At 35.7% G+C, this 57,671-nt stretch carries 56 protein-coding genes, 3 pseudogenes and 1 riboswitch (1 of these 60 running past the window's edge); of the genes and pseudogenes, 10 read left to right on the top strand and 49 right to left on the bottom strand.

Annotated features, from left to right (window positions below):
• The 11 genes and pseudogenes from AC4GZ8_RS21560 to AC4GZ8_RS21510 form a co-directional block, all read right to left on the bottom strand.
• Positions 1 to 430 (bottom strand): annotated as a pseudogene (locus tag AC4GZ8_RS21560) (nickel pincer cofactor-dependent isomerase, group 22) (it extends 817 nt beyond the left edge of the window).
• A gap of 52 nt (positions 431 to 482) precedes the next feature.
• The gene (gene gucD, locus AC4GZ8_RS21555) at positions 483 to 1,946 is read right to left on the bottom strand and encodes an alpha-ketoglutaric semialdehyde dehydrogenase GucD (protein ID WP_491083967.1); all 1,464 of its coding nucleotides are present in this window, start codon (positions 1,944 to 1,946) and stop codon (positions 483 to 485) included.
• A gap of 37 nt (positions 1,947 to 1,983) precedes the next feature.
• On the bottom strand, positions 1,984 to 2,922 hold the full coding sequence (kdgD, locus tag AC4GZ8_RS21550) for a 5-dehydro-4-deoxyglucarate dehydratase (RefSeq protein ID WP_491083966.1): 939 nt from the start codon (positions 2,920 to 2,922) through the stop codon (positions 1,984 to 1,986).
• 171 nt (positions 2,923 to 3,093) lie between these two features.
• Entirely contained in the window at positions 3,094 to 4,095 is a 1,002-nt protein-coding gene (locus tag AC4GZ8_RS21545; RefSeq protein WP_491083965.1) for a tripartite tricarboxylate transporter substrate binding protein, read from the bottom strand.
• A gap of 64 nt (positions 4,096 to 4,159) precedes the next feature.
• Complete coding sequence (locus tag AC4GZ8_RS21540) at positions 4,160 to 5,665, bottom strand: tripartite tricarboxylate transporter permease (protein ID WP_491083964.1); 1,506 nt, start codon at positions 5,663 to 5,665, stop codon at positions 4,160 to 4,162.
• A 12-nt stretch (positions 5,666 to 5,677) separates the two neighbouring features.
• A complete protein-coding gene (locus AC4GZ8_RS21535; RefSeq protein WP_491083963.1) occupies positions 5,678 to 6,184 on the bottom strand; it encodes a tripartite tricarboxylate transporter TctB family protein in 507 nt (168 codons plus the stop codon).
• Between the two features lie 17 nt (positions 6,185 to 6,201).
• Entirely contained in the window at positions 6,202 to 7,218 is a 1,017-nt protein-coding gene (locus AC4GZ8_RS21530) for a mannonate dehydratase (protein ID WP_491083962.1), read from the bottom strand.
• Between the two features lie 245 nt (positions 7,219 to 7,463).
• Positions 7,464 to 8,165: a FadR/GntR family transcriptional regulator gene (locus AC4GZ8_RS21525; protein ID WP_491083961.1), complete on the bottom strand. Its 702-nt coding sequence runs from the start codon at positions 8,163 to 8,165 to the stop codon at positions 7,464 to 7,466.
• Positions 8,166 to 8,324: 159 nt separating this feature from the next.
• Complete coding sequence (gudD, locus tag AC4GZ8_RS21520) at positions 8,325 to 9,683, bottom strand: glucarate dehydratase (RefSeq protein ID WP_491083960.1); 1,359 nt, start codon at positions 9,681 to 9,683, stop codon at positions 8,325 to 8,327.
• 34 nt (positions 9,684 to 9,717) lie between these two features.
• A complete protein-coding gene (locus AC4GZ8_RS21515) occupies positions 9,718 to 11,046 on the bottom strand; it encodes an MFS transporter (protein WP_491083992.1) in 1,329 nt (442 codons plus the stop codon).
• A 422-nt stretch (positions 11,047 to 11,468) separates the two neighbouring features.
• Entirely contained in the window at positions 11,469 to 12,431 is a 963-nt protein-coding gene (locus AC4GZ8_RS21510; protein WP_491083959.1) for an alpha/beta hydrolase, read from the bottom strand.
• A 334-nt stretch (positions 12,432 to 12,765) separates the two neighbouring features.
• Here AC4GZ8_RS21510 and AC4GZ8_RS21505 point away from each other — a divergent pair, with 334 nt between their 5' ends.
• A complete protein-coding gene (locus AC4GZ8_RS21505) occupies positions 12,766 to 14,142 on the top strand; it encodes a class II fumarate hydratase (protein ID WP_491083958.1) in 1,377 nt (458 codons plus the stop codon).
• A 150-nt stretch (positions 14,143 to 14,292) separates the two neighbouring features.
• Positions 14,293 to 14,837, top strand: a pseudogene (locus tag AC4GZ8_RS21500) (GNAT family N-acetyltransferase).
• A gap of 158 nt (positions 14,838 to 14,995) precedes the next feature.
• Here AC4GZ8_RS21500 and AC4GZ8_RS21495 read toward each other — a convergent pair.
• From AC4GZ8_RS21495 to AC4GZ8_RS21470, 6 genes are all read right to left on the bottom strand, one after another.
• On the bottom strand, positions 14,996 to 15,463 hold the full coding sequence (locus AC4GZ8_RS21495; RefSeq protein ID WP_491083957.1) for a CBO0543 family protein: 468 nt from the start codon (positions 15,461 to 15,463) through the stop codon (positions 14,996 to 14,998).
• 130 nt (positions 15,464 to 15,593) lie between these two features.
• A complete protein-coding gene (locus AC4GZ8_RS21490) occupies positions 15,594 to 16,100 on the bottom strand; it encodes a CBO0543 family protein (RefSeq protein WP_491083956.1) in 507 nt (168 codons plus the stop codon).
• Positions 16,101 to 16,333: 233 nt separating this feature from the next.
• Positions 16,334 to 17,125, bottom strand: a complete 792-nt coding sequence (locus AC4GZ8_RS21485) for a DUF817 domain-containing protein (RefSeq protein WP_491083955.1) — start codon at positions 17,123 to 17,125, stop codon at positions 16,334 to 16,336.
• Positions 17,126 to 17,175: 50 nt separating this feature from the next.
• Positions 17,176 to 17,391, bottom strand: a complete 216-nt coding sequence (locus tag AC4GZ8_RS21480) for a helix-turn-helix domain-containing protein (RefSeq protein WP_491083954.1) — start codon at positions 17,389 to 17,391, stop codon at positions 17,176 to 17,178.
• 10 nt (positions 17,392 to 17,401) lie between these two features.
• On the bottom strand, positions 17,402 to 17,878 hold the full coding sequence (locus AC4GZ8_RS21475) for a DUF2975 domain-containing protein (RefSeq protein WP_491083953.1): 477 nt from the start codon (positions 17,876 to 17,878) through the stop codon (positions 17,402 to 17,404).
• 272 nt (positions 17,879 to 18,150) lie between these two features.
• Positions 18,151 to 18,594 carry an NlpC/P60 family protein gene (locus AC4GZ8_RS21470; RefSeq protein ID WP_491083952.1) on the bottom strand — a complete coding sequence of 148 codons (444 nt, stop codon included), beginning with the start codon at positions 18,592 to 18,594 and terminating at the stop codon, positions 18,151 to 18,153.
• A gap of 203 nt (positions 18,595 to 18,797) precedes the next feature.
• Between AC4GZ8_RS21470 and AC4GZ8_RS21465 the strand changes: the two genes are divergently transcribed.
• On the top strand, positions 18,798 to 19,238 hold the full coding sequence (locus AC4GZ8_RS21465; protein WP_491083951.1) for a cell wall hydrolase: 441 nt from the start codon (positions 18,798 to 18,800) through the stop codon (positions 19,236 to 19,238).
• Between the two features lie 81 nt (positions 19,239 to 19,319).
• On the opposite strand, the gene AC4GZ8_RS21460 is transcribed toward AC4GZ8_RS21465, so the two are convergent.
• The 4 genes from AC4GZ8_RS21460 to AC4GZ8_RS21445 all read right to left on the bottom strand — a co-directional run bounded on the left by AC4GZ8_RS21460 (position 19,320) and on the right by AC4GZ8_RS21445 (position 22,989).
• Positions 19,320 to 19,838 (bottom strand): DinB family protein, encoded by a 519-nt coding sequence (locus tag AC4GZ8_RS21460; RefSeq protein ID WP_491083950.1) that lies wholly within the window; start codon positions 19,836 to 19,838, stop codon positions 19,320 to 19,322.
• 76 nt (positions 19,839 to 19,914) lie between these two features.
• Positions 19,915 to 20,568, bottom strand: a complete 654-nt coding sequence (locus tag AC4GZ8_RS21455) for a DUF3267 domain-containing protein (RefSeq protein WP_491083949.1) — start codon at positions 20,566 to 20,568, stop codon at positions 19,915 to 19,917.
• 201 nt (positions 20,569 to 20,769) lie between these two features.
• A complete protein-coding gene (locus AC4GZ8_RS21450; protein WP_491083948.1) occupies positions 20,770 to 22,041 on the bottom strand; it encodes an MFS transporter in 1,272 nt (423 codons plus the stop codon).
• A gap of 24 nt (positions 22,042 to 22,065) precedes the next feature.
• Positions 22,066 to 22,989: a bifunctional helix-turn-helix transcriptional regulator/GNAT family N-acetyltransferase gene (locus AC4GZ8_RS21445; RefSeq protein ID WP_491083947.1), complete on the bottom strand. Its 924-nt coding sequence runs from the start codon at positions 22,987 to 22,989 to the stop codon at positions 22,066 to 22,068.
• Positions 22,990 to 23,422: 433 nt separating this feature from the next.
• Here AC4GZ8_RS21445 and AC4GZ8_RS21440 point away from each other — a divergent pair, with 433 nt between their 5' ends.
• Both AC4GZ8_RS21440 and AC4GZ8_RS21435 read left to right on the top strand, forming a co-directional pair.
• Positions 23,423 to 23,893: a hypothetical protein gene (locus AC4GZ8_RS21440; protein WP_491083946.1), complete on the top strand. Its 471-nt coding sequence runs from the start codon at positions 23,423 to 23,425 to the stop codon at positions 23,891 to 23,893.
• Entirely contained in the window at positions 23,893 to 24,396 is a 504-nt protein-coding gene (locus tag AC4GZ8_RS21435; RefSeq protein ID WP_491083945.1) for a hypothetical protein, read from the top strand. The genes AC4GZ8_RS21440 and AC4GZ8_RS21435 overlap by 1 nt, the downstream gene beginning before the upstream one ends.
• Before the next feature lie 397 nt (positions 24,397 to 24,793).
• Here AC4GZ8_RS21435 and AC4GZ8_RS21430 read toward each other — a convergent pair whose 3' ends face one another.
• The 4 genes from AC4GZ8_RS21430 to AC4GZ8_RS21415 all read right to left on the bottom strand — a co-directional run bounded on the left by AC4GZ8_RS21430 (position 24,794) and on the right by AC4GZ8_RS21415 (position 26,808).
• Entirely contained in the window at positions 24,794 to 25,243 is a 450-nt protein-coding gene (locus AC4GZ8_RS21430; protein WP_491083944.1) for a DUF4825 domain-containing protein, read from the bottom strand.
• 90 nt (positions 25,244 to 25,333) lie between these two features.
• Positions 25,334 to 25,816: a hypothetical protein gene (locus tag AC4GZ8_RS21425; RefSeq protein ID WP_491083943.1), complete on the bottom strand. Its 483-nt coding sequence runs from the start codon at positions 25,814 to 25,816 to the stop codon at positions 25,334 to 25,336.
• Positions 25,817 to 25,991: 175 nt separating this feature from the next.
• Positions 25,992 to 26,477 (bottom strand): YjdJ family protein, encoded by a 486-nt coding sequence (locus AC4GZ8_RS21420; RefSeq protein ID WP_491083942.1) that lies wholly within the window; start codon positions 26,475 to 26,477, stop codon positions 25,992 to 25,994.
• A gap of 106 nt (positions 26,478 to 26,583) precedes the next feature.
• Positions 26,584 to 26,808, bottom strand: coding sequence for a hypothetical protein (locus AC4GZ8_RS21415; RefSeq protein WP_491083941.1), 225 nt, complete (start codon positions 26,806 to 26,808; stop codon positions 26,584 to 26,586).
• A gap of 110 nt (positions 26,809 to 26,918) precedes the next feature.
• Here AC4GZ8_RS21415 and AC4GZ8_RS21410 point away from each other — a divergent pair, with 110 nt between their 5' ends.
• Complete coding sequence (locus AC4GZ8_RS21410; RefSeq protein ID WP_491083940.1) at positions 26,919 to 27,191, top strand: YolD-like family protein; 273 nt, start codon at positions 26,919 to 26,921, stop codon at positions 27,189 to 27,191.
• A complete protein-coding gene (locus tag AC4GZ8_RS21405; RefSeq protein ID WP_491083939.1) occupies positions 27,184 to 27,384 on the top strand; it encodes a hypothetical protein in 201 nt (66 codons plus the stop codon). The genes AC4GZ8_RS21410 and AC4GZ8_RS21405 overlap by 8 nt, the downstream gene beginning before the upstream one ends.
• A gap of 185 nt (positions 27,385 to 27,569) precedes the next feature.
• Here AC4GZ8_RS21405 and thiE read toward each other — a convergent pair whose 3' ends face one another.
• From thiE to AC4GZ8_RS21355, 10 genes are all read right to left on the bottom strand, one after another.
• Complete coding sequence (gene thiE, locus AC4GZ8_RS21400) at positions 27,570 to 28,223, bottom strand: thiamine phosphate synthase (RefSeq protein ID WP_491083938.1); 654 nt, start codon at positions 28,221 to 28,223, stop codon at positions 27,570 to 27,572.
• Positions 28,224 to 29,033, bottom strand: coding sequence for a bifunctional hydroxymethylpyrimidine kinase/phosphomethylpyrimidine kinase (gene thiD, locus AC4GZ8_RS21395; RefSeq protein WP_491083937.1), 810 nt, complete (start codon positions 29,031 to 29,033; stop codon positions 28,224 to 28,226).
• Positions 29,034 to 29,055: 22 nt separating this feature from the next.
• Positions 29,056 to 29,862, bottom strand: coding sequence for a hydroxyethylthiazole kinase (gene thiM, locus AC4GZ8_RS21390; protein ID WP_491083936.1), 807 nt, complete (start codon positions 29,860 to 29,862; stop codon positions 29,056 to 29,058).
• Between the two features lie 22 nt (positions 29,863 to 29,884).
• The gene (locus tag AC4GZ8_RS21385) at positions 29,885 to 30,649 is read right to left on the bottom strand and encodes an SDR family oxidoreductase (RefSeq protein WP_491083935.1); all 765 of its coding nucleotides are present in this window, start codon (positions 30,647 to 30,649) and stop codon (positions 29,885 to 29,887) included.
• 13 nt (positions 30,650 to 30,662) lie between these two features.
• Positions 30,663 to 31,682, bottom strand: a complete 1,020-nt coding sequence (locus AC4GZ8_RS21380; RefSeq protein WP_491083934.1) for an ABC transporter substrate-binding protein — start codon at positions 31,680 to 31,682, stop codon at positions 30,663 to 30,665.
• Positions 31,679 to 32,440 carry an ABC transporter permease gene (locus AC4GZ8_RS21375; RefSeq protein ID WP_491083933.1) on the bottom strand — a complete coding sequence of 254 codons (762 nt, stop codon included), beginning with the start codon at positions 32,438 to 32,440 and terminating at the stop codon, positions 31,679 to 31,681. The genes AC4GZ8_RS21380 and AC4GZ8_RS21375 overlap by 4 nt, the downstream gene beginning before the upstream one ends.
• Complete coding sequence (locus AC4GZ8_RS21370) at positions 32,437 to 33,183, bottom strand: ABC transporter ATP-binding protein (RefSeq protein ID WP_491083932.1); 747 nt, start codon at positions 33,181 to 33,183, stop codon at positions 32,437 to 32,439. The genes AC4GZ8_RS21375 and AC4GZ8_RS21370 overlap by 4 nt, the downstream gene beginning before the upstream one ends.
• An 11-nt stretch (positions 33,184 to 33,194) precedes the next feature.
• Positions 33,195 to 34,646: an acyl-CoA reductase gene (locus AC4GZ8_RS21365; protein ID WP_491083931.1), complete on the bottom strand. Its 1,452-nt coding sequence runs from the start codon at positions 34,644 to 34,646 to the stop codon at positions 33,195 to 33,197.
• On the bottom strand, positions 34,643 to 35,725 hold the full coding sequence (locus AC4GZ8_RS21360; RefSeq protein WP_491083930.1) for a LuxE/PaaK family acyltransferase: 1,083 nt from the start codon (positions 35,723 to 35,725) through the stop codon (positions 34,643 to 34,645). The genes AC4GZ8_RS21365 and AC4GZ8_RS21360 overlap by 4 nt, the downstream gene beginning before the upstream one ends.
• A 115-nt stretch (positions 35,726 to 35,840) precedes the next feature.
• Positions 35,841 to 35,950, bottom strand: a riboswitch (TPP riboswitch).
• Positions 35,951 to 36,144: 194 nt separating this feature from the next.
• Positions 36,145 to 36,693 (bottom strand): histidine phosphatase family protein, encoded by a 549-nt coding sequence (locus tag AC4GZ8_RS21355; RefSeq protein WP_491083929.1) that lies wholly within the window; start codon positions 36,691 to 36,693, stop codon positions 36,145 to 36,147.
• Positions 36,694 to 36,883: 190 nt separating this feature from the next.
• Between AC4GZ8_RS21355 and AC4GZ8_RS21350 the strand changes: the two genes are divergently transcribed.
• Positions 36,884 to 37,363, top strand: a complete 480-nt coding sequence (locus AC4GZ8_RS21350) for a hypothetical protein (RefSeq protein ID WP_491083928.1) — start codon at positions 36,884 to 36,886, stop codon at positions 37,361 to 37,363.
• Positions 37,364 to 37,907: 544 nt separating this feature from the next.
• Here the strand turns inward: AC4GZ8_RS21350 and AC4GZ8_RS21345 are convergent.
• The 12 genes from AC4GZ8_RS21345 to AC4GZ8_RS21290 all read right to left on the bottom strand — a co-directional run bounded on the left by AC4GZ8_RS21345 (position 37,908) and on the right by AC4GZ8_RS21290 (position 52,619).
• The gene (locus tag AC4GZ8_RS21345) at positions 37,908 to 39,464 is read right to left on the bottom strand and encodes an amidase (RefSeq protein ID WP_491083927.1); all 1,557 of its coding nucleotides are present in this window, start codon (positions 39,462 to 39,464) and stop codon (positions 37,908 to 37,910) included.
• A 310-nt stretch (positions 39,465 to 39,774) separates the two neighbouring features.
• The gene (locus AC4GZ8_RS21340; protein ID WP_491083926.1) at positions 39,775 to 41,640 is read right to left on the bottom strand and encodes an MGH1-like glycoside hydrolase domain-containing protein; all 1,866 of its coding nucleotides are present in this window, start codon (positions 41,638 to 41,640) and stop codon (positions 39,775 to 39,777) included.
• A gap of 74 nt (positions 41,641 to 41,714) precedes the next feature.
• Complete coding sequence (locus tag AC4GZ8_RS21335; RefSeq protein ID WP_491083925.1) at positions 41,715 to 42,566, bottom strand: sugar phosphate isomerase/epimerase family protein; 852 nt, start codon at positions 42,564 to 42,566, stop codon at positions 41,715 to 41,717.
• A gap of 45 nt (positions 42,567 to 42,611) precedes the next feature.
• Entirely contained in the window at positions 42,612 to 43,472 is an 861-nt protein-coding gene (locus AC4GZ8_RS21330) for a DUF6807 domain-containing protein (RefSeq protein ID WP_491083924.1), read from the bottom strand.
• A 21-nt stretch (positions 43,473 to 43,493) separates the two neighbouring features.
• On the bottom strand, positions 43,494 to 44,537 hold the full coding sequence (locus tag AC4GZ8_RS21325) for a Gfo/Idh/MocA family protein (protein WP_491083923.1): 1,044 nt from the start codon (positions 44,535 to 44,537) through the stop codon (positions 43,494 to 43,496).
• A 43-nt stretch (positions 44,538 to 44,580) separates the two neighbouring features.
• Complete coding sequence (locus AC4GZ8_RS21320; RefSeq protein ID WP_491083922.1) at positions 44,581 to 45,471, bottom strand: carbohydrate ABC transporter permease; 891 nt, start codon at positions 45,469 to 45,471, stop codon at positions 44,581 to 44,583.
• A complete protein-coding gene (locus AC4GZ8_RS21315) occupies positions 45,471 to 46,376 on the bottom strand; it encodes a carbohydrate ABC transporter permease (RefSeq protein ID WP_491083921.1) in 906 nt (301 codons plus the stop codon). The genes AC4GZ8_RS21320 and AC4GZ8_RS21315 overlap by 1 nt, the downstream gene beginning before the upstream one ends.
• A 62-nt stretch (positions 46,377 to 46,438) precedes the next feature.
• Complete coding sequence (locus AC4GZ8_RS21310) at positions 46,439 to 47,761, bottom strand: ABC transporter substrate-binding protein (protein WP_491083920.1); 1,323 nt, start codon at positions 47,759 to 47,761, stop codon at positions 46,439 to 46,441.
• A 150-nt stretch (positions 47,762 to 47,911) separates the two neighbouring features.
• Positions 47,912 to 48,928 (bottom strand): response regulator transcription factor, encoded by a 1,017-nt coding sequence (locus tag AC4GZ8_RS21305; protein ID WP_491083919.1) that lies wholly within the window; start codon positions 48,926 to 48,928, stop codon positions 47,912 to 47,914.
• A 3-nt stretch (positions 48,929 to 48,931) separates the two neighbouring features.
• On the bottom strand, positions 48,932 to 50,725 hold the full coding sequence (locus tag AC4GZ8_RS21300; protein ID WP_491083918.1) for a cache domain-containing sensor histidine kinase: 1,794 nt from the start codon (positions 50,723 to 50,725) through the stop codon (positions 48,932 to 48,934).
• 357 nt (positions 50,726 to 51,082) lie between these two features.
• Complete coding sequence (locus AC4GZ8_RS21295; protein ID WP_491083917.1) at positions 51,083 to 52,105, bottom strand: DUF3231 family protein; 1,023 nt, start codon at positions 52,103 to 52,105, stop codon at positions 51,083 to 51,085.
• Between the two features lie 187 nt (positions 52,106 to 52,292).
• The gene (locus AC4GZ8_RS21290) at positions 52,293 to 52,619 is read right to left on the bottom strand and encodes an antibiotic biosynthesis monooxygenase family protein (RefSeq protein WP_491083916.1); all 327 of its coding nucleotides are present in this window, start codon (positions 52,617 to 52,619) and stop codon (positions 52,293 to 52,295) included.
• Positions 52,620 to 52,893: 274 nt separating this feature from the next.
• Here AC4GZ8_RS21290 and AC4GZ8_RS21285 point away from each other — a divergent pair.
• Positions 52,894 to 54,360, top strand: a pseudogene (locus AC4GZ8_RS21285) (alkaline phosphatase family protein).
• 349 nt (positions 54,361 to 54,709) lie between these two features.
• Positions 54,710 to 55,645, top strand: coding sequence for an MGDG synthase family glycosyltransferase (locus AC4GZ8_RS21280; protein ID WP_491083915.1), 936 nt, complete (start codon positions 54,710 to 54,712; stop codon positions 55,643 to 55,645).
• A 39-nt stretch (positions 55,646 to 55,684) separates the two neighbouring features.
• Here the strand turns inward: AC4GZ8_RS21280 and AC4GZ8_RS21275 are convergent, their stop codons facing one another.
• Both AC4GZ8_RS21275 and AC4GZ8_RS21270 read right to left on the bottom strand, forming a co-directional pair.
• Entirely contained in the window at positions 55,685 to 56,413 is a 729-nt protein-coding gene (locus AC4GZ8_RS21275; RefSeq protein ID WP_491083914.1) for an endonuclease/exonuclease/phosphatase family protein, read from the bottom strand.
• A 217-nt stretch (positions 56,414 to 56,630) separates the two neighbouring features.
• Entirely contained in the window at positions 56,631 to 57,668 is a 1,038-nt protein-coding gene (locus AC4GZ8_RS21270) for an HAAS signaling domain-containing protein (protein WP_491083991.1), read from the bottom strand.
• Positions 57,669 to 57,671 lie beyond the last annotated feature (3 nt).

Genomic DNA, 57,671 nt, shown 5'->3' with positions numbered 1-57,671 from the left:
ATGCATGTTTATCGAGATAGACAGGGAGTCCCTTTGGCAATCTCCCTAGTTCCACAACATCCATACTTGATTTAATTGGTGCACCGGTGAATCCCTTGGTGATTCCTAATTTTTCCAACACCTCTCGCTGCCCTTCTGCTGTAGCGCCGCCATGACTGCCCATCGCCGGAACAATGAATGGTTTGCCGCCTGCAGACCTTACCGCTCTAACGAGTTCTCTTGTTAAAATGGGAATATCCGCTATTCCGCGGCTCCCTACAGCAATCGCAACTAAATCACCTTTCGAAATTCTCGCTAATACTCCTTTATCCTTGATTGAATGGTGTACAGCTTCCGCAACATCAGGAACTTCTGGAGCATAGAAATGCTGTTTTACTTTGACCATTTTAGGGATCGGGATATCTTTTACTAGTGTTTCAATTACACTCATATAAGGACACCATCCAACTTTCACTTTCCAGTACTCTTGTCATCTATAAGGCTTACTTTACAAACACTGTCTTAATTGACGTGAAAAATTCCTTGGCCGCTTCTCCTTGTTCACGAGAGTGTGAGCTTGATTGTTTCATGCCTCCGAAAGGTGCTTGAAGTTCAACTCCGGCACTTTCAGCATTGATCCGCACAAGTCCTGCTTCCATATCTTCAATAAAAGAAAGCATGTTTGAAATATTACTTGTGAAGATTGAAGCGCTTAAACCATATTGAACATCATTTGCCAATGTGAGCGCATCTTCGATTGATTTGACTTGAATAAGCGCAATGACTGGTCCAAAAATTTCCTCTTGGGCAATGGTCATATCAGATGTGACATTGTCAAAAATCGTCGGCTCTACGTAAAAGCCTTTGTCATAATCACCACCTGTTAAACGATTTCCACCAGCAACCAGTCTTGCCCCTTCCTGTTTTCCTTTTTCAATATAGGAAAGAACTGTGTTTAATTGTCCTTCACTTGCAGATGGCCCCATCCAAATGCCATCCTGCAGTCCATTTCCAACTGTAATTTCTTTTGTTTTCTCTATTAGTTTTTCTTTAAATGTTTCATAGATTGATTCCTCTACAATGACACGGCTTGTTGCTGTACATTTCTGTCCTGTTGAACGAAAGGCTCCACTAATTGTTGCTTCAACTGCAAGGTCCAAATCAGCATCTTCCGTAACGATAACAGGATTTTTCCCGCCCATTTCAAGTTGGTATTTTGCCCCGCGGTTTAAAGCCGCTTGACCAATACCCTTTCCGACACTATTAGATCCTGTAAATGTAATTCCATTCACATCTGGATGGTTGGTGATTGCCGGACCGATAATAGAGCCGGAGCCAGTCACAAAATTAACAACCCCTCCTGGAAGGCCAGCTTCCTCAAAGCATTCAATGACTTTTGCAGCTGTAACAGCTGTTTCTTGAGCTGGTTTTAATAAGACTGTGTTCCCATAAATAAGGGCAGGTGCCATTTTCCAAATTGGAATTGCAACTGGAAAATTCCATGGTGTAATTACCCCAACTACTCCTAAAGGTACTCTGCTTGTGAACATTAATGCTTTGCTGTCTGTTGAAGGAATCACATCACCAACTTTACGCATACCTTCTCCAGCATAGTAACGAAGGATCGCAACACCACGAGCAGTTTCACCCTTTGCTTCAGGCAACGTTTTGCCCATTTCACGTGTCATCGTTTCCGCTACTTCATCTAATCGTTTTTCTAAGATATCAGCTACCTTGTATAAGTAAGCGCCTCTTTCACTTCCAGCTAATTTCCTCCAAAACTTTTGTGCTTCTTTTGCAGCAGATACAGCTTGGTTAACCTCTTCATTTGTTGACATTTGTACGTAACCAACAACATCTTTATAATTGGCAGGATTGGTACTTTTTTGGACTTCTCCACTTAAAGATTCTGTCCAAGTTCCATTAATGAAGTTTTTGTATGTTTTATTTTTAATTTCAACAACCATATTCTTTCCTCCTTTATTTCATAAAACAAAATTGATCTTAAAATTTACTGGCTTCTTTATTTGGAATCGGATATTTTTCTAATGCATTTTCAATAATGATCTTCAATTGCTCATAATGCTCTTTTTCAACTGGTATACAAGGTGGTCGAACTGTATTTTCTACTGGCAAGCCCATAATTTCCATTCCGGCTTTGATTAGGGAAACGGCATATCCTTTGCGTTTCTTTCGAATATGGTTAATCGGTAGGAGTACATCCAAATAGATCTTATTCACTAATTGATTATTACCTTCCAATAATGCGTCATAATATAATTTCGAAATATGTGGAATATAGTTTGACATCGCTGAGGAGTATGAATTAAATCCAATCCCCTTATATGCTGGCATCGTAATTTCTGCAAAAGGCATGCCATTTAGCCATTCCACTCGATTACCAATTGTTTGTGTTAACTCTAGATTTAGTTCCATATTTCCATAACCATCTTTTACACCGACAATCTGAGGAAACTCATCTATTAAACGCTTTAATATTGGCGGCTGTAAGACGGCATTATCGCGTTGATAAAGAATTGCATTTAACTCACTGCTGTTAAGGATCATTTTGTAATAGTTATATAACCCTTCTTGTTCACCTTCAATTAAATAAGGAGGCAGGATTAAATATCCGTCTACCGCTAGGTTTTCTGAAAGTCTAGCTAACTCTACAGCCTCTGCAATGGATCCTCCGACACCTGAATATACAGGAACCCTACGGTTTGCAGCAGCAACAGCAACCTCAAGCATTGTTTGATATTCTGCTTTATTCAATGCATGAAATTCCCCTGAACCACATGCAATAAAAATTGATGAAAGCCCTGATTCTATTAAAAAATGAATATTTTCTGCTAACGCTTGTTCATCAATATTTCCGTTTTTGTTAAATGGTGCTGTTGGAAATCCTAAAATTCCTGTTGGTGCCTTCCTATTTAACTTCATCTACATTCATCCCTTTCATCCCCTATAATTGTCTAATTGTCTTACAATTAATTAAAATTGTAAGACAATTAAAATTAATTGTCAACTTAGAATACTGGAATTTTTTATCAAAAATTGAAATAATGATGCTCATAACAAAAACACTTGTTATGAGCACAGAATTTAAATCTATTACTCTTTATTTAGTTCGATATATTTTACTTCTGTTTCTTTCATATAGTCAAATGCCTCTTTAGGGTTCATATAAGTTGGTGTGACAAGGAATTTCTCTGCTTCTTTCACATATTCTTCATCATTTACTACTTTCTCAACAGCTTTTGAAAAAGCATCAACGATCTCATCTGGTGTATCTGGATTGAAACCAAAGAAGAAGAATTTTTCAAACTCACTATTTACACCTTGCTCAATAAATGTTGGGACTTCCGGCATGAGATCCACTCTTTCACTTGACATAATACCAAGAGATCTCATATCTCCAGAATCTACATAGTTGTTTACTAATCCTAAAGAAGTTGGAACGATATCCACATGACCGCCTAAAAGCGCTGTTACTTTTTCTGCTGCTCCACCGACATCAACAATATTTAGTTCAATCCCTTGGTCTTTTTGTAGGGCTAATAACTGGAGGTGTGTAAATCCCCCAACCTCAGTTGCAATGGAAACTTCTCCTGGATTCTGACGCGCATATTCAACCATGTCTTTAAGATCCTTAAATTTAGAATCAGCTTTCACCATAAATGTATTTCCTTGGTCTAATACGGCAATTCCTGCAAGTTTAAAAGAATCATAGCTATCTTGTGTAAGACCCATAATTCTGTTTAACAATAAGGAGTTATGGAAAAACAAAGCTGTATATCCATCAGAATCAGCATCTAATACTTCATTTGCCCCAACTGTACCACCTGCACCAGTTACATTTGAAATAACAACTGGCTGACCTAATTCCTTTTCTAAATATTTGCCAAGTAATCTTGCATTTGCATCCGTATCTCCACCTGCACCTGCTGGTACGACAACTGTAATTGGTTTTGACGGATAATCACTTCCACCGCTACTATCTTTACTACTACTAGTTTCGCCCTCATTACTAGTCGATTGTGAGCATCCAGCAAACAATGCCGCAACTAATATCGTCGTCATCAACACCATAATCCCTTTAAACGTTTTTTTCATAATAGACCTCCTAGAATTTTTTATCTATAGAAAATTTCCTATAATACAACTTTGAGGGCACATCTTAAGCTCCAATTGAATTTGAATCTATATTTCTCTTTTTCTTATAATTACTTCTTATTTTGAAAAGAATTGATAGAACTGCTAAAGCTAGAAATGTGGCAGCGATTGGTTCTGTTAAGAATGGTGTAAAGTCGCCTTTTGAGTACATAAGTCCTCTTCGTAAATTTGTTTCAGCAAGCGGACCTAAAATAAATCCTAAAATCACGGGTGTGATTGGGAAATTGAATTTCAACATGGCATAACCAAGAATTCCGAAAAATAAGAGAGCTCCTGCATCAAATAAACGATTATTTACACCAATTGCTCCAACAACACAAAGTACAAGGATAATTGGTAAAAGAATGTATTGCGGGATGCTTAACACCTTCGTAAAAAGTCTCATTCCCCAGAAAAGCAAGGCAATCATGAAGATATTTGCGATAATTAATGCAGCAAAAATACTATAGACAACATCACCGTTGTTTTCGATTAGTAGTGGTCCCGGGCTTAGTCCGTGAAGGATTAATCCTCCTAAAAGCAAGGCAGTAACCGTATCTCCAGGAATACCTAACGAAATTAAAGGTACAAGCGCCCCGCCTACAGCCGCGTTGTTTGATGTCTCAGAAGCAACAATACCATCAGGAATTCCTGTACCAAATTTTTCAGGTTTCTTTGATTGGTTCTTTGCGGCAACATAAGCAATAATATTGGCTGTTCCTCCGCCAATACCAGGCAAAATTCCAATACCAATCCCAATTAGCGCTGAACGTAACCCATTCCAGCCTTGTTTGAAAAAATCTCGGACCGAAAAACCAAAACCTTTTAATTTGTACTGAACTGACTGTCCTTTTCCTAGCTTTCCCTCAGAAGATTTAATGATTTCCGATACGGCAAATAAACCGATTAGTACAGGTAATAACTGAAAACCTGCATTAAGGTCTTTGAAGCCAAATGTAAATCTTGGGAAAGCATCTATTGGGGCAGAACCAACCATTGCTAATGAGATGCCAAATAATCCACTTAGTAATCCTTTAATTAATGAATCACCTGACAAACTAGAGATCATTGTTAACGCAAAGATTGTAATGGCAAAATACTCAAAAGGACCAAATTTTAGTGCCAATTTTGCTAGTGGTGGAGATAGTAGCATCAGCACAAAAATACTAAGCAATCCTCCTAAGAAGGAAAAAAGAATCGCGTAGCCAAATGCAGGTCCCGCTTGACCTTTTTTGGCCATCGGATACCCGTCGAACGTCGTAGCAATTGAAGATGGAGTTCCTGGCAGATTTAATAGGATGGCAGGAATAAGTCCACCTGAAACTCCACCTATGTATAACCCCATCAGTAAAGCCATCGCCACGATCGGTTCCATCCCAAAAGTGATCGGCAGTGTAATAGCAATCGCCATTGTAGCAGTTAAACCTGGAATAGACCCAAATATTAATCCTAAAGCGACACCTCCAAGAATATAAGCAATTGTTGAAACGTTTAAAACGGAGGAAAATCCGTCAATAAATAAATCAAACATGTTGAACCCCCCTTACCCTAGAATTCCAGCTGGTAGCATTAAGTAGAACACGTATTTGAAAATAAAGTAGATAAATACAGAAGTAATAATCGATATGACAACAAACATAGGTATTTTTCTTTCTGTTTTAGCCGCAAGTAAATACATTTGAAAAAATAAATAAACAGTTGTCGTAATAAGGAAGCCGATATAAGGCAAAAGAGCAATATATAGGACTAATAACCCGACTGTTGCTACTACAGATAGTGGACTGATTTTCTTCTTCTCTTCTGTTTCGTTTTCTTTTTCAACTGGAGCATTTTTGTCTACTCCATTTTTTATCCTTATCTGTTTTTTAATCGATTGAATCAAATAGAAAACACTTAAAATCAACATTCCGATTGCCACTAGTTTTGGTACAAAGTCGGCTCCAACCTTAGAGACAGTTAACTTTATAATACTGTTGGAGGCGATGTACATCCCAATAGAAAAAACAATAAAGAAAGCGCTTGCAAATATATCTTTATTGAGTCTTGCCATTTCTCATTCCTCCTCTATCATCTTCCTTCGAGTTCAACAAAAGCTGCTAGCAATGCCTTAATGTAACCAATCGAATAAGCAAAGCCTACACTACCATAACTCCAGCCAATATTTGAATGAGCCCAGTTTCCATCAAGATCCGGATTATCCCCTTCCATCATTGGAACATGGTCAGGATTTAAACAGCCATTATATCCAACCTTGCGAAGTTCTAGTAAAATCTTAAACATATTCATATCTCCGTCATCTAGTAACGCCTCTTCAAAGGCACCTGCTGTAGGCAAGCTTCCTCTTACATTACGGAAATGAACGAGAAAAATACGATCTTTTCTACCATAATGATTGATTTCATTTAAAACCAGCGGACTTCCACCTTCTTCTGCTCGAGTTCCAATGCAATAGATGTAGCCAACATTTTTGCTTGGGAATTCATCCATAATTCGTCGATAGCCCAGGCCTCCAAAAGGTGTATCATGATTTGGTGAATCAGAAGGATGCATTCCTAAATTCACCTCATAGTCTTCACATACAGGGACAATTTTTGAATAGGCGTAACGAAAACGGCCCCACCATTTTTCATGTTCTTCTAGAGTTGGAGTTTCATAAGGTTCTTTGTTAAACCCTAAGCTTTCACCACGTGCAATCGCGCCTCCTCTTTGTCTTGCCTTGTAGCTCTTTGTCATGTAATTATAGGTATCTCCAGCAAATCGTTGTCTTACAATCTTAATTCCTGCTTCCCCAAATACCTTCACTGCATTTACCGAGTTTTCTATCTCTTTTTCACTACCCTCTTCATTGTTCATAAATTTATTTGAAAGATCCGGCAATGTGACGCGGTTAATATCAAGTCCAAATGATCTGATTTTGCGTTTCATTTTCAACAGTACATCCAGATCAGGATAACCTTGTTCTTTTACACCAGGAAATGACGATCCTGTACCAAAATCAATGCAATCTACCCCTAACTGACACATTTGTCGTAATTCAGCATCAGTTAAATCAAATTTAGTCGTCGTTACTGACACTTTCATCATCTTTATTTCCCCCCTATGTTATATTTGCAGAAAAACGAAGTATCCGCTTACATTTATCACTCGCATGAAGTAATTCATAAGATATTACATTTTAATTGTAAGACAATAAAAATGTATAGTCAACCATAAAAATATAAAATTCTAATTTGTTTGAATTTTATATCCTTTTCTTGCAGTTAAAAAAATAAACCCGAATATGAGATAATCTCAATTACGGGTTTATGTTTAAGCGGAAAGACACTTATCTATTTAGCTTTCAAATTTTTTAGGGCTTTCTTTCTCACGAAATCTAAATGACGGTACATACTTGTATATGCCTCGATTGGATCACGCTTTTTAAGGGCATTATAAATATCAATATGATATTGAATGGTTTGCTCTAAATTTCGGTCTTCTAAAGGAATTTGTTCTAATACTTTTTGATGAAAGCTTTGCAATGGTTCAATAATTGATTCAAACAGAGGAATTTTAGCTGAAAGAGCAATTACCTTGTGGAATTCTTTATCAACTTCTGAAGAATCCTCCGTTGGGAGACCTTTCATCTCTTCAATCAAATCATTAAGCTTTGCTAAGTCTTCATCTGTTATTTTTTCGGCTGCTAATGTTATTAATCCAAGCTCTAACGCAACACGCGTTTCAATAATGGAATAAAGATCTGTCGCGGAAAGTGCAAGCATCATTGAAAATGGCTTACTTCCAACCTTGTCAGAGAAAAATGTGCCATTACGGGTCTTTCTGTTCACAATCCCCAATACTTCTAACGATGTCATCGCTTCCCTTATGACAGGTCTGCTTACATTACAGATTTCCATTAATTCTAATTCGGAAGGAATGCGATCACCTGGTTTGAGTTGGCCTGTTGTGAGTAACGAGATAATTTCATCTATGACTTGGTTAGAAAGCGTTTTACGACTTAGGGATTTAATATCAACACTTTTATTTTCCACTGTTGCCCCTCCTTTCTTCGATGTATAATTGTATGACAATTTTACTAAATCGTAATTCAATAATTGGTAGTTGTCAAGATTTAGCTGATGTTGTTTAAATCGAACCATTCAAAGGTAAAAAATGCGTTACCCTAAGTAACGCATGCTTACTTTTAACGATTATCTGACTAAACAAGGTTTTTTCGGATCAAACTTCCAACCAGGAATTAAGTATTGCATAGCGATTGCGTCATCACGCGCACCAAGACCTTCTTTTTTATAAAGCTTATGAGCTTTTTCAATTTCATCCATATCGATTTCGATGCCTAATCCCGGTTTTGTCGGAACTTCAACCATACCATTTACAATACGAAACGGTTCTTTTGTCAAGCGCTGGGCATCTTGCCAAATCCAGTGAGTATCAATTGCGGTGATTTTTCCTGGAGCTGCTGCCGCAACATGCGTAAACATTGCTAAAGAGATATCAAAATGATTATTCGAGTGTGAGCCCCATGTTAATCCCCATTCATGACACATCTGTGCAACTCGAACAGATCCCTGCATTGTCCAGAAATGAGGATCTGCTAAAGGAATATCGACTGATTGAAGCTGGATGGAATGCCCCATTTGACGCCAATCAGTTGCAATCATATTTGTTGCGGTTGGAAGACCTGTCGCACGTCTGAATTCGGCCATAATTTCGCGGGCAGAATAACCGTTTTCTGCACCACATGGATCTTCAGCATATGCTAAAACATGATGTTGATCACGGCATAATCTAATTGCATCCTCCAGTAACCACCCCCCGTTTGGATCGAGTGTGATTCGAGCTGCAGGGAAGCATTCTGCTAAAGCAGTAACAGCTTCGATTTCTTCTTCCCCGCGGAAGACACCTCCTTTTAATTTAAAATCATTAAACCCATAACGAGTATGAGCAGCTTCCGCTAAGCGAACGATGGCTTCAGGGGTTAACGCTTCTTCATGACGAAGGCGGAACCAATCATCCTCTGCTTCCCGGTCACTTACATACGAAAGGTCAGTTTTGTTACGATCCCCGATATAGAAAAGATAGCCAAGCATTTCAACTTTATCCCTTTGCTGGCCTTCACCAAGCAGAGCTGCTACAGGCACACCTAAAAATTGACCAACTAAATCTAGGAGTGCTGCTTCTAAAGCGGTTACAGCATGAATCGTCGTACGAAGATCAAATGTTTGGAGGCCGCGTCCGCTTGAATCTCTGTCTGCAAATTGCTGACGAACTTTATTTAAAATATTGTTATAAGTTCCAATTGATTGCCCCATAATCAAAGGTTTTGCATCTTCTAATGTTTGACGGATTTTTTCACCGCCTGGTACTTCACCAACACCTGTATTTCCATGGTTATCTTTTAAAATGACAATATTACGTGTGAAAAAAGGCGCGTGGGCACCGCTTAAATTTAAAAGCATGCTGTCATGCCCTGCAACAGGAATAATCCTCATATCTTTAATTATAGGCGCACCAGTTTTTACTGTTTCTTTTACTAGTTGATTTTCCATTTCATTCTCTCCCATCATATCCATTTAATTTCTATTAAGCTTTCAAATCAACACGCTTAATTTCACCTACAAGGAATAAATAGCTAAAGATAGCAACAAGTGCATTTGCACCGACGAACACAAGTGCACCGTTGAAGGAACCAGTAGTGGCAATAATATATCCGATAATGATCGGTGTCGTAATCCCTGCAATGTTACCAAATGTATTAAAAAGTCCGCCACTAACACCAGACATTTCTTTTGGAGATGTATCAGACACTACAGCCCAGCCAAGTGCTCCAAATCCTTTGCCGAAAAATGCTAACGCCATGACAAAAATCACTATCCACCTAGCTTCAACATAGTTGGCAGCTACCAAGCTCATAGACAAGACCATTCCAATGACTATAGGTGTTTTACGAGCAATGGTTAAAGAAACCCCTTTTCTAAGCAAGAAATCTGAGAATATTCCCCCAAGAATCCCGCCTAAAAAGCCGCATATTGCAGGTAGGGAAGCAATAAAACCTACTTCTAAAATCGTCATGCCTCTTTCTTGGACAAGATAGACAGGAAACCATGTAAGGAAGAAATAGGTTAGAGTTGTAATACAATATTGACCAAGGTAAATTCCTAACAGCATTCTATTAGATAATAGTTTTTTTATATTATTCCAGTTTGCCCCTTTCTCTTCCTTCTTCTCGTTTTCTACCTTTTGATCCATATTGATTAAGGCCCCGCCTGCCTCAATATAATCAAGCTCAGCATTACTAATTCGCGGATGATCCTTTGGACTGTATATTGCTTTTAGCCAACAAAAAGCAACAATAATACCAACCACACCCATAAAGTAGAAGACATATTCCCAACCGAATTGATATGTAATGTAACCCATAATTGGAGCAAAGAGAACGGTCGCAAAATACTGCGCTGAATTAAATGTTGCTGCTGCTGTACCCCTTTCATGACTTGGAAACCATGATGCAACAATTCGACTGTTTGCAGGAAAAGATGGTGCCTCAGATAGTCCAACTAAAAAACGTAGACCGAATAACACCATAACAGCTGTCCCTGCTGTTCCAAAAACGCCGATAAATCCTTGTAAAAGGGTAAAAACTGACCAAAGGAAAATGCTCCAAAAATAAACCTTTTTTGAGCCAAAGCGGTCAAGTAGCCACCCTCCAGGAATTTGTCCCGCAACATATGACCAAGCAAATGCCGAGAAAACATACCCCATCATAACAGAATCCAATCCTAACTGATTAGACATATCAGAACCGGCAATTGACAACGTGGCCCGATCCGCATAATTAAGGGCAGTTACTAAAAAGAGCATAAAAACAATAAACCAACGTGTACGTGTCCTTTTTTCTGTTGCAGGAATCATTGGTGAAGTACTTATCACTTTTTCTGGTGCACCCATAGCTTCACTTCCCTCATCTTGAATGACATCGCTTACATAATTCTGATACACCCGTCAGCCATTTTTGTCTAAGTTACATTAAAAATCACACCTCTTTTTGATAATTTAAAAAAATCTATATTTTTGTCTAATTGTAAGACAAATAAAAACAGATGTCAACGTCTTTTCTGCAAGTGAAAATTGTGTTTATATGTGTACTAAATTGTTTGATTTGTTATAAAGTGAAAAATTAACAATTAATCTTCATTCTATTTGTCTTACACATACAATAAACCCATCAACGGAAACTTACCCAATACCTCGGTGATTTCCAGTTGAAATAAATAAGGTGTATGCCTGTTAAAGACAACACCTAACTTTATATGATTATCCATGGTATCTATCAATCAATTTATATATTGATCTACAAAGCCCCAAACCGTGTTCCAATAAATCTCTGGATCTACCTTCTCCGCATCCCCATGATTTGCTTCTGGTATAATAAGCTTTTCCTTTTCAACATTTGCTGCTTCATACACTTCATTCATCATTTCAAACGGGACAAACGTATCAGCATCACCGTGGATAAATAACATTGGTGTAACGCTTTTACTTACTTGTTCCACTGCGGATGCCTCATATAAATCATATCCTGCTCGAATGTTTGTTACGCTATTTGCTGCATTCATGACTGGGAATTCAGGTAAACCAAAAAGATCATCTAATTGGTAAGCAAAGACATCACTAACTGAAGAATAGCCGCAATCCTCAACAATCACTTTCACGTTATCCGGTAATTTTTCTCCAGAGGTCATCATGACAGTTGCGGCACCCATTGATACACCAAATAATACGATTTCTGCTTCCGGATCTTTTTTGATAATCTGATCAATCCAAAGTAACATATCTTTACGGTCTGGCCAGCCCATTCCAATATAATCCCCTTCACTTTTTCCGTGTCCACGAAGATCTGGTGAAAGAACATTGTAGCCTCTTTCATAGAAGTTTCGTACGTATTTTGTCATTCCTTTTGCATTGCCATTATAGCCATGAACAACGATCGCCCATTTATGTTGAGTCTGGTTATTTTCATATAAATAAGCATTCAGTTTTAATTGTTGCTTATCAGAAGAAATGATATTAAGTTGAGCAGGCTTATGCTCTTTAGTAAACAAATCATCAGCTAGCTTTTCTCCCTCTGCGACTGAGGCTACTACTGCCTTACTCTCCTCTAAATGAGGATTATCTTCTAAAAATTCTTTTTCGCGATCAACATTTAATGCGAAATTATAAAAGTAGTTCCCCACCAGAAAATACGATATTACTAACAGGGTCACAATTGAACCAAAAATAATGAGTTTCTTTTTCATGCGCACACTCTCCAGATTTTTATACTTTTTTCCTATTTTTACGATTGAGTTAATTTCTTTTTCAGCAAGCCTAATACATACCTGCAATAATAAGCGAACCCAATTATCTATCCCTTAATATACTCCATTAATTTACCAAACAGTAAAATAACACGTGTAGAGTATGTTTAGATTAAGTTTATTTTACTAAATAAATTGAAAAAAAGGTAAAGACCTTTTCATTTCTAAATTATGTATGGAATAGGTAGTGAATGGCTTGATTTATAATTTCAAACGACAAGGATCATACTAAAAAATATGAAGTTTTATTTGATCGTTCTGAAAGGAGAGAAATATGGAATCTTCTAATCAAGTTAGAGTAGAACATGATGCATTAGGGGCGATTATGGTACCTATGTTTGCTTATTATGGTTCACAAACTCAGCGTGCTGTCGAGAATTTCCCTATTAGTGGTATCCGATTTCCGCGCGTGTTTATTAAAGCACAAGGAGTCATCAAAGCTTCTTCAGCAAGTGTCAATATGGAGTTAGGTCTGCTATCTCCCGAAATAGGCAAGGCAATTATTCAAGCTTCTGAAGAAGTTTCGGAGGGAAAATGGGATGAGCATTTTGTTGTTGATGTGTACCAAGCTGGTGCTGGAACATCACAGAACATGAATGCTAATGAGGTGATTGCAAATCGTGCAGCAGAGCTATTAGGGAATTCGCAAAAAGTTCAACCAAATGATCACGTGAATATGTCCCAATCAACGAATGATACATTTCCTTCAGCATTGAATATGGCTTCTGTTGAACTGTTGATACAAAAGCTACTCCCTGCAATATCAAAATTAAAAGAAGAATTCCAAAAGAAAGCAGAGCAATTTATGCCTGTTATAAAATCTGGTCGTACACATTTGCACGACGGGGTTCCAATTCGTTTAGGACAAGAATTTTCGGGCTATGCCGAAACCATCCATTTCGTATATCAACAGCTCGAAAAGAATCTTGATTCATTATATGAAATAGGATTAGGCGGACAAGCAGTCGGAACAAAGCTCAATTTACCCCCTATATATAAATCGAAAATCATTCAAGAAATTAATAAACGAACAAATCTCCCATTTCGACAGCCAACAAACATTTTCAAGTTTATGCAAAATATGCATGAACCGATACGCTGTATGTCTACTTTAAAGGAGCTTGCCCTACATCTTATTAAAATTACAAGTGACCTGCGTTTACTTAGCTCAGGACCAAGGACAGGCTTTGAAGAAATTACTCTGCCATCAGTCCAACCAGGTTCAACGATTATGCCTGGAAAAGTAAATCCTGCCATATTGGAAATGACCCATATGGTTTGCTGCCAAATTATAGGATATGAAACAGCTGTTGCAGCTGCTGCGACTGCCGGCCAATTAGAAATCAACGTCATGATGCCGTTGATTGCCCACACTTTCCTTCATTCCATCGAGTTACTCACAAATACGATAGATACCCTTACTACCAAATGCATAAGTGGAATCCAAGCGAATGAAGAAAAATGCCGACAATGGATGGAAGATAGCCTTGCCCTCGTAACAGGTTTAAGCTCCAAACTTGGGTATGAACTAGCTTCTCAAATTGGATTAAAAGCAGACGATGAAAATAAAACGATTAAAGAAGTGCTCATGGAAAATGGATTGTTTACAGAGGATTTGCTTAGGGATATTGATCCGGATGAGATGGTTTGAGTTTCATCAAAAAAGATGATGTCCAAAATAGACATCATCTTTTTACAATACTTAATTATGTAATTATTTTGAATGCATCTATGATAAAATGATTCCTAATTATGAATTATACATTATTAGTTTAAGAGGCAGCTTATTAGGAGGAAGAAAATGTTTCCCACATTAGAGACAGAAAGATTGATATTAAGAGAAATCACAAAGAATGATTCTAATGCCATATTCTCTTGTTTTTCCAATGAAGATGTCACTCGATATTATGGACAAGAAAAATTAAATAGGATAGAACAAGCAGAGGAACTTGTAGACTTTTTCTCAAATAGCTATAAGGAAAAAAAGGAATACGTTGGGGAATTGAACGAAAAGGAATTCAAGATTTTATCGGGACGATTGGATTTAATGCTTGGTCACCCAAACATAAACGGGCAGAAATAGGTTATGAATTACACCATGAACACTGGAGAAAAGGCTATACCTACGAGGCTTTATCAAAAGTCATTCAATATGGATTCGATGAATTTGGTCTTACTCGTATAGGAGCAGTTGTTTTTCTAGATAATAAGGCATCAAATAAATTGCTAACAAAAGCTGGATTTCAAAGAGAAGGCGTTTTGAGGGATTATATGTATCAAAATGGCGAGACATACGATACATATGTTTATTCAATTGTTATAAATAATAGAAAAGATACTTCTTGATCTATCGCAGTTTATATAATAAAAACCATTTCTCATACAATTTTATTCAGTGCCCCAAAATTCCAAATTTCTAACACTGAGCTGATCGTAAAATCTTGAGTTCAACAAATGTGATTTTCCTTCTTGGATAATCTCAAATTTATTGTAGTTAATTAAAATTACAAAGTACGTTTCACCATCCATAGAAAAAGCTTATAATGTAAAACGAGAAAATAAATTAGAAATGGATAACATATCGCTGAATACCAAATTTTCCACTCATTATATTTGATAAAACCAAATTTAAAAGAAATGAACTCAAATAGTACTGTAAGCAAAGTGAAACATAAAATAAAAACTACTTTCCATTTAATCGGTTTACCAAATGGGAACAGATTCAATACTATGATACTAGTTGTAGAATATAAAATAACTTGACCAACTAATGGAGGAATTTGTACTCCGGGCTTATCAAGTACATAAAGTCTATATTTTACAGCTAATATCGTATCTACAAAAAGACCAAAAAATGTTGCAAACAAGGAAGTTACATAAATTTCAAATAGTTTCATTTTTTTAGGAATGATTAAAGCTACTAATACGAAAATAAAGCTTGCTATATATACAAAAATTGTTTGTGGTTCCATTTTCATCCCCTCAAAAGATATTACGGTTCGTTATTTTAAAAAGTGTCTTTATCTATTTACTTGTGTAAAAAAACTACCTCCTCTTAAAGAATCATCAAAATTTCTTCATATAAATAACGATCATGACAAACTATTTCATATCATTAATGTCTACATTAAAAATACTCAACAATGATACGATAATAATGATTGAAAATAACCAAGCTAACAGAGGATTTTTCTGGTGAATAGGTAAAATAAGGAAAATTATACAAGTAAATAATACTGACCACCAAATATTCCAACCATTATGGTATGTAATAAATCCTAACTTTGAGTTAAAAAATTCTTCACCTAAATATATGCCAGTCCATAACAAAAACCAAAAAAATCGTCTTTTCCATCCATTTGGAAACCTGCCAAGATAAATAAATACTGTTGCAGAATAAACTATAACCATAGCTAAAATTGTAATCGTGGTATGGTTAGGCAAAATTAAATCATGAAATAACCACATTGACTTTTGATAGAGTAGAAAGTTATATAAAAAGTCTCCCATAATGAAAAAAAGAATGGTCGAATAATATTGTTTCCAATTTCTCCAATCTCCCCATAAATACCCTGCTATCAGATAGATAGCGTTAAATATAATATACATTAGACCAATCCTTTACGAAGAGTAATACTAGTTTCACCAAATTTAAATGTATTATTAGGAAAATATTCGAATCCTACTCATAAAACAACTTTTAAACTTTACTAGGATAATCATAAAAGGCTTTTATTCACTCTTTAGTTTATAATCTGCACAATAGGAAAACTTTAAACCTATAAAAAGGTCGAATCCATTACGTTGCTATGGATCCGACCTTTTTTAGTGTGTTCTTATGTTTATAAAAATTCACTTGTATCTGCGCTAGTGAAACTTTCCCCTTTAACCTGCTTTAACGTGGCTACGATAAGAAAGCTAACAATCACTAATAGGAGCCAAGAACTCACTTTTCCTAGATGAACGAGACTCCATGCATCTGTTTGGTTTGGATATTTCCAAGCTCCAAAGAATGTTGCAATATTTTCGGCTATCCATATAAAAAATCCTATAAGCACAAAAGAAAGCGCGAGAGGCATACGGTAAAGAGTTCCATTAACTTCGTATTTAACCCATGATTGCCAAAAGACGATCATGACAAGTCCTGCTAACCAAAAGCGGACGTCAATCCAATAATGGTGGGTGAAAAAATTCAAATATATCGCAGCTGCAAGAGGGACAACTACTAAAAACGGCGGCCACTTAACTAGTTCTACCTTTAACCTTCTCCATGCCTGACAAAGATAACTTGCTACACTTGCGTACATGAATCCGCTATACAAAGGCACACCAAAAATTTTTGAATAGCCTTCCTCTGGATAAGACCAGGAGCCCATATGTACCTTAAAAAGTTCAAGAGCGAGTCCAATAAGGTGGAACAATGTAATTACCTTTAGTTCATCCCTTGTTTCAAGCCCTGAGCGCACCATCCACCACTGCATCAGCAGACAAATGATGAGCAGCCAGTCATAGCGTGGTAATAAGGGAAAAGGCATGATTTGTGTAATAGCCAAAGAGGCAAAAATAACGACAGGAAACAAACATGACAGGGCTTGCTCCCAACCAAAACGAACGAGTTGTTTTAGTGCTTTCACAATTTATGCCTCCATAGTTTTTTTCTAATGATCAGTGTAAGATCTGCTTATTAAGATTCTTCATCACGTCGGTATTCTAAAATGTCTCCGGGCTGACAATCTAATGCTTTGCAAATTGCCTCCAATGTTGAAAGCCTAATTGCTTTTGCCTTTCCATTTTTCAATATAGATAGGTTAGCCATTGTTATTCCAACCCTCTCCGAAAGTTCTGTTACACTCATTTTCCTTTTAGCCAGCATCACATCAATATTGATTATAATTGCCATTTTTATCACCTCAGACCGTTAAGTCATTTTCTGATTTTATATCAATCGCCTCTTTTAAAAGCCGTTGAAGTACAGCAGCGAATACTGCGATCACCATTGATGCAAAGATAGGGACCATTCCGATGATAATAAGTCCTGGGGCATCGTCCAGCTCTGCTACGATATATACGAATGGTAAAATAATCGCGTATAAGGAACTGATTGTGATTGCGCAGAATTTTATGTCCTTCAAAGCTTTTACAGAGATTTCTGAGAAAGCTTTGTTCTTGTCAATATAATTTAGAAGTCTAAAAGCCTTATACAAAGCAATGTAAAATGGTATCGCTGATACATACACACCTATTACAATCGGGTATAGTATATGGGCGTAATCTGGATTTGCTGGATTCTTAGCTAACCAAGTCAATCCAAATATACACAAAGCAAGAACTGGCGTACCGATAAGAAAAACAGCTAACTTTAAAAAGAGTGTTGAACCTCGTTTCATAAAAAAGCACCTCACATATTTATTTTCAATATGAATTTAACACATCATTTATCGTTTTACAATAAATATTTATTAATTTTAATAATATATTTATTTTTACACATATATTTCAAAAAAAATAAAAGCATCCCTCCTTTCAGAGAAATGCTCCATTTCACTATGTGAAACTAACCTGACCAGTTCTTTTTAAGATTAGTTTTTAAAAATTCCAGATGATGTATCATTTAATTGGTAATATATGAAGATCATCTCGGATAAGTAATCATTTAATTTTAATAAATTTTCCTTTGAAACCCATGCATAATCCGTTCAAGCGCCACCCATCCTATAAACTTTGGTTTTTCCCACCCTGGAGCAGTTGTTAACTTTTCTACATCAAGGTAATGATCAATCCTCACCTTTTCCCACGCATGAATAACTTTTTTGTCGCCAATAGTTAGCCCTACATGCCCCCAATTTTTACGCTCGCCATTAATGACTCCTACGCAATCATAAAAAACAAAGCTGCCTTTTGGAGGCATACTATTATGCATATTTGCCTCATATAAATCAGCAGATTCTTTTGCGGTATCTCCGCCAAAGATTTCAATATTATTACTTCTCTCTAATGCATCCTCTACAAAGGCTAAACAAATATAACAGTATTCTTTTGAATTTAGATGACCCTTCGCCCACTCAATTGCATTATTCATATACTCATCAAAATTTTTATCCATTTATTATCTCCTCTTAGATTACTCGTTATCTCCACGGTCTAATATATTCACCCAAAAAAGCTTTACTCCTTGTGTGAGAAATAAAATTCTCTGAGCATTGGTTCTTTGACTAACCTGCTTCTTTCGTTTAGACAGAAACAAATTAATAAAAGCCTACATTTTTGAAGGAAATGATTAATACAATTTTTAAGAGGTGATGGAAAATGCCAAGAGTAAAATATACAGACAGTGACGTTGCTTTAATGGCAAGGATGATGAGGGCAGAAGCCGAAGGTGAAGGACGTCTAGGGATGCTTATGGTTGGTAATGTCATTGTAAATCGACTAAAAGCTAATTGTTTAGATTTTGAGGGCTTAAAAACAGTACCGCATGTCATTTATCAAGTCCAAGGAGGAAATTATTCTTTTGAAGCAGTACAAAAAGGGAATGTTTTTTATAACAGAGCAAGAAGTGCAGAAAAAAGATTAGCCAAACAAACCTTAGACTATTGGAGAGAACAGCCTTCTAAATTTGCTCTTTGGTATTTTAATCCGTATGCTGCATGTCCACCTACATGGTACGATCAACCTTTTGCAGGACAATATAAACAACATTGTTATTATGAACCACAAGCTAATACCTGCGAAGGTGCTTACACATGGTAGAATTACCCCACTAAAGTGGGGAATTTTTTTGGTTCTTTGATCAATCCATCCTTTATTTCATAACTTTAATTGAATTCCACTTTAGATTTTATAATTTTCATGGAGAATATGAATGTGATGTTCAACATGCCCTGGTATAATACACGCTGCCGCAAGAACTGTAAGCGTGTTGTTTCTAAAAGTGCCCGTATTACGTAAATCCTTTTCTCTTAAATTGTTAATTAAAGTAAGTGTTGATAGTCTAACAGATTTCCATTCTTCTACTATCCCTTGAATTGGCCGTTTGTTAAATCTCCCCCGAATAACATATTCCCCAAAGTTAATAGTTGGAATTGGGGTGGAATCTCCACGGGCCATGCAAAAGAGTCTATAGCAGAGCATTCGTTCAGCATCAATCAAATGCCCAACAACCTCCTTGATACTCCATTTTCCTTGCTCATAGCGAAACTCGGCTTCAGTTTCTGACAATCTCGAAATAAGTAAATAAAAAGATTCCATCTGTTTGACATATATCTGATTCAAATCACCAGCAGGCACCAATTTCATGTAGCGTTCGAAATATTGATCATACTCTTTTGGAAGAGGACGTTCAGTGATCATTCGCAATTCCCCCCATTTTTAAGAATCATAGTACCTAAAAACAATATATTTAGTCAGGTATTGTTAATAGGACCCATTAGTAAAATATTTTACTTTCATTATGTTTAGACTTTTCGTTCCTTTGTGTGTTTTTCCAATAAGTGTCCGGTCCATTACTTATTAAAGTTGCCTTTTTCGGTACCTGCTTAATTATTAGAATGAGATTAAGTATATCAACTGATGATGCCATTGAGTTTAATATGATTAAAAATTTTAAAGTTGTTGTTAATAGTCCCAACATGCCAAATATTAGTGGTGAAATGATAGAAATAATAATAAATGGAGCTATTGTAATAAAAATATACCTAGGTTTAGAAACCTCTTCTTCTGTTATCACAAACCCCCCGAACAGAGTAATTCCTATAAATGTTTTTTCTGATTTGATAAAATTCGGAATAAATATCAAATGAAGTAATTCATGAAATATTAATAGTAAGACTAGCCAAAAAATGATACTAAAGTTAATTGTTATAGTTAATGAATCAGTTGTAAACCCAAAATCTCTAAAAGAAATAGTGGAAAAGATCTCTATAACTCCAATAGAGATAAATGCATTAACAATCATTAAAGGGATAGATAACAAAATTGCGCTAATTAAATTTTTAGGTTCATTCATAGGAATCCATCCATTTTTAATTAAGTCCAAATGGATGTCTTGGTTACTTTTTGGCAATTTATTTATTATTTTCATTTAACCCCACCCATTCTTGCTCAATTGGAATAAAAATTGTACTTACTTGTATAGGGATGGATATATATTAACATATATATCCAATTATATTAAAATATTCGTCAAAGTATGTAACCTTTTAATGGAATATTATAAACAACATTATTTATGAACGATTCTTTCAATAGAAATAAAAGCTAAGTGACGATCGTGAACTTTTTCCTAACCTTGCAATTGCTCTTTATTATCTATATTTTCATTTTTAGCGATTTTATGAGGTTCTGGAAGTAAGAGATTAAGAATAGATGCTCCTATTAAGATAATAATTGAAAAATAAAAGGAAATGGTATAATTGTTCATCATACTATAAAATAAGCCTGGTAAATATGCACCCAATGCTGAACCTATTTGATGGCTTAAAAATAACCATCCCAAAATAAAGCCAATTGAATATTTTTTAAAATATTGAGTAGCTAGTAATTGTGTAGGAGCTACCGTTGCAAAATCAACTAAACCGAATAGTACAGCAAAAATAAGCAGAAGCATAGAATTTTGACTATATAAAAGAATACAGATTGATAGTGCTCTGGTCATATATAAAAAGAACAACATCTTCCGACTGCTCCAACGGTCTGCTACTACACCTGAGATTAAAATCCCTATAATATTAAATCCAGCTAGTAAACTTACTGCAGCACTAGTAACACTGGTTGAAAACCCATGGTCATGTGAAAAAGGAATGAGGTGAGTATCCATTAATCCCGTGGTAGTAAAACCACAAATAGCAAAAGGCAAAATCAAGAACCAAAACTCCCTTTTCTGAAAAACATCCCATAATGTAAAGTTTATGTTCGAATCTCTTTGATCAACTGAATTTTCTTCTATAACTACCCCGCCAATTGGATTTAACCCTTTTTCTTTTGGATGATTTCGCAGGAATAAAAGTACAGCAGGAAAGACAATGAGTACTAGGAATACACCTAAGATCACAACTGTTACTTTCCAATTAAACCAATGAATTAATATAAGAGATCCAGGAACAAGTAACATTTGTCCAGCACCAAATCCGGCTTCCATAATCCCAAATGCAAGTCCACGTTTTTCATTAAACCAGTTGGATACGATCACTGTTGCTGCTACATTAGATGCCCCCCCAACACCAATAGAAACCACTACCCCATAAAGAATAAATAATTGCCATGGATGACTCGCAAACGATGTGAAAGAAATACTTATTCCCACCAAGAAAGTACTGAAAGATAAAATCATACGAGCACCAAATTGATCAACCAGCCTTCCTATAACTGGTTGAGATAGGCCATAAATAATAAAACTTAAAGTTGAAATAAGAGAAATCGTTCCTCTATCCATTGAAAATTCATTTTCCCAAGGTTCAATAAAAGCACCAAACGAAAGACGAACACCTTGTACTGCCAAAAACGTTAAAAAAGTTAAAAAAACAATAACCCAAGCATAATGAAATCTTATCTTCATACAGCCTCCTAAATATAAAAACAGTTATCTTGTCCCTAGCTCTAAATCCCAACGCTCCTCTTCTAAGGTTACTCCCCACATTTCTTTTTCTTCTAGTTTTTCAGTCATTTCAAAACCAAATTTTTTATAAAGTGTTCTTGCAGTTAACATATCACTAACTGTCCAAAGAAAAATTCTCTCATAATCATGTTCTTTACAGTATTGAACAATAGAATTGATTAATTGAGTACCTATTCCCCTTTTATGAAATGCTGGGTTTACTAAAAACCATCTTAATTGTCCTACTTTTTTATGATCATTCACCAAACCAATACAACCTGCAAACTGACCACCAATTTCTGCTATCCATATCTTTTCTATTTCAGCATCAAAGGTTTCGCGAAGATATGATAAGAAACTTTTATCCCACTTATATACTTGGTTATAAAAAGACCATTGTTTTTCAATGATGTTATTGACATCTTCAGAAGTGTAATAACTCCTAATTGAAACAAATTCTTCTTTTTCTTTAAATGAATGAGCAAGAATTTCTTGTATTGTGTTCATGGAATAAACGAGCTTTTCTTGTTCGGAATGATCTAATTTTTTAAGAATATAATCTACCTGCTGGTTTGCCTTCTTTTCCAACTCTTTATAAATGAATTCCCCGTAATCTGTTACATATAAAAGATGATTACGTCCATCTTCTTTACACTTCTGTTTACGGATCATTTTCTCTTTTTCGAATTTTTTGATAATTCTGCTTGTATAACCGCCATCTAAACCCAATTTTTCCTGAATATTTTTAGCCGTACAATTGTTAGTGTTGTAGATTTCAAATAGAATACGAGTTTCTGATAAAGAAAAAGGGCTGTCATATATATGTTCATTTAAAAAGCCTAAAACATCCGTATAAAACCGATTGAACTTCCTAAACTCAAGGCCGAACTGACTTTCCACATTACTCATTTGTACACCTCTTAAATTCTAATATTTTATTATTTACCAATTTTACCCTTAAACACTTGCCTAAGTCAACTATTATTTCTGTTTAATGTAAGCGATAAATATTGTACGTATTTACAGAATAAAAGTAATTTTAAATGAATAAGCCTTTTGGATGCATATAAAAAGCATCAACTGACTTTGATGACAATTAAGCAAAACAACAAAAGGACTAAAAGGTCTTAATTTAAGGTTCATTTTTTATTTCCTCATTCTTGGAAATTCTCTCACTTTTTCTTCATAAGTTTCCAACTTCATTTATCAATCCATTTAATTTAGTAGTTCAAAATGCATTTTGGTTGGTAAGGGAGGTGTTTATCATTTATAAAACACAGGAAAGAATATATTTTTTTCAAAAAGTAGATAATAAGATAAAAGTTCTTGAGGAGGGCCGAAATTGGGATTTGCCATTATCTTCTTTGCTTCATGGCTAATAACTGCACTATTTGTAGTCATGAAAAAAAAACTTTCGTTTATCGAAAATTCATTTGTCATACTATTTGCTCTCATTATTAGTATAAATTGGTCCTGGTTTATTTATGAAGAGTGGAAACTTGTTGAAATATCCTCACAGCCTTTGAATCATACCGCCTTTTTAATCAGCCGGAGCATAACCATACCATTAATAATTGTTACAACGATGAATTTATTAGATGCAGCTTCTTCTGCAGTGAAATCATTCATGATTATTTTGTTCTCAGTTTTCATCTTGGCTTTATTAGTTGTGATTAGTAATTATTTTAATATAACGAATGCTATTAGATGGAATTTTATTTACGATATCTTGTACCTCATTTCACTAAATCTAATGACATATTTTTTTCTATTTTATTTCCGGAAACTTAGCCAAATTGAGGTGAAAGTTTAATGATTCCGTGGGAGAGTTTCGATAAAAATGAAGTTTTCCTCATAATTTTAAATATTGCTGCATACTTAGTCGTTTTTCTTCTTCCCAAAAAACTAACACTTCAAATGAAAATTTTTAGTTTGCTTTGGGGGTTTTCAGTTGGTACTTTATTCGATTTTACAATTGGGGGTGGATTAGTCGACTATTATAGAGTGAATGACCTAAACAATTATGAGGTAACAGATATTTTTTATTATTTATTGTTTGCACCTTTCGGATATTTCTTTTTTTATTTTTATGAAGTCTTCAGAATTTCCAAATCGACTTTTATTGTTTATGTTTTGACTTGGTCACTAATTGGAGTAGCTGCACTTTGGCTTTTAACGCTTATGGACATCATTACATTTCAAAAAGGTTTTAAGCTTTCTTATTCCTTCCCTGTTTTTTTAGTTACTCAAACCATAACAGGAATATATTTTATATTTGTCAAAATAAGAGAACAGATATTAGTAAACAAATCATAATAATAAAGTGATCTGTTCTGTCCCCTCTATGCGGGATCACAAATACAAGCATTTTCATTATTAGGTTATTTTTTTCAATAAATAACCTAACTGAAATGCTCTCTTTCTCTTCTTTATTCCAGGCTATATTTTGTTCCATCGGTACAGTACTTTATCCGAATTTTACTTCTATTAAATCCAGTTTCAATTTCCTCCCCATTCGCATTTCTTTCAGCACTGCTTCTACTTGTAGGTATCAGCAAATAACGTGTAATTATCTATGATATGACATCATTCCTGATAGGATCGAAGGTTTTCTTTCTGGTTAAAACTCATTTCCCATCATTGAATTCACCTTTAACACCACCAGAGTGAGAAATAATTTCTTTTTCCTTGTCCATCTGTCATCCTAAATTCTTTAAATGTTAAGAAAGCGATTAACATTATTTTCATCTTCTATTGTTTCCTGGATAAGTTCTCTTAGTTCATCTTCGTTGTCGATTTCATGCAAGTCTTTTCCATACCATGTTTCTAGATCTTCTCGCGAAATTGAGTAGTCATCCATATCAGAATTAAATGTAATCCAATTCACATTTTGTATTAACGTAAACAAATATGTAGCATTATTAATAACTGTTTCTTTATCAAACAATTCATACTTTACAATGATACCAAATGGTTCCTCTTTTGTTTTTAGTTCAATCCCATTAAAATGTTCTGCGGCCAGTAATTGATTAACAATGTTTATTACTGCACTGTTATCACCAACAAACGAATCTTTATATTGAAAAATATCATTACTTGTATGATTTGAATTACATCCGATTACAAAAAGTAATATCAATAATAAGATGGTTAATTTTCTCACTAACAATTCTCCTTTTAAATCCCAAAATCTCACTTTATTAATATGGCAAAATTACACTTAAACTTTCTTCATAAACGTTTCTCTTTATTTTTAGCTGTTAGTAAATATTTCACGTGTTATTTCTTCTTTATTCCTACCTATTACTATTATTTCGTAGGTTTCATTAGATGCAGGCAAGTTATTTGATTTTATATTTTTATTGGCAAGATTAATAAGTTCATTTAGAATGTTCTCATCATTTATTTTTGGTTTTTGAAATGAATTTTTCAAAATAATTTTTATTGGTTGTGGGTTAAAGTCTATTGCGATCCCTGTATAATCGCTACTACTATTTTTTAAAGAATCATCAATTTGAGGAATAACGTACATCCATTTATTCTCAAAATCATTATCTGGAATAGGCTGAATACTATCAGAATCAAAAAAATTAAATTTAATTCCAACAAACAATAGCAAGAAAAATAAAAAAATGACTCCTGCTGCCTCAAAAGCGTGTTTTCCTTGTTTGTTTTTAAATCTTATTTCCTTCCTATATTTTTGTTGTATTTTCCTCATTTTTGAATCTATTTTCATAAAAGGACTCCTTAAACTAGTTAGGTTTTAAGGTATGTTGACCAAGAAAATTTTTTCTACTAAATTAATTATTTTTATGTAGAACAATTATAGAATTCATCCTTTTTACGTTAGTAGAAAACTCTACAATTTAATACTAGTTTTAACATAAATATCCATTATTATGAGTTTATAACTAAACCTTTGCTTTTAATAATCTAATTCTGACTAAAATTTGAAAGTAAATGATGATTGCTGTTGTTACACATAATGAGCCACAAATGATAAATAGAGAGAACAGGATACGGCCACCTATTGTTGAAGAATTAAAGGTAAAATAGCTAAATAGTAATAAACCTCCTCCCAATACTGAAAGATAGTAAGAAAACCATTTTTTCATTTGTTTTAAAGAATAGAAACCAATAAGAATTAATATATATAAACTGCTTAAAATCATAATAATGGGAAAAACAGGTTGAAATTTAGAAGCATCAATAAAGTAATCCAATTGTGAAATGTCACTATGATAACTTACTCCGCCATTAATTAGCTGTGTAAAAGGTGTAGAATATCTCCATTCCCAAGGATTATCCAAAATCGCACTGCCTTCATACCAAGCAACGGCCGTTGAAAATAAAAGGAGCATAGCGGCAACACCGAATTGAGTGATAAAACGAATCATATTACATACGACCTCCCAAATGCATTTTAAACCGCATTTCTCATTTTACCATAAACTGTAATTAATTACTCCGCAATATTGGCTAAAATGGTAACAGCACCTTATTTTATGCATAATGTACATTATTTTTTATTTGCCTTTTTGCAGCTGATAAAATATTGGAACGATTGAATAAACGTGGTTGCTGTTTCAAGAGGCAAAAGGCTTTTATATATTCGTTTTGAATCTCTTTTACAATAATCGTTCGTTGAGTAATTTTTCCGGTATTTGATAAATAAATTATTTCAACTGGAAATTTCTCTTCTTTAGACCTTTGTAGTAAACCATTCATCATATCAACTCCTTTCTTTATATTATATGCAAACACACGTTCTTTTTATACTGGAAAATCGAACATATTTTCGTATAATAAGGATATGATATTAAAAAAGGATGGGAATTATGATTAGAGTTTGTGATAAAACTTCGTATTCTGTAGAGAAACCTATACTTCATACACATCAATTGGACGAGATTAATCAAACCATTTATGAGGCAATGGAAAATAATAAAGAACTTGTTTTTACTTACTTCGAAAAAGGAGATATGAAGCTTTATGTAGGCAAAATTCATTATATTGATTTGATAAAGCAGGAACTTCGACTTATGGATCTACAAGGGGATGTATTTTATTTGAAATATAAAGATATTCTTAGAGTTGATTTTCATGAGTAACAGATATCACATCATGTATGTTTACTGGAAGGGTCAAAATAAATTAATAAAGGTAATGGATTGGAAAGAGGCTAGAATGATTAACTTTACGATTGATGAAATTGATAAGAATAATTTAGATGCTGAGTTGAGGGAGTATATACGTTCTATTAAAAACGAGATTGAGGATGGGAAATACAATTATAAAATTTGAATGCCTGATATCCATTTAGAATTCACACCAAAAACATCACGATTTTTTAACACCTTATAAAATATGCCCCTCTATTTAGTTGGCATTTAAAATTTACTTGTCAACTAATTGAGGGGCTAGTTAAATTTTGTGAAAAAATGTAAGCTAAATAAATGATAGTTTAACCTATAAATCAATTGCAGAGATTAAAAATTGATGGCCTGTACAAGTTTACCGGCATTTTCCTTTGGATCTTTTGCAAGACTAATTTCACTTATGACGGCTACACCATCGCCCCCGCTTTTAATAATAGGTGCTGCATTTTCCGAAGTAATTCCGCCAATTCCCACAATTGGGATCTCAATCTCCTTGATCCGAACTTCATTTATCAAACTTGTCCCTTGAGGGGTTTTTGCATCTTCCTTCGATTTCGTTGGATAAATAGGTCCGATCCCAACATAATCCGCCCCTTCTTTAATTGCTTTTTTTACTTCTTCTAGGTTATGTGTTGAAACTCCTAGAATTTTATCGCCAATTTTCTGTCTTACCTCTTTGGCAGATGCATCGTCCTGACCAATGTGTACACCATCTGCATCTAGTTGAAGGGCTAACTCGACATCATCATTTACAATAAAAGGGATATTGTTTTCTTTGCAAATCGCTTGTAATTGCTTGGCAAAGTGAAATTTTTCATCACCGCTATAGGCACCTTTTCCTTTTTCCCTGTACTGAAAGATTGTGATTCCACCTTTAATGGCTTGTTCCAAAACACTTGCAGGTTCAGAGGTGCAATTATTACTTCCCATAATGAAATATACGTTCAGTAGCTTCCTCATCTTGTCGTTTGAAATTCTTGGCATCTATTTTTCACCTCTTTGTCGACGTTGGTATGCCCAATGATTTGTAGGACCGTGACCCCCGCCAATTTCCAGGTCATCTTCAATGGCGGCTTGGATAAATTGTTTTGCCGTTTTAACTGCATCCTTCACTGCTTTTCCTTTTGCAAGTTCAGCTGTTAGTGCCGCAGCAAAAGTACATCCTGTCCCATGAGTATTTTTTGTTTCCATCCGTTTCCCATTAAAATAAGTAAATTCTTCGCCGTCATATAGGATGTCTATTAGCTCTTCTTCATCACTATGTCCACCCTTCATGACAACATGCTTGACACCTAGCTTATGCAATCGTTTCGCTGCTTCTAAACGATCATCTATTGATTGAATACTCATCTCAGCAAGAACTTCTGCCTCCGGAATATTAGGTGTAATCACCATGGCTAAAGGAAGTAAATGTTCTTTCAACGCGAAGACAGCTTCATCCTGTAACAATGACGCTCCGCCTTTTGCAATCATTACTGGATCTACAACTACATTTTCCCATTTATACGTCTTGATACAATCTGAAACGGCACGGATAATTTCACTGCTAAATAACATCCCCGTTTTTACAGCATTCGCTCCAAGATCATGACCAATCGCCTCAATTTGCTTTATAACGGCTTCGACTGATAATGGATAGACACCATGAACACCAAGTGTATTTTGTGCAGTGACAGCTGTAATGGCTGACATTCCAAACACATCTAACTCTTGAAAGGTTTTCAAATCTGCTTGAATACCGGCTCCGCCTCCGCTATCTGATCCTGCTATTGTTAACGCTTTTCCTATTGTCATGATCTCACTCTCCCTCTACTTTTTACAATTTTTCAACCTTCATGCGAGCTTGTAAATCATCAGTTGAAATTTTCATTAATTGATTCAATAATTCAATTTGAAAGCTGCCTGGTCCCTCTTCAACAGTTATTTGTGCTGCTAGCTCTGCCGATACCCCGTAAGCTGCAAGAGCTGCAACCGACGCGGTGATCATGTCTTTTTCAACAGCTGAAAAAGCACCAATAATCGAGCTTAATAAACAGCCAGTCCCTGTTACTTTTGTTAGAATAGGATGACCATTTTGCACAACATAGGTTGTTTCTCCATCCGTTATCACATCATCCTTACCAGTAATAACGACCGTTGTTTGAAGTTTTTTTGCTGCCTTTTGGGCTAGTTCAACAATATCACCAGAACCTTCACCAGCATCTACACCTTTAATAGCCCAATCCTCACCAATGACATTTGCCACTTCGGCTGCGTTCCCTCTTAAAATGGAAATTTTTATCTCCTTAACAATGCGATGTGATGTTTCAGTACGGTAAGGAGTTGCACCCGCCCCAACAGGATCAAACACAACAGGTACACCATGTTGATTTGCTGATTTTCCAGCGATGATCATCGCGTCAATTTCATCAGGAGTAAGAGTTCCGATATTTAATACAAGAGCTCCTGCTATTTTGGCCATATCTCCGACTTCTTCTTTTGCATAAGCCATGACTGGTGATGCTCCTAATGCTAAAAGGCCATTTGCGACAAAATTTGTGACTACCACATTTGTTATATTATGAACAAGTGGATTCGTATTTCTAACATGTACTAACGCATTTATGAATTGTGTTCGTTCCATTTGCTTTATCCCCTTTCCTTTTCTACATAACAAGACCGCCGTCTACATATAGAGTTTGCCCTGTCATAAATTTGCTCCAATCTGAAGCTAAGAATAAGACTGGACCTTCGATATCACTTGGTGAAGCAAGCCGTCTCAATGGTGTTTGGGAAATGATCATTTCCTTTACTTCTTCTTTGGTATCACGGCTTGCATCGGTTGGATAGACAAGTCCTGGTGCTACACAATTTACTCTAATTCCAAAAGGCCCAAGTTCAGCAGCTAAGTTTCTGCTATACCCTGCAACAGCACTTTTTGCTGTTGTATAATCTGGGTATGGTACGATAGGTCGTTCAACTAAATTGCTGACCATGTTAATAATGCTTCCTTGAACTCGTTTTTTCATAGCTGGAATGATGGCCTGGCATAGATAATGAGTAGACCGTAGTGCACCATCTATTTGATCCTGATAATCATCCCAAGTGAGCTGCCACGCTAATTTTCGCTGATCAGGATTAAACGTATAGGGTCTAAAGGCATTGTTTACGACCACATCAATTTTACCTGTTTCTAGTAGGATTTCATCGATCATATCCTTAACAGCTTGCTCCTGCGTAACATCAGCTTGAATAGCCCATGAATCTCCGCCAAGCTCGATACAAGCTGACACGACTTCATCAGCTGCTGATTTATTTTTCGCATAATTCACGACAACAGTAGCCCCTTCTCTGGCAAAACCCTTTGCAAGGGATGCCCCGATTCCGCGGCTTGATCCTGTGACAAGTACAACTTTGTTTTGAAATTTCATTTCATATCTCCTGTTATTTTTTCGGAAGTAATTCCTCTGTTACAATGTCCTTCATGTTCAGTGTGTTTTTAACCAGCCCTAATCTTTTATACGTATCTGCGGCCTTTTGTAACATCTCAATGTCAAAGGTGCCTAACCCTCTTTCCTCAGTTGTTGTTGAGACGCTTGAATCGTTACGAATCTTAATAATTTCTAAGTTATTCGCTTGATCCTTCCCATCAATGGCATATGTCACAGCTAAAGAAGCAGCTTCATCCGGGTTATTTATCATCCATTCAGCACTATTTCGATAACCTGTTAAAAAGCTTTGTAAAAGCTCCTTTTTCTTCTGATATGTTTGCTCTGTCACCACAAATACATCACTTGGAAAGTTTAAATAGTCCTTAACCTCCATGACATTTACTTCACCAAGACCCTTTTGTTTACCGGTAAATAAACCAGTATCTGTTGCTGCTGTTGCATCCACTTGACCTTGCATTAACGGAGCAAAGTTTAAGACCCCGGTTTCAACAATCTTCACGTCTTCTTCTGTTAAGCCTGCCTCATGCAGTAATACTAATAAATTTTGTCTTGTTCCGCTTGACAGGCTATATACACCTATTGTTTTCCCTTTTAAATCCTCTGGCTTCTTAATGTTTTTTTCTTTTAATGAAACAATATTAAATACATTCTGAGGATAGATATTGTAGATCACTCTTAGTTTTTCCCCTTGATCTAAGGCGAAAAATAATGAACCTGGATCAGTAAAAGCAATGTCAGCTTGACCAGATAGAATATTTTTAATAGCATCTCCACCACCTGCACCAGGAATAAAGGTCATGTTTAACCCTTGTTCTTTAAAAAACCCTTTTTCCTCCTCTACAAGCAGATTGGTTTGTTCTGAAATTGGTTTGCTCCAGCTTGCGACTCGAATCGATTCCAGTGTTTCCTCTTTTGCCTTTGGATTATCCTGTGTTGTTTCATTTGAACCTTGGTTACATGCTGTTAAGACCGTGACGAATGTTAAGATAAAAACCATCATAATTTTCTTCATATTCTGTTCTTTTTCTCCTTCTTTTTTGGCTTTAAAAGCCATCTTTCCAGTAACCGGGCTGCTTCATAGAGAACCATCCCTAAAAGTGTAAGTAATACTAGAACCGCAAACATCAGAGGTGTATCCATCATCCCTTGTGAAGCAATAATCATTGCTCCTAGTCCCTCACTGCCTCCAATAAATTCACCAACAACTGCTCCAACAACCGCTAATACAACCGCGACACGAAATCCGGCTAAAATACTGGGTAAGCCTGACGGAAGTTTAAGATGAAGTAATGTTTGCCATCTCGTTGCATGTAAAACACGAAATAGTTCTTTTTTATTTGGATCTGTTTGTTGAATAGACGTAATCGTGTTTTCTAGCAGTGGAAAAAAGCATATAAGCGCCGTGATAACGACTTTAGATGTCATCCCAAAGCCAAACCATAAAATAAATAACGGTGCCAGCGCCAACTTTGGTACAGCCTGACTTGCAATGACATATGGAAGAAGAATTTTTCTTAAGAATTGTATTTCCCCCATGATAATACCCGCGATTAAACCTAATAGACTTCCAAAGAAAAGTCCTAGAATAACCTCTAAAGATGTACGATAAAGATGTGGCAAGAGATAACCAGATACTATTCCATCCCATAGAACAGACAAGACCACTGAAGGAGCCGGTAAAATAAGCTCTGACATCGTACCTGCGACAAGCTCCCATATGATCATGAGGAAAAGGAACAGTAAAAATGAATAAAGTCTGAAATGTTTCATCCTTTCCCTCCATTCATGGCATTTCTTACCTTTAAGCAATGCTCATTAAACAAAAAGCTGTACCGATCAGACGCTTTCCGCGGCTTCGGTAGTGACACAGTTAATTCAAATGTAATTTCTCCGGACTCCATGACTGCAACATGATCCGATAAATAGACTGCTTCAGCAATATCATGAGTAATAAATAACACCGTCATCTTTTGATCCTGACAAAGTGCTAGTAAATCGTCCTGCAAGTCTTCCCTAGTTATGGCATCTAATGCTGCAAAAGGCTCATCTAAAAATAACATCGAAGGATGATGAATCAACGCACGTGCAATCGCAACTCTACTCTGCTGTCCTCCTGATAGTTCTGATGGATAATAATGATCATAATCAGGTAGCCTCATCATCCTCAATAAGGTCGCTGCTCTTTCACGGTCTTGTTTGGTCGGTTTTCTTTTTAGTGAAATTGGCAACAGTACATTATCAATGACTGTTTTCCACTCCAAAAGTGTCGGAGCTTGAAAAACAAAACCAATTTCAGCAGAAGGTTTAATGATTTTCTTATTTCCTAAATAAACGGCTCCCTTGTTTGGTTGCAGAAGCCCTGATGCTATTTTTAATAATGTTGTTTTCCCACACCCGCTTCGACCTAATAAACTATGAAATTCTCCTTTTTTTATCTCCAAAGTTGTTTGATTAATAATTGTTTTTTCATTTTCATAACTATAGGTTACGTTGTCCATCTTTAAAAAACTCATGCTGTCATCTCCTAATCTACATAAGAAGCAAGATCTTCTGCATATTCCTCTGCATGGTGTTCAAGATCAACCATATTCACTAAATCTAGTAAATTAAAACGCCCATCATGATGCCACGCTGCTTCTGGAGATGTCATATTTCCAAGACCTGTTATCCGTGTTACACCCGCACTTCCTAATAAGTCAGAGATTTGAAAGAGCTCCTCTGGTGAAGCTGCGATCCCAACGGTTTGTAAATATGATCGGGAAGTCTCAATGTATGGCAAGATATCAAATAACTCGTCCACCTCAACAACTCTGATGACACGGTTTAAACAACTTGGTGTTAATTCCCGATCGTCCCGATCAAAAACAACCGCCCAGGCATTATGTTGTTCTCCAAGGATTTCTTTATCCTGGTTCGTAAATAAATTAAACTCTTCCTTCTGTCTCCATTCGGCAAGAGTTGCTGCTTCTTCTATTGAAAGACTTCTGCGCGGATACCTCTTTGCAAAGCTTTCTAATTCATGCGCTAAATATCTAGCAAACTCTCTCGGTTCTACATTCCCGCCTTTTTGCACATAAAACACATGTGGGGAGTAACAACCCTGTTGATCATATCGAATCACATCATACGCGGCATCCCGAACCGTTTTCCATACTTTACGAGAGTCGAGACTAACCCTTGAAACAATACCAAAGCTAATTTTGTGACCAAATGGCAGGAAGCGTGTGGTAATTGGAATACGGCTTTTGATTGATTCCAGTGCTTGATTTCCACCATAAGCAAGCACAATATCTGCTTGTTGAAAAATACGTCGCTCCTTTTCCTCGTCACCGCCCTTCCACCAAATGACTGCTAAGCAATCGGCAAGTCTTGGCTCTACTTCGACAATCATCTTAGCAAACCAGCCTGCAAATAAGGGTTCCGCACTGGGTAGTTTGCCAATGGTGCCTGATTTAACGATCAGACTTGAAATGAAGCTCCAAAGCGGAAGCGCAGGAACATTCCCAGCCCAGACTTGAACTGTTACATTTGCCCCCACAGCCTTAGAGAACCCTCTTTTCGTTCTCGGCTGAAAATCGTCTAATAGCAATGGATTACCAAAATCCTCTACGATAAAACGCTGCAAATTCTGTTTGCGAAATGTTTTTAAATAGTTTGTTAATCCGATTCTAATTAATTCCTTGTCATATCCTGTGACAATTGGCAGGAGCTCTTCGGCTTTTTGACGATAGGGATTAGAGCGATCTAGAAGCTGCTCAATAACCTTATCAATTATTTCTATTATTTGTGTTACTGTCATTGACTTAAGCACTGAAACAGATGACTCTTTAACTCCTTCTATCACTTCATCGAGTTGTTGTTGTGATAATAGAGGAACCTGAACGTCTAACCTTCCAGTATCAGATTCAAAAGTTAACGTTTTATATTCTACTTCTCCCCCGAGGGAGCTAGGAAGATAGCCTGCTATTTCGTTCATTGAATGGGCCCCTTTGCAGCCCTTATAAACTCATCTACAGCAATTGAGCATCCTTTTGCCTCTGCTCCTTGTACTCGACCTAATAATAAAAAGCCTTCCTCTTTCTCCACTCCAAGATCTTCAGTTAAAATGGTTGTAACTGAATTGAAGTTTGCCAAGTCACAATGAACAAGGACACCTTTTTCTCCTTTGGCAACGTCTTCCCCTGTTAATGGATTGATCACTCTTGTACGAATCCAATGTGGACCTGATTTTACTGATGGAACCATGCTATTTCCGTTATCATAAAATTGCGTACTAAGTTCAGTCATTCCATACATATTGATACAATCTGACTTTTCAACCCCTAGTAATGTTGAAAGTTGAGTATAAAACGTCTCTAAATCAAGCTCTTTTGATTTATTCTTAAAGCCGCCGGTATCTAGAATTCTACTTCCTGATGGAAGGCGGAATGATCTTCCCCTTGCTTGTAATTCATCAAACAAGTGAACAAAGCTAAAAGATGCACCGAGGAGGGCAAATGGTTGACCTGATTTTTCAGCTTGTTCTAATGCAAACAATAATTCCTCAACTTGCAAGCCTTGATCATTGACAAAGTATTGACTATCACTTGTCCCATATTCTTTAAATGCTAATGCTAGATAATGTGATAGAGATGAATTCGGCATTTCCTCTTCAGTTGGAAAGAGGATACCCATTTTTATTCGATCATGCCCCTTCATAAAACGGTCCTTAAAGTTTTTTAACATCGATTGATTGTAAACCTCTAATGTTGGATGGTAATGCTTCCCTCTAATGCCTTTCGTTGTTCCGCTAGTCATATACACATCCTCTGATTGTTCAGGGTCCTCACAGCTTAAGGTGAGCTCCTTAAATGCATTAATGGGTACTGCAGGGATATCCTTCCAATTTCTAACCATTCTAGGTGTTTTTCCTTTTTGACGACAATACATTTGAAATGGTGTGTTATTTGTGTATTGGTAACGAAATAATTGTAATGCTAGATCATTAAAGGCTTCTTCAGAAGAATCCTTAGCTTTAATAAAATGCAGAACACGATCTACGATTTCTTGTCTCAATTCGTCATACCCTCTTTCTTGATATCATTCTTAGTTGAACGTAAGGGATGTACTCAATTTGCTATGTATTTTTTAGAAAAATAAAAAGAGCACTTTGCAAGCGCAAAGTGCTCATAGTTTCACTACTCACATTCCCTACGCTGGCATTATCCAACAGGTTAAAACGGTCAGCAACGGAATAGTTGCAATCTCAGCCAGTTTCCACCAGCCCCCGAAAGATATTAATATTTTAAAGGTAGTTTACTTAATTTTCGTATAAAAAACAAGAGATAAGTCATTAAACTTGAAGCTCTAAAGAAAGATTAAGTGAAGTTTAATGCTACAAATAATAGAATTTAAAGAAAATTGGTCTCACCCACTATTGTATGAGGACTGCAGCAGTTCATTAAGTCAGACCCCTTTACAAAACTTTTTAAGTGTTAGCTCCATAATCGTTCAAAAGTGATTTCATTGCCATCAGATTTTAAAAGATATATGTCAGGGTTACTAAGACTGGACCATTCAGCAAAACCAAATTCCTTATTATAATGGTTTAATAGTAAAGACATTACATTTCCATGTGTCACAATGATGGTATTTTCAAATTCACTTTTCAAAACGTTATCAACAACTTCTACTATTCGTTTTAGCGCCTCTTTGCTGGACTCTCCACCTTCAAACTTTATATGAAAATCCTCAAATGTTTGTTTTAATTTCTCAAACCAATCCGAAAGTTGGTTAGTGCTGAGTACACGTTCTTTTAATAGGCTATCTATTTCTATCTCAATATTTAACTGATTTGCAAGTGGTTGTATTGTTTGAATAGCACGCTTATACGGACTTGAAATGATGCGATCAACTGTAATATTATCAAAAAAATCAGCTAAATCATTGGATTGTTTTAAACCTCTTTCCGTAAGTGGTGATTCGGGCGGCTGCCCTACAGCTTCACAATGCCTGATAATATAAATGTTCTTCAATTGTGCCACTCCTTTATTTCCGTTTTTTTAATGTTCATTCATATTCGCAGGAACTTTTTATCTATTAAAGTTTAACTATATTGCTGGCTTAGTAAGGAGAAAGTCTTACCGCCCTGGATTATATACTTTCATTAATTTCGATACTAAATCATAACTATAAAGATAGGGGTTCAAATTTACTGAAAAAGGAGTTGTTTTTTTGTATCCATATTATTATTATCGAGTGAACAACTGGGGACATCTTTTACATTTATTAAACCAAAGTTTATACGCTGAAGAAATGGTTTGTGCTATGAGCTCTGAACTTTTCCATATACCAGAAACCAAAGATTTAAAAGGGAATCGCGAAATGCATGATCATCTAGTTCCTGCTTCCTATCATCGCGTTACTGCAGTAGGTTCATCACAGAGACTTGTTAATGGAGAGCAACAACAATCCATTGTAGAAACACTAGCAGCTTGTATAAAAAATGCTGAAAATCAAGATAAAAAAGTACGTGATGGTTTAAAAACGATGGAGGAAAATGCAAGCCCTGAATATAAGCTGTTTATGAAAGTAATTATCAAATGGCAAGAACAAGCAGAATCCTATTTAAATCAAGCAAAAAAATCATTGCAAACGATGGGAGTTTCATTATCTACCGAAAGTGGACAGCAAAATGGAGATTACAATTATTGAGTAATTTATCAGGTTGGTACTAGCAACCAACCTTTTTATTGAATGTTTATAACTAAGCTTTCCTTAGATAAGACAAATGAACTAGCTTAAATGTAGAAACACTCCTGTTTGTTCAGTAATAGAAGATTAATTGTCATTAAAATAAATTAACCGTTTTTTAAGAATAATACTCAAGGGATTTGTTGTTATATTTTGAGTTAAAAATCACGTAGTTTTCGATCTACTATCAAGTTTTTTAGAACAAGAAAAACATAAAAAGCCAGCACTTAAAACTAAACAAAAAGGAATAAACCCCAAAATAGGCATTATTATTGCCCAGAACAACAGATATGCACTTATAGCAAATAAAAGCCAACTAGAAATTAGGAGAAAACTAGAGAGAAAATCTATCATAATGATATCACCAAGTTTAAATTTTTTTAATATTAAGTTACTTTGATTATACCATATACAGTAATCCCCATATGTGTGACCTTGGCTTTGCATATTGAACAGCAAACTAAAAAGCCAATCATCCGTAAATGATTGGCTTACTTCTATTAATCTATTGCAACACAGGTGCTTCTCGATGGTTCGTTCCTTCTTGATAAGAGTAAGCTAACTTAATTAAAGTTGGTTCATCAAACTCTTTACCTAGCAGCTCCATTCCAATTGGTAACCCATCATCACTAAATCCAACTGGGACCGACATAGCCGGGAATCCAGAGAACGGACTTAATCGATTCGCATTACCTGCACCTTGTCCTCCACCTACAGTTGCTGGCAATGCATTTGATGTAGGGTAAACTAGTGCATCAAGGTCATGTTCATTGAAGGTTGTCATTAAGCTTTCCTTTGCAAGCTTTGGACGATTCGCCATGATATCAAGATACTCCTCATTCGTCTCTAATGGTCCCATATTATCCCTTGAGATTAATGAGTTTTTCAAACTTGGGTGATATTTTCCGCTATTAATAATATCGGTCAGTGATTTCACAGGTGCATCAGGTCCAAGTGATGCTAGATAATCATTCAATTGAGACTTAAATTCATACGAGCTTAAACTTGGGTAGGCAAGAATTTCATTAAGATTTGGGATTGTCACCTCATATACTTCAGCACCAAGTTTTTCCATGTCTGCAATGGCCTGGTCCATCGCTTTAATTACTTGCAGGTCATTTCCAAATAGATCTCGAACAACCCCGATTTTAGCATTCTTTAACCCATTTTTCTTAAGATAATGTGTATAGGTTTTAGGAACCTTTCCAATGCTTTCTTCTGTAACAGGATCAGCTGGATCATAACCAGCAATGGCATCGAGAACAACAGCTGCATCTTCAACAGTACGAGCTATTGGTCCACCAACATCCTGTGTTAGCGCAAGTGGAATGATGCCATCACGGCTAGCTAGCCCCATTGTTGGGCGAATTCCAACAAGGTTATTAAATGAAGAAGGAATCCTAATTGACCCACCCGTATCTGTCCCAAGTCCGACCGTTGCAAAATTAGAAGCTACCGCAGCTGCCGTTCCTCCACTAGAGCCACCGGGATATTTTGTTAAATCATATGGATTATACGTTTGTCCACCTAAAGAACTGTAGGTCTGAAAGCCAAAAGCAAATTCATGAAGATTGGCTTTTCCTAAAATGATGGCCCCTTCTTCTCTTAACTTCTGAGTTTGAAAAGCATCGTCTAAAGGAATTGACCCTTCAAGAGATAATGATCCAGCTGTAGTAGGCATATCGTATGTATCATAGTTATCTTTTAAAATAACGGGAATTCCATGTAAACTACCACGGACTTTTCCTGTCTTTCGTTCCACATCAAGTTGCTTTGCCTCTGAAAGAACATCATCATCAATTGTAATGATAGAGTTGATAGAATCATCGTATTCATCAATTCGGTCCAAATAGTATTGAACCAACTCCTCGGATGTGAGAGCCCCTTTTTGCATCTCATGTTGCAATTCAAAGATGGTTGCTTCCTCGATTTCAACTGATAAAGCTTTTTCAACAGCAGGAATTGCTGTATTAGGTGCTGCTCCAACTGGAACCGCAAATAAACTTCCCGCTACTACTAAACTAGTAATAAATGCGGCCGACTTTTTATACCATTTCCCCATCTTTTAACCTCCCTTTATTTGTAAGACACTTTTAATATATCAAGACTGCTGATTGTTGTCTCTAATAATGAGAGAGTATATAACATAGAGAAGGAATAATGATACAAAAGTATTACCTTTTATTTGAATCTGATAGAGTTAATAGTACCGTAAGGAGTAGTCCTAAATGCTTAGTCATAAAAAAAGAATTACTTAATGCTGTAGAATGAGGATATAAAGAGGCTACAGAAAATATAAAATTCCTGTAGTCTCTTTTATATCCCTATTCCTTTTTACAAGCAAACACAATTAGACGAATTCCATATCGAATTTATTTGTAACTATTTGTTAAATTCTCTGTCTCTATCTTCTTCTCCCATCCTTCCAAATATCCTTCCTCTATCAATGAAATCAACCCTAATAAAGCACCCCAATGATAATAGCGATCACTCGTCCGTTTATCACAGCCCTCTCCTGTATCAGAGTTGTAATTTTCATGAATATGACCATGCTCTTTCCATTCTTTTAGTAATAAGTCTTTAGACTTTCGGACTAAATCTTTTCTAGCCTCAGGAAGGTTATAATTTCTTAACCCTAAGTAGACAAGAAAGTTCATTGGTGCCCAAATTCTTCCTCTCCAATATTCTTGATCAGGATAGGCTTTATCATTTCGTGAAATAGAAGGTAATATCCATTCGCCATAAAATTCATTTTCATTAAAAAAATGTTCATCTATGATACGCTCCGCTTGTTCCTGTGTAGGAACATTTCCTAGTAGAACATAAAAATTGGTCGGTGAAATGCGATGGCTGAATTCACCATTGTCAGTCAATCTATTATAATAAAAGCCTTCCTTTTCATCCCATAGGTCCTGCAAAAGATTTGATATTATTTTTGCTCTATTTTCTAACATTGCTTTTTCTTCATTCCTACCTAAAATCCCACAAATATCGGCAAGAGTGTTACAGTCCATAATATAAAGGCTATTTAGGCCAACATCATGCAATTTCATCATGTGATTTTCAGGGTCAAAAGCAATCTCATCATACATTGGGGAATTATCTAAACCTGATTCAAGTGCTCCACCGAACGTATCGTTCACTCCGGCTGTCTCCCAATAATTATCAAATATCGGCTTATAAGGTGTCGATCCCCATGATAATAGCGGACCGTTTTTACGATTTTCAAACCACCAATGATTCCATTCAAGAAGATTGTCCACAACCTCTTCAAGAAGCCATTTATCACCAAACTTTCGATATAACTCACGTATAATAAGGGAACCAACAGGCGGTTGGGAGCGATCAAGACTTTTAAAACCTGTTCCCCATGCACAATTTGGAACAAATCCGGCATCCGTTTTCTCCCTTGTTATCTCTATTGCATTTGCATATGCTAGCGCCTTATGATCTAAAGATGCCATGTAGGCTGCAAAGTAATTATCCCAGCAAAATAATGCATACCCGCCATGATTGCAATTCCAAATTCGGCTTACAGGCGTAACAACACGGTCATGTGAAGGGTCGTAAATTGTATCCCATGCCATACAGGTTTGAAGGGCGTCATAAACATCATTTAAACCTCCAAACAATTCCTTTCTTTCTTCATGCTTTTGTTTTTGCATATCAATGATCTTCTGAATCTCAGTTATTTCTCTATATAATCCAGTTGAAAACCCAACAATTGAATCTAGTTTAAGTGCGATATAGGGTGTCTGGGTTTGAACATTATGCTCTACTGCAATTTCACCAATTCCATAACCAGTAACTTTTCGTTTATTTGATGTCCAGATTAAATGGCCATTTTCCTGTGAAACATATCCTTCCTTATTCCATAACACCCCGGACTCTATAATTAAAGCGGGGGTTTTTCTCGTTTGTTGAAGTGGTGTAACCAAAATTACTAGATCTTCGTTTATGTGAGCTGATTCAACCTTTAGCTCGATCCCTTTCCATGCAACCTTTAAACATGTATAAGATCCATCGTAGGCATGTGAGCTGGGAATAACCGTCTCTGCTCCCCTTTCTAACCTTCCTATTAATGCTTCCTTTAAATAGGCTCCTTCAGAATATTCCTTAATCCCAATATTAATAGCAAACCCTTCAGGTAATAATACATGTGAAAGAACACTTCTTGTATTCCATGTATTCCAGCCCTTAGCTAAGTTTTCTTTTAAAGTTTGATAGTTTTCTGCCATGAAAATACCTCCACCTTTCGTTTTTATTTTAAAAAGCAAACAAGCAGGCAGGCTTTAAAACCTGCCTGCTATCGTTATTTAGCACCAAGTGATTTAAGGTATTCATAACTTTGTAGGACCGCTTCATCTCCAGCTATTTCCAGTGTTGTATGACCGTTAAAACCGCCACTAACAAGTTCTTGATAAACACCTGCAATGTCGATTGCACCTGTGCCAAGGGCAATCGTGCTCATCCCACAACCAAATACGGTTCCCCGCTGTGCCTCCATTTCTTTCGGAAGGTCCTTCCAATGGACATGCTTGATCTTACTAGCAAATACTTTCGTCATTTCCACTGGATCTGTTCCGCCCAGCCAGCAGTTTCCGGTATCAAGGTTTACTCCAAGATGATCAGGATTCCCAAGTCCATGGATGAGCTTTTCCATGCCGGAAATAGAATCAGTTAATTCCCCATGATTCTCAAGTAACAAGGTTACACCATGATCCTTCGCAATCCGTAAAGGTTCATAAAGCTTTTCCATCACCGTGAAAACCTTCTGATCCTCCGTCATGTTATGGCCAAACTCTGTGGATGGTTCTCCTTCGGTTGTCACGACGTATTCTACTCCAATTGCCGCCGCTGCACGTATAGCCTTTATAATCTGGGAAGTTCCATAACGCCAAGGTGCGGTTGGATCTAATAGATTTGCGTGTGCGCAATATGTTGTAATCGTCAAACCCTGCTCTTCAAACATTCGTTTCAAATCGTAAGGATTGCCGTCCAGGCTGGCTGTTGCGGCAAAACCAAATTCAACACCTAGCTGTCCTCCATCACGATTATCTGTTATATCTGCATATTGAAAGCCCAAATCATGGATGCGCTTTAATTGATGCTCCAACACAGAAAACGGATCGACTAACGCAAAACAACCTACAGTGATCGTCATCTTATATTCCTCCTATAAAATGTTTCATAGATACTGAATAAATGCTTAACCTGATATTGTTTTCCAAATCTTTTTTAATTTTTCTTCCTGTACTTGACCGTCATGAACATAAAATGTGTAGTTTAATTGTAAAGTCTCTCCTATATTTAACACGTACGGCTCATTAAATAAGAATCCTGCTGACAAAAACTGCATGTCTTTATAGTCATAGATTAATTTCGGTGAAGGATGCCGCAGGTTTGACGGATGATCAATCAGACAGATACCAGCCCATTGTTCTTCAATATAGCCGTCAAGCTTTCCCGAATAATCACACCATTTGAATGATTTAGAAAACGCATCATCTGCAGCATAAACACCTAAATCTGTTGTAATCACCGGCCCAAGAAAGTTGCGGTTTAACCGGCATGATAATCCAGCATATCCTCCCCAAGGCGATTCTTTTGTATTCTCGGTTCTATCAAGAGTAACGGGTCCATCTTCAGGAACAAAAGAGCCTTGCCAATGCACTAGGTAACCTTCATCACCGTGTTCGATTCGGACCACTCGATTTTCTTTTAATAACTTCTTTCCCTCATAGGTAAGATAAGAAAGCTTTTGCTCAAAACCTATATTTCCTTCCATAGGAACAAATGACTCTGTAACAGCAACATTTTTCTTCCCGTGATACATAGATTCCCAGAAGTTCAAACCATTAATATACTTCCAAGAAAAAAACATTCCAGGATGCCACGGATGATCCCATGGGCGATAAAGGGTAATTGTATGACCACCCTTTGTTTTGACTAGACGAAAAGAAGGATTTGGATCTTCCGCAGCACCATAAACATATTCTAATATTTTGGTAGAACCCAACCTCACTTCCCAAAGCGACTCATTTTCGTAATAGGTTGATTGAAACTCCATATGAGACCTCACTTTCTAGTCCTATAATAAGGGACCTATTTTTCTATCTTTTTTTACTGGCACACCATTATTGCCAGAAGCATACATCATTTCTACAAGTTCAATTGTTTTTATGATTTCTTGACCGTCTGTTTCTGGCCGTGTTTGATTGGTAATGCTTTCAATAAAGTGTTTCAGTTGGTTTGTTTGTGGATGAGTGACCATACCTTGTGTTAAATTTTTTACATCCACACGTTCATAGTCAGTATTTTGCTGTGATGAACGCTTTGCTGAACGAATCCATAACCCAGTTTTCCCTTGGTATGGGCCAAAGAACATTGTGCCATCTTCCCCGTATATATACAGCATGCCATTGTCCGGCGGATCAAAAGGTGTATAGCCTGTAAATAAATGGCCTAATGCACCATTTTCAAACTTGAATTGGCACATCGCCCAGTTCTCTGCACCGTTAGAAGACCAGTCATCCGTGTATCGTTGATTTGTGTAGACTTCTTCAACTTCACCGATTATATATCGAAGTGCATCTACATTATGAATCGCTAGGCTGGTGATTGCCCCCCCGCCTGCTAATTCTCCATTATAGATCCAGCTCCCTTTTGGAAAAGAAGGTCTAAAATTAAGTAACCATTCTGTTCGAACCGCTTGGATGACCCCCAATTCCATACTGTCTACAATTGATTTCGCAGCTACACACCATGGAGTATATCGCCAGTTTTGTGCAACCATTAATGTTTTGTTATTTCGTTCTGCTGCTTCGATCATTTTGCTGCATTCTTCACTTGTACGTGCCATCGGTTTTTCAATAAGCACATGTTTGTCAAGATTAAGTGCTCGAATTGTCAAAGAGGCATGTAGTTGATGAGGAACCGCTAAGATCACGGCATCCATTTCTCCTTTGGCAAAGAACTCGTTGATGTCTGAAAAAGTGTTACATTCTCCTTCAAACTCCTTTAGTTTTTCAGCATCTAAATCACAAACAGCAGACAATTCAGCATCTTGATTTTCTCTTATCGCTCGAACATGCTGCTGTCCGGGCCACCCAAGGCCGACAAGTCCAAATTTCATTATCTTTTCCCCCTCATTATAGATTAGTAGGATAATCGGTTCCTCACTTAATACCCGTCATTGTAATACCTTCTACAATCTTCTTTTGTCCAATGAAAAAGACAATTAAACACGGAATAATAGAAACGATTGATAGAGCCATCATATATTGCCACTCAACATTGAATTGTGTTCGAAGAGATTGAATGCCAAGCTGCAATGTTGCTAATTCAGGATCAGTTAAAAAAATTAGCGGGCCAAGAAAATCGTTCCAAGTGTAGAAGAATGAAAAAATTGCAACTACAGCTAGTGCTGGTTTCAAGTTTGGCACTACAACACTCCAAAGAGTACGTAATACTCCAGCGCCATCCATTTTTGCAGCTTCCTCTAATTCACGAGGAATACCCATAATAAACTGGCGTAATAAAAAGATTGAAAAAGCATCTCCAAAGAAAGATGGTACCCATAATGGAAGTAACGTATTGTACCAACCAATTTCTTTGAATATGATAAATAATGGAACCATTGTTACAGCCCAAGGAATCATCATCGTAGATAGCAACAGCATAAATAGAATATTTTTACCAGGTGCATTAAATTTAGCAAAACCATAAGCAACAAGAGTACAAGAGATTAACTTACCGATAATACTCATAACCGTAATAATTAATGTGTTCCATGTGTATAGGAAAACCGGGTATTTTTCAAAAATATCCGCATAGTTGCTCCACATTATTTTTTCTGGCAAAAATTGAATATTTAAACTCATTACTTCATGAGGTGCCTTTAATGAAGTGGACAACATCCATGCCAAAGGGAACAACAACAATACCGAGAAGAAACATAGCATGATAAAACCTGTAATTTGTAAAGGGGTATAACGTTTACGTTTTATTTTTCTTTTTTGGCTAAGAAGTAAGGTCTTCTTCTCCAAATCTGGATTGGTCATTGCCATTATTGTTCACCCCCTTCATAATAAACCCACTTACGTGATGATTTAAAAATATAAAATGCACAAATAAATGTTAAGGTAAATAAAATCCACGCTAGGGCTGAAGCATAACCAAGCCGTCCGTAAGTGAAGGCATTTTGATACAAATATAAATTAAAAAACATGGTTGAATTTGCAGGACCGCCGCCTGTAATGATTAGTGCTTCTGTAAAAATTTGAAACGAAGTTATCGTTAGCATAATAACGTTAAATAAAATAGTCGGTGTCAATTGAGGGATTGTGATGGTAAAAAGCTGTTGAAGCTTAGAAGCACCATCAAGTTCTGCTGCTTCATATAAAACATCTGGGATCCCTTTTAGACCCGCTAAAAAAATAATCGCTGTTGAACCAACTGAATATAATGACACGATGATCATTGTAGGAAGTGCCCATTTAGTATCTGAGAACCACCCTGGCCCTGATATGCCAATCGAATCTAAGAAGCCATTCATTAATCCGAAGTTTGGATTAAATACCCAGATCCACATCATTGATACAGCTACACCGCTTATGACACTTGGTAGATAGTAGATCGTTCTGAACACACCAATTCCCGGTATCTTTTGATTCATCATCAACGCTAAGATTAGTGCGGCTGCAAGCGATAATGGAACTCTAAATAGAACGTATATGACAGTAACCTTTAATGATTGCCAAAAAAGGGGATCCAAAGTAAACATCTCTTTAAAGTTTCTAAATCCAACAAACTTGGCTGGAGAAACCATATCCCATTGAAATAAACTAAGAACAAGTGAAGCTATAATAGGACCAAGTGTAAATACCGCAAGTCCTATCAACCAGGGGGAAATGAGTAAATAAAATGTTAAGGTCCCTTTCCCTTTAGAACCAAGTCGAAACGGATAGTTCATGATTATACCTACCTTTCTAAAAAATGGTGACGAGAGGATGTCTCCCACCACCATTCAAAAAATTATTCCGCTTGTTGTTTGAGTTCTCGATCGATCTGTGTCGTAAGATCCGTTAATTTTTGTTTAATATCGGCTTTTGGATCAAGTAACATATCTTGGATCGCTGGAGCGAGCAATTTATCCCCTACAGAACCCCAATAGCTATTTTGGAAATAAGCGCTTTCAATCGCATGATCTAATTGTTGAACGAAGACACCTAAATATGGATCCTCAGTTTGTGCACTCGATTCAAGCAATTTATTTGTCACAGCTAAATTGGATTGTGCCCACATCTTACCAGCTTCTGTTTCAGGAGATGTTAATTCAAGTAAAAATTTCCATGCAACTTCTTTTTGCTTTGATTTTGATGAAATACCCATACCTGACGTATACATTAATGAAGTCTTTTTACCAGTTGACATAGTTGGAAGTGATACAACACCAAATTCGATATCAGGATTTTTTTGTAAATCCGCTTGTGCCCAGCTTCCGTTTACGTTCATCGCTACTTGACCAGTCGCAAACAAATCGATACCTTTTAGTGCAACCAATTCTGCTGGATTAGGAGCGACTTTGGATACATTATATAAATCTGAAATTTTTTGAAATGCTTCAACTGTTTCATCACTATTTAAATAACCATTAGATGTAGCTCCATCTTCTGATAGGTAGCTTCCCCCATTACTAACAATAAAGGGTTCTATCCAGTCTTTTCCAAGATTTAAATTTGCTCCATACTGTACGAATTTATCACCATCACGAATTGTTAATTTTTCTGCAAGTTCTACAAATTCTTCCCACGTCCAACCATCCTGAGGATATGGAAGATTCGCCTCATCGAACAATTTTTTATTATAGTAAACACCGATTGTAGCTGCACCTACTGACATTACCGGGTTTTTACCATCAACTTGCATTAACTCCTTAACATTAGGAATAATTTCTGAATCAAAATCGAATGAACCTTCTGCCAATGGTGTTAAGTCCTCAAGAATCCCTTTTTCCATATAACGTTGGAAGTTTTGTTCACCTACTTGAATGATGTCTGCTGGGTTTCCAGCTGCGAGCTCTGTTTGAAGCTTTGTCATATAGTTTTCATATGGAGCTGCTTCGATTTTAACCGTTACATTTGGATGCTCAGCTTCGAATGACTCTTTTGCTTTATTAAATAATTCAACTGCCGTTTCCTCTGTTTGCCATGTTGCAACCCTAATTTCAATTTGTTCATCACCTGAAGATTCGCTAGAAGCCGGTGAAGTTTCTTCATTTCCACTACACGCAGATGTGAAAACGCTTACCAAAAATAAAACAATGAATAAAGGACTTAGCTTTTTAACTGTCTTCATCTTCCTTTCCCCCATCCCTTTTTTAACTTCTTCTAAATTGTAACAGCAGGATAAATAATCCGAAATGTGGTGCTTTTAAGAATTAGTGTGGTTGTTTTCGGAACTTTTTTATGTAGCCAGAAAAAATCCACCATGAATAATCATGATGGTTTAACTGCGAATACCTAAGACCTTGTTTCGATATTCTGTTGGTGTCATTCCAACTTTTGTTTGAAAAACCTTGCTAAAATGTCGTTGATCCGAATAACCAACCATTATTGCTACATCGTATACACGCAGGGAATAGTCAGTTAAAAGCTCTTTAGCTCTCTCTATTTTACAGCGAATGACATACTGACTAAATGTTTCACCTGTAGTCTTTTTAAAATATTCACTAAAATAAGTAGGATTTAAATGAATGAGATCTGATGCATCAGATAACGAGATCGATTTATCTATATTTTCATCAATCCATTCCCTTACCCTTTCGATTAATTGGTTCGTCTTATTAGTCTGTACAGCTTGAAGCTCTGACAAACAATACTCCTGTAATTTTCTAATGACATTTAATGCATTCGTTTCGTTTATAATTGGCTTATACTCAAATCCAATGATATTGAATTTTAATAAATAGGAATTAACAACCCGTATGGTCAAATTAACAAAAGCACGAAGCGTAATAATATCTTCTAATTTCCGATACCATTGTTCAAATGTCTCGAGACTCTGTGTGTTTTTACTTTCAAGGGCATTTAATAGAAAAAATTCATATTGCTTTAACCTTGACATATCCTTTTGTTGAAGCTGGCTTTTAACACCATACTCTCTATCAAATCGATCAAATAATTGTCTTACATCTTGTTCTTTTATAGGTTTTAGTAAGTAATCAAATGCGTTATTTTTGAGTGCTTGTTGTACATATGCAAATTCGTCATGACCTGTTAAAAAAACGAACGGAATAGAAATCCCCTGGTTGATTAATTGTTTGGACATTGTAAGCCCGTCCATTTCAGGCATTCTGATATCAGAAAATATTAAATCAGGGTGTAAATTCTTTACCTTTTCTATCCCTTCATGACCGTCCCAGGCCTCACCACAGACATGCCACTCAGGTGCTACACGAGATATTAACTTATTAACTCCCTTTCGAATTAAAGGTTCATCGTCGACAATCAAATAACTCGGCATTTACTATACACCTACCTTATCATGTTCTTGTTCCATCTTAACTAATGGAATTTTAATATGAACTAATGTTCCACCTTTAGGATTATGTTTCAGAAATAAGCCATAAGATTCACCAAATACTATTTTTATTCGTTGATTTACATTACTTAAACCAATGCCTATTGGAGATTTAGAATTTTTTACTGTACTTGGTACTTGCAGCGCTTTATTAATAAGCATCAATCGTTCACTGGAAATCCCCTTTCCATTATCGGATATCAAAAAGTGAAGCTCATCGTTTACCTTCCTTCCTGCAATTCGAATTAAACCGCCTTTTCGTTTTCCATATAACCCATGCTGAAATGCATTTTCAACAAGTGGTTGAAACAATAATGGTATTGAATAATATTGTAGAATACTAGATTCAATATCATATTCGACTTGAATAGAATCACCAACCATAATTTGCTGTATATTTAAATACTGTTGGACATAATCTACTTCCATTTCTAATGGAACATACTTTTGATGTGTTTTAATGCTATATCTTAGAATTGAGCCTAAACTAGTTGTCATTTCAACAACTTCGTTATTATCATGAATATCCGCTAGTGATCGGATTGCTTCCAGAGTATTGTAGAGAAAATGTGGCCTTATTTGCATCTTTAGGTTATTTAGTTCAGCTTCTTTTTGTCTTATGTTATACTCATAAACTTCATGAATTAATTCCTTTATTTGAGCACTCATTCTATTAAAAGTATGTCCTAGGCTTCCAATTTCATCTTGGCTGTTTACTTCTAAAGCAACATCGTAATTCCCATTCTCGACCATTCTCATTTTTCGGCGTAATTCTCTAATTGGGCGTGTAAGACTTTCTGAAAACCATAAAGTTACGAGTGTTGTAACGACGCCAAATAAAATAAGCATGATGAGAACAATTTTTCTAATGACTACAAAGGAATTTGAGATTTCATCCGAAGAAATAATGACACTCACTTTCCAACCCGTTTTTTCAGAGATGAGATTCTCAAGAAATAACGTTTCATTGTTTATTTTTAAGATATTTGATTCTAGATTATCAGCTGCTTGTATTTCTTTTAAATACAATTTGTTTTGTGAAAAAATAATATTATCGTACTCATCCCTGAGGACCACATTTGAATCCTTTCCAAGTCCAACATCTTTTAATATATTGGCGATCCCTTGAAAATTTGCGTCTATTAATATAGTTCCAAGGTTTTTACCATTTTCTGATTTTACTAGTCGTGAAATGAGGAATAAATCGTGATGCAGGACGGTAAATCTTCCATCTTGATTAGAATTTAGAGTATATACGACATTTCCGTTCGCTTCTATTGTCCTTTTATACCAATCTGAATTTTTCCAATCATAATCCTGATTTAAATTGACATAAACTCTTGAGTTAAAATAGTACCTTCCATCTTCGCGAAATAAAGAGACATTAAGTAAATCTTCCCGCGGATTCAACATGATATTATTAAACATATTTTCAAAGAACTTATACTCTTTGTATTTCTCACTTTGAGAAAGATTTTGGTTCGTATTCCTCAAAATGTCCATCACTTCATTGTGGAAATAAGGAAATAGACTCAGACGCTCAAGTTCTTCAAGATACGTTTCCAAATGCCGATTTATTACTTCAACTGTTTGTTTTGCATGCCTATGTGAAGCACGCTCCATTTCATAAGAAAAAAAACTATGAGCAACAAATAAAATGATGATGTTTAGTACAATGATAAGCGGAAGATAGACTGCTAGAAGTTTTTTCTTGATACTAGTTAGAGCAAACCACTTCATATAAAGAACTCCTCGTTTTTTTATATTTTGCTTTGAAGTGAACATTACGGAAGCGTTATCAAAAAATAGTAAAATTTAATTTCACCATTTGGTCTTATTAAAGAGAAATAAGAAATTCCTTATCTACTAATTTACCATATAATCACGAGAAAACGTTTTTTTATTCTTTTTGTACATGGAGACAATTGAGTGTTTCTACCTTATCATCAAAAAAGAGAACCTTGTTTGGCAAAGTTCCCTTATTAATTCATTTAGTTATTAATAAAACCATAAAACTCATCAATATTAATTTCTAAAATACGGAAATAATCCTGTACCATAATAATATTTCTTTTGAGCTTCATATTACTATATATACTAACTTTCTCTTTCAGCTGCACTTGGGGGTTGTTCAAACCAGCCATTTTCAATCATAATTTTAGCTGCACTTTGAACGAAACTAGTATTTTTTAATAAGTCATTCGTATACATAAGCCCAATGTCATGCCTTCCATTTACAGCTGCTGCATTTCCAAAGGTTCTGATTTTTATTGTGAACATGTCCATCTTATGAAATAGCATGAGCTTATCAGAAAAAGGAGAAAAAGTGGATGATGTTACCAAATCGTTAAGAAATGATGGAGATGGTAAATTTTCATCTCGCAGCATTTCCATATTTTTTTCAATACTTCTTGTCGTAATGCCTTCTCCTCTTTGAAACAATTTCCGAATCTTTTCATCCTTTACTACTTGAGCAAATGCATGTATTAGAGCCTTACTCGTTGAATTGCTTTCAATGATATCGTACATATGAGTAATTTCTAATGCATGCATTGGTCGAATATGTCCAAAGAATCCATTTAAAAAATCTTGATGTACGAATTCTACCTTTTCAGGAGTTGGTATTATTGGTGGTTTCATGGAAAATCCTTTATTCATCAATATATCTTTGATTTGGTCCATTAAATCCATAGTAGAATCCATGCAGTATCTAAAAAACTCTTTTACATCCTTCCTATAGACAAGAGGTATCGCGACATTATAAATACTCATTGCAGCTTTTGAAGTGTATTTTAAATAATGAACATAAAATTGATCAAGGAATAAACGAGGAGCATTTAAATTTACGTCCTTTTCCGTAAACCCAAAAGGAATAGGGAAATTATCTTTCGTAAAAATATCCTTAATAGTTTTCATAAATTCTTCACTTAAATTTAACGCATTTTCTAATAAAGTTTTAATATCCTCATCCTCAACATGTTGAAGATAATACTTTAAAATGCAATATCCCATACTGTTTCCCATATAAGTAGCCCAAAGTTTACCCATTTCAGCTGATGTCAATTTTTCGCTCGTATCTGTTTGGACTGATCTTAATTTAATTGGTTTCATCGGATTCATATTAACATCCTTCATTCCTTTTTTGCCTAGTATGTTACCCAATTTTCCAATGTATACAGAATTATTTCAACAAACTGCCTTTTCGTAAAATAACTTTACCGAAAAATGTATTTAACCTTCTTGTATGCAGCTGTTGTGTTAATAGACATTCGTTTTTATGTAATTTTTAGATAGGTTAATTTAATTTTTAAATTTCAAAAAAGTTGTCTCTTTCTACTTTGCAAACACGCATAGCGAAGTTCTTGTACCACTCATTTTTACCTCGTTCTTGTGCAATTTTATGTGCTGCATGTTCCTTCCAATTTTTAATAGCGTCTAATGACTCCCAGTAAGAAACTGTAATTCCCAATTCATGATCACGAGCACTTTCTACACCAAGAAACCCACTCTGTTCAGAAGCTAACTCCACCATTTTTCCAGCCATTCTCCCGTAACCTGTATCACCTTCATTTCGCTGTGAAGCAAATATCACAGCATAATAAGGAGGTTGAGGAGTTTTTGCAATTCTGCTCATATTAGTCACCCCAAATATTAATCTAAGATATTATTATGTGAAATTTTTAGCTAATATATTCAAATTTACTGCGCTAAAAGGCATTTATTTATACTTTGTTATTTATACTTGAAAAACACCAGATTAAGGGTTAATGATTTCTAATCTTGTAAATAAATAATTTTGTCAATATTAATTAGAAATATAACTGGGAAAAATAAAAGTAACTAAAATTTCTATTTCTGCTGTTAAAGTTATTATTAGTCGAAATGGTTTTCTGAAAGGAAGAGTTATAATGACAGATCAATCAGATAAGAAAAAGGTTATTTTGCTGTTAGTTGATACGTTAATGAATACAACTTTACAGGAAGCGATCAAAAATGAAAAAGCTCCTGCTTTCCAATTTTTTATTGAGAATGGTTATAACATTCCAAATGTTGTAAGTCCTTTTCCAACAATGTCTGTTAACGTTGATAGTACATTATTAACCGGACTTTACAGTGATCAACACAAAATCCCAGGTTTGGTCTGGTTTAATAAGAAAGAAAATCGGATTATTAATTACGGAGGTCATGTTAGAGAACTTGTAAAATTAGGATTAAAACAGTCCATGGAAGATATTTTTTACAATTTGAATCATAGCCATCTAAGCAAAAAGCATAAGACGATTCATGAAATCCTTAAGGATCAGGATATTCAAACCGCATCCATCAATACTCTAATGTATAGGGGTCATGAATCTGTACAAATCACATTTCCTTTCCTTATGTCAGTCGTTACAGGAATGAGAAGAAAAATATTCGCATAGGCACCACATGTATTTTCCTATGGGGCAATGAAAAAACTGAATCCATCAAAAAGGTACTCCTTATTTTGGCAGAAATATGGGTTTAATGACAAATTTACAGCAAAAGAATTGAAATATCTAATTGAACAGGATATGCTTCCTGCTCTTACAATTGCTTACTTTCCTGATTTAGATCAACGTATACATAAAAATGGAAGAATGGATACGAAAGGAATTGAAAAAGTAGACAAGCAACTTCAAAGTATCCTTAACACTTATGGAACATGGGAGGAAGCATTAACTGATCATATATGGATTATTCTAGGTGATAATGGTCAAGCATGGATTGATAAAGATCGTAACCTTGCATTGATAGATCTTAGAAAATTGTTATCCATGTATAAAATTCCGAAATTAAAGAATAGAATTGGTTCTTCAGATCAAGTAATTCTAGGTGTGAATGAAAGGATGGCCTTTATTTATACTTTGGATTCTATGAATGTACCACTAGAAGAACTTGGGAAAATCATGCAAAAAGATGAGAGAATCGATGTTATCGCATGGAAAGAAGGAAATTCAATTACTGTCATCTCCGGTATGCATGATGGACAGCTCACTTTTCACCCCGAGGGAGATTTAATCGATGGATATGGACAATCTTGGTTTATAGAAGGTGATATTGAACTGTTAGATCTTTCAATAAATGAAAAAAACGTCAACTATGGAATCTATCCAGATGCTTTAGCAAGACTTTACACAACATTATTTTCCCATGAAGGGGATTATCTTGTAGTTAGCGCGAAACCTGGACATGAGTTTATTGGTGAAGGATCTCCAACTCATATAGGAGGAGCCAGCCACGGAGGATTACATGAACAAGACTCACTAGTTCCCATGATTGTAACCGGAACAAATACAAAACCCAAAAATGCACGTATTTTAGATATTAGAGATTGGCTATTATCTTTAATTTAGAAATGTTCTAGTATGTTATCCATAATAAAATCAAAATGATTTAGATTTTACCAAAAATATTTTGTGTAATAAGAACAATAATAATCAATAGAGATTTTGCATTAATAGGGACTTTCTAAACAAAGACATTAGTCCCTATCTCCATCATTTAAAAAAGAAAAATAAGGGTGTAAATCGTGGGAAAACAAGTATTGATACTCTCAGAAGCCATTGGAAACGGTCATACAAAAGCGGCAGAAGCATTGATGCAAGCTCTCACCTTGCCCCTTCTGTCAATGCAAGTATTTTCGAATTAGGTCAAACTCTTAATCCTCATATCACTAAGGTTATCGTTAATTCATATCTAAAAATGATTGTACATTCACCTTCCATATGGAGAATGATTTATCTTTACCAACAAAATATCCCCTTTTCAAATTGGAAAAAATACGTCATTCACCAGCTGATTCACAAACAAATTGAAGTTCTTCTTGAAAATGAAAGTCCCCAACTTATTGTATGTACCCACCCATTTACAAGTTCAACTGCATCTCGATTAAAGAAGATGGGTTATCAGTTTAATCTTTGTACAATGGTAACAGATTTTCATGTTCATGGAGCATGGGCTCATACTGAAGTAGATACCTATTTGGTTTCAAACAAAGATGTGTATAACCAATTAATAAACATGGGCATTTCAAAAAATCGAATTGCAATTACCGGTATGCCTATAAGATCCAATTTTTGGGTTCGAAAAAATAAACTGGAGATGCGAAAGAAATTAAACTTAAAAAATATACCCACTCTAATGATTATGGGAGGCGGACTTGGATTAGGTGGCATTCAGAAGCTTGGCCGTGCTTTATTAAAATGGAAAGGAAAAATTCAAATTATCATATGTACTGGTAACAATGAATTGCTAAGAAATTCCTTTTTAAGGGATGAAAGATTTCATCATCCCAATATTCATATATTAGGATTTGTTGATTGTATTGATGAATGGATGGAAGCAACGGATTTACTTATCACAAAACCGGGTGGTTTAACCTGTTATGAAGCATTAGCAAAGGGTCTGCCTTTATTTATCTATCAACCAATTCCAGGTCACGAAGAAAAAAACTGTGATTATTTAGTAAATAATCGTTTGGCAATAAAAATTGATGACATTGAAAACATCAATTTTGCCGTCGAAAAAATACTCTTTTCTTCGAAGGAAAAGGAGTATTTGCAAAAAAGAATAAGGGAATTTCAAAAGGAAATAGATCCATTAGCAAGTGCAAGCTATATCGTGGAACACCTACTTTAATATTTAGAAAAATAACTGATTGTAATACAAATTTTACGATTAATTATGATATATTGTTGCTAATAATGGTAAATGATCAGAAGCATTTGTGTGTTTACTAATAACTTCTGCTTTCTCAACATTTAGTTCAGAGCTAAGAAAAATATAATCCAATCTTGCCCTTGGGAGTCTTGATGGATAAGTATTACCTAGTCCCTTTCCTGCCATATGCCAAGTATCTTGTACCTTATCAGTTATTTTCCTCCATTGTCTTGATTTAGGCTTCATATTCCAATCTCCCATAATAATAGTTGGATGTGGATAATGATGAAGCTGATTTAAAATATAATCAATTTGCTTCATTTGGAGATACGGATTAAGGCTTAAATGGGTGACCATAATTTGAAATAACTGTTCGTGTATTTGAATTGTAGCGTTAAGTAAGGATCTTCCCTCAATAAGGCCTGGTACATAATTAAAAGAATGACTCTTATTTAATATAATTGGATATCTTGACAGCAGAGCATTTCCATATTGCCGTAGCGTTGTTGAATTTTTAGATCTCAAAGAGAGAGACGGACTGAAAGCATGCTCTAAATTTAGTTGTTCTGCAAGCGATGCAACCTGATTTTTATAGAGGCTACGTTTAGAAAAATGTTTATCAACCTCATTTAAACCAATTATATCTGCATCACTATCTTCAATTACTTTAGCTATTCTTTGCAGATCCAATTTTTTATCCATCCCCACGCCATGATGTATGTTAAACGTCATTACTTTGAATTTCAAATGTCTGTCTCCTCTGTAATTATGATAAATTATTTAAAATCATTTTCTAAAATACACAAATTAAGTAAATTTATACAAGAGATCTTCGTGGTTGAGAGTGTTATTATACGTTCTACATTTTTATTTGTTAGAGTTAGTAGCTTTTCTTGATCCATGATAAAAAAGCAAAAATTCCTTATTGTTAGAATAAGGAATTTTTGCTTTTTTATTTTTAAAATTACATTTTGTGCATGTTTTTTCCATTTTCTTTAAGATTATTACCACTACTCGCCTTTCGATATCCATCATACACATTAAAGGCAGCCGACACGACATAGATTAGAAGTACGCCACCAATGAGTGATGTTTTAAATTGATTAGCACTCACTGTAAATAAATCCCCCATATAGATAATGTAATCTTGAGTAAATAGATTTGGATTTATTAAAATGACAACAAAGACTACAGTTCCAATAAGTTCAACAATAGCATTGTATAGGGCCATTCTTTTTGTCCACTGTCCCTTAATCAGTTTGTATAGGGATAATAGGATTTCGAGACCGATCAAGAAAACAACGAATGGCCAATATTGTAGCAATACATCTTGATTCATTGCCGGATTCACAAATTCAAGCCTATCTCCAGCTTTTTCATAGATACCTAGTAGTTGATTCGCATAAAAATAAAGTGTTGACCAAATCGCAATCCACATAAAACTTCCAAAGACTTCAAACTTCGAGATCGCTTTTTTCTTGGGAACATAAGTGATATTTTTCAAATCATCAGGTGTCCATTTTTGAAGGCTTGTAGTCAATGGTTGTTCGTCTTTTCCTTTATCTGTTCTTTCTAAAATCGCAAATGTCAGTGTAAGCCAAAAGAATACTTGAATACCCACCTCAATCAATCTCCATATGCCTTCACCAATTAAATGCAATGCACCATTAAGAATTGCCTCGTCTCCTGTATATCCGAAGAAATATTCAGCTATCATCGAAATTAACGAAATCACAGCGGCAATTGGTAAAATCATTTTTAGTAGCGTCATATATACATCAAAATAACGTGGACCAATAAGATGCATCGGCTGATCCCTATACCCTTTAGCTAAAGTGACCGGGCTCCCTAATTTTTTTAGAACATCCTTTACATCATCCTCATTGTAATCATCAGGCAGCATATCCTCAATAGTTGACCGTAATTCAAGTGCTATATCCTCACGATTTTTTTCAGGCAGCCTTCTCGTCACTTCTTGAATATAAATCTCAATTAAACTCATCGT

This window comes from Metabacillus sp. RB-C-LZQ-3-1 (assembly GCF_058315175.1).
The sequence above is the reverse complement of the archived record's forward strand: the minus strand, read 5'-3'. Positions and strand labels throughout refer to the sequence as shown.

Bases quoted from the DNA above. Each gene is read 5' to 3' on its own strand.
- gucD (WP_491083967.1), bottom strand. From the start codon at position 1,946: ATGGTTGTTGAAATTAAAAATAAAACATACAAAAACTTCATTAATGGA.
- kdgD (WP_491083966.1), bottom strand. From the start codon at position 2,922: ATGAAGTTAAATAGGAAGGCACCAACAGGAATTTTAGGATTTCCAACA.
- AC4GZ8_RS21545 (WP_491083965.1), bottom strand. From the start codon at position 4,095: ATGAAAAAAACGTTTAAAGGGATTATGGTGTTGATGACGACGATATTA.
- AC4GZ8_RS21540 (WP_491083964.1), bottom strand. From the start codon at position 5,665: ATGTTTGATTTATTTATTGACGGATTTTCCTCCGTTTTAAACGTTTCA.
- AC4GZ8_RS21535 (WP_491083963.1), bottom strand. From the start codon at position 6,184: ATGGCAAGACTCAATAAAGATATATTTGCAAGCGCTTTCTTTATTGTT.
- AC4GZ8_RS21530 (WP_491083962.1), bottom strand. From the start codon at position 7,218: ATGATGAAAGTGTCAGTAACGACGACTAAATTTGATTTAACTGATGCT.
- gudD (WP_491083960.1), bottom strand. From the start codon at position 9,683: ATGGAAAATCAACTAGTAAAAGAAACAGTAAAAACTGGTGCGCCTATA.
- AC4GZ8_RS21515 (WP_491083992.1), bottom strand. From the start codon at position 11,046: ATGATTCCTGCAACAGAAAAAAGGACACGTACACGTTGGTTTATTGTT.
- AC4GZ8_RS21510 (WP_491083959.1), bottom strand. From the start codon at position 12,431: ATGAAAAAGAAACTCATTATTTTTGGTTCAATTGTGACCCTGTTAGTA.
- AC4GZ8_RS21505 (WP_491083958.1), top strand. From the start codon at position 12,766: ATGGAATCTTCTAATCAAGTTAGAGTAGAACATGATGCATTAGGGGCG.
- AC4GZ8_RS21495 (WP_491083957.1), bottom strand. From the start codon at position 15,463: ATGGAACCACAAACAATTTTTGTATATATAGCAAGCTTTATTTTCGTA.
- AC4GZ8_RS21490 (WP_491083956.1), bottom strand. From the start codon at position 16,100: ATGTATATTATATTTAACGCTATCTATCTGATAGCAGGGTATTTATGG.
- AC4GZ8_RS21480 (WP_491083954.1), bottom strand. From the start codon at position 17,391: ATGGCAATTATAATCAATATTGATGTGATGCTGGCTAAAAGGAAAATG.
- AC4GZ8_RS21475 (WP_491083953.1), bottom strand. From the start codon at position 17,878: ATGAAACGAGGTTCAACACTCTTTTTAAAGTTAGCTGTTTTTCTTATC.
- AC4GZ8_RS21470 (WP_491083952.1), bottom strand. From the start codon at position 18,594: ATGGATAAAAATTTTGATGAGTATATGAATAATGCAATTGAGTGGGCG.
- AC4GZ8_RS21465 (WP_491083951.1), top strand. From the start codon at position 18,798: ATGCCAAGAGTAAAATATACAGACAGTGACGTTGCTTTAATGGCAAGG.
- AC4GZ8_RS21460 (WP_491083950.1), bottom strand. From the start codon at position 19,838: ATGATCACTGAACGTCCTCTTCCAAAAGAGTATGATCAATATTTCGAA.
- AC4GZ8_RS21455 (WP_491083949.1), bottom strand. From the start codon at position 20,568: ATGAAAATAATAAATAAATTGCCAAAAAGTAACCAAGACATCCATTTG.
- AC4GZ8_RS21450 (WP_491083948.1), bottom strand. From the start codon at position 22,041: ATGAAGATAAGATTTCATTATGCTTGGGTTATTGTTTTTTTAACTTTT.
- AC4GZ8_RS21445 (WP_491083947.1), bottom strand. From the start codon at position 22,989: ATGAGTAATGTGGAAAGTCAGTTCGGCCTTGAGTTTAGGAAGTTCAAT.
- AC4GZ8_RS21435 (WP_491083945.1), top strand. From the start codon at position 23,893: ATGATTCCGTGGGAGAGTTTCGATAAAAATGAAGTTTTCCTCATAATT.
- AC4GZ8_RS21425 (WP_491083943.1), bottom strand. From the start codon at position 25,816: ATGAAAATAGATTCAAAAATGAGGAAAATACAACAAAAATATAGGAAG.
- AC4GZ8_RS21420 (WP_491083942.1), bottom strand. From the start codon at position 26,477: ATGATTCGTTTTATCACTCAATTCGGTGTTGCCGCTATGCTCCTTTTA.
- AC4GZ8_RS21415 (WP_491083941.1), bottom strand. From the start codon at position 26,808: ATGAATGGTTTACTACAAAGGTCTAAAGAAGAGAAATTTCCAGTTGAA.
- AC4GZ8_RS21410 (WP_491083940.1), top strand. From the start codon at position 26,919: ATGATTAGAGTTTGTGATAAAACTTCGTATTCTGTAGAGAAACCTATA.
- AC4GZ8_RS21405 (WP_491083939.1), top strand. From the start codon at position 27,184: ATGAGTAACAGATATCACATCATGTATGTTTACTGGAAGGGTCAAAAT.
- thiE (WP_491083938.1), bottom strand. From the start codon at position 28,223: ATGCCAAGAATTTCAAACGACAAGATGAGGAAGCTACTGAACGTATAT.
- thiD (WP_491083937.1), bottom strand. From the start codon at position 29,033: ATGACAATAGGAAAAGCGTTAACAATAGCAGGATCAGATAGCGGAGGC.
- thiM (WP_491083936.1), bottom strand. From the start codon at position 29,862: ATGGAACGAACACAATTCATAAATGCGTTAGTACATGTTAGAAATACG.
- AC4GZ8_RS21385 (WP_491083935.1), bottom strand. From the start codon at position 30,649: ATGAAATTTCAAAACAAAGTTGTACTTGTCACAGGATCAAGCCGCGGA.
- AC4GZ8_RS21380 (WP_491083934.1), bottom strand. From the start codon at position 31,682: ATGAAGAAAATTATGATGGTTTTTATCTTAACATTCGTCACGGTCTTA.
- AC4GZ8_RS21375 (WP_491083933.1), bottom strand. From the start codon at position 32,440: ATGAAACATTTCAGACTTTATTCATTTTTACTGTTCCTTTTCCTCATG.
- AC4GZ8_RS21370 (WP_491083932.1), bottom strand. From the start codon at position 33,183: ATGAGTTTTTTAAAGATGGACAACGTAACCTATAGTTATGAAAATGAA.
- AC4GZ8_RS21365 (WP_491083931.1), bottom strand. From the start codon at position 34,646: ATGAACGAAATAGCAGGCTATCTTCCTAGCTCCCTCGGGGGAGAAGTA.
- AC4GZ8_RS21345 (WP_491083927.1), bottom strand. From the start codon at position 39,464: ATGGGGAAATGGTATAAAAAGTCGGCCGCATTTATTACTAGTTTAGTA.
- AC4GZ8_RS21340 (WP_491083926.1), bottom strand. From the start codon at position 41,640: ATGGCAGAAAACTATCAAACTTTAAAAGAAAACTTAGCTAAGGGCTGG.
- AC4GZ8_RS21335 (WP_491083925.1), bottom strand. From the start codon at position 42,566: ATGACGATCACTGTAGGTTGTTTTGCGTTAGTCGATCCGTTTTCTGTG.
- AC4GZ8_RS21330 (WP_491083924.1), bottom strand. From the start codon at position 43,472: ATGGAGTTTCAATCAACCTATTACGAAAATGAGTCGCTTTGGGAAGTG.
- AC4GZ8_RS21325 (WP_491083923.1), bottom strand. From the start codon at position 44,537: ATGAAATTTGGACTTGTCGGCCTTGGGTGGCCCGGACAGCAGCATGTT.
- AC4GZ8_RS21320 (WP_491083922.1), bottom strand. From the start codon at position 45,471: ATGGCAATGACCAATCCAGATTTGGAGAAGAAGACCTTACTTCTTAGC.
- AC4GZ8_RS21315 (WP_491083921.1), bottom strand. From the start codon at position 46,376: ATGAACTATCCGTTTCGACTTGGTTCTAAAGGGAAAGGGACCTTAACA.
- AC4GZ8_RS21310 (WP_491083920.1), bottom strand. From the start codon at position 47,761: ATGAAGACAGTTAAAAAGCTAAGTCCTTTATTCATTGTTTTATTTTTG.
- AC4GZ8_RS21305 (WP_491083919.1), bottom strand. From the start codon at position 48,928: ATGCCGAGTTATTTGATTGTCGACGATGAACCTTTAATTCGAAAGGGA.
- AC4GZ8_RS21300 (WP_491083918.1), bottom strand. From the start codon at position 50,725: ATGAAGTGGTTTGCTCTAACTAGTATCAAGAAAAAACTTCTAGCAGTC.
- AC4GZ8_RS21295 (WP_491083917.1), bottom strand. From the start codon at position 52,105: ATGAATCCGATGAAACCAATTAAATTAAGATCAGTCCAAACAGATACG.
- AC4GZ8_RS21290 (WP_491083916.1), bottom strand. From the start codon at position 52,619: ATGAGCAGAATTGCAAAAACTCCTCAACCTCCTTATTATGCTGTGATA.
- AC4GZ8_RS21280 (WP_491083915.1), top strand. From the start codon at position 54,710: ATGATTGTACATTCACCTTCCATATGGAGAATGATTTATCTTTACCAA.
- AC4GZ8_RS21270 (WP_491083991.1), bottom strand. From the start codon at position 57,668: ATGAGTTTAATTGAGATTTATATTCAAGAAGTGACGAGAAGGCTGCCT.